Annotated in this window: 53 protein-coding genes and 1 pseudogene; 34 read left to right on the top strand and 20 right to left on the bottom strand. The window is 64.8% G+C overall.

Going from position 1 to position 57,671, the window contains the following annotated elements:
* Positions 1–181, bottom strand: a pseudogene (locus AC1DRD_RS18230) (IS110 family RNA-guided transposase); the annotation flags it as partial.
* A gap of 95 nt (positions 182–276) precedes the next feature.
* Here AC1DRD_RS18230 and AC1DRD_RS18235 point away from each other — a divergent pair.
* Complete coding sequence (locus AC1DRD_RS18235; RefSeq protein WP_478042661.1) at positions 277–858, top strand: family 1 glycosylhydrolase; 582 nt, start codon at positions 277–279, stop codon at positions 856–858.
* Between the two features lie 235 nt (positions 859–1,093).
* On the opposite strand, the gene AC1DRD_RS18240 is transcribed toward AC1DRD_RS18235, so the two are convergent.
* The 12 genes from AC1DRD_RS18240 to AC1DRD_RS18295 form a co-directional block, all read right to left on the bottom strand.
* Positions 1,094–1,504: a hypothetical protein gene (locus AC1DRD_RS18240; RefSeq protein ID WP_478042483.1), complete on the bottom strand. Its 411-nt coding sequence runs from the start codon at positions 1,502–1,504 to the stop codon at positions 1,094–1,096.
* A gap of 6 nt (positions 1,505–1,510) precedes the next feature.
* Complete coding sequence (locus AC1DRD_RS18245; RefSeq protein WP_478042484.1) at positions 1,511–4,093, bottom strand: RHS repeat domain-containing protein; 2,583 nt, start codon at positions 4,091–4,093, stop codon at positions 1,511–1,513.
* A complete protein-coding gene (locus tag AC1DRD_RS18250) occupies positions 4,090–6,033 on the bottom strand; it encodes a hypothetical protein (protein WP_478042486.1) in 1,944 nt (647 codons plus the stop codon). Before AC1DRD_RS18250 ends, AC1DRD_RS18245 begins: the two co-directional genes overlap by 4 nt.
* Positions 6,034–6,126: 93 nt before the next feature.
* Positions 6,127–6,390, bottom strand: coding sequence for a hypothetical protein (locus AC1DRD_RS18255; protein WP_478042488.1), 264 nt, complete (start codon positions 6,388–6,390; stop codon positions 6,127–6,129).
* 263 nt (positions 6,391–6,653) lie between these two features.
* Positions 6,654–7,406, bottom strand: coding sequence for a sigma-70 family RNA polymerase sigma factor (locus tag AC1DRD_RS18260; RefSeq protein WP_478042489.1), 753 nt, complete (start codon positions 7,404–7,406; stop codon positions 6,654–6,656).
* Positions 7,403–9,478, bottom strand: coding sequence for a flagellar biosynthesis protein FlhA (flhA, locus tag AC1DRD_RS18265; RefSeq protein WP_478042490.1), 2,076 nt, complete (start codon positions 9,476–9,478; stop codon positions 7,403–7,405). The genes AC1DRD_RS18260 and flhA overlap by 4 nt, the downstream gene beginning before the upstream one ends.
* 3 nt (positions 9,479–9,481) lie before the next feature.
* Entirely contained in the window at positions 9,482–10,459 is a 978-nt protein-coding gene (locus AC1DRD_RS18270) for a lytic transglycosylase domain-containing protein (RefSeq protein ID WP_478042491.1), read from the bottom strand.
* Positions 10,460–10,660: 201 nt separating this feature from the next.
* On the bottom strand, positions 10,661–10,978 hold the full coding sequence (locus AC1DRD_RS18275; protein ID WP_478042492.1) for a flagellar protein FlgN: 318 nt from the start codon (positions 10,976–10,978) through the stop codon (positions 10,661–10,663).
* The gene (flgM, locus tag AC1DRD_RS18280; RefSeq protein ID WP_478042493.1) at positions 10,965–11,261 is read right to left on the bottom strand and encodes a flagellar biosynthesis anti-sigma factor FlgM; all 297 of its coding nucleotides are present in this window, start codon (positions 11,259–11,261) and stop codon (positions 10,965–10,967) included. Before flgM ends, AC1DRD_RS18275 begins: the two co-directional genes overlap by 14 nt.
* Before the next feature lie 62 nt (positions 11,262–11,323).
* Positions 11,324–11,854, bottom strand: a complete 531-nt coding sequence (locus AC1DRD_RS18285; protein WP_478042495.1) for a flagella basal body P-ring formation protein FlgA — start codon at positions 11,852–11,854, stop codon at positions 11,324–11,326.
* Complete coding sequence (locus tag AC1DRD_RS18290) at positions 11,851–12,381, bottom strand: OmpA family protein (RefSeq protein WP_478042497.1); 531 nt, start codon at positions 12,379–12,381, stop codon at positions 11,851–11,853. Before AC1DRD_RS18290 ends, AC1DRD_RS18285 begins: the two co-directional genes overlap by 4 nt.
* Positions 12,378–13,049, bottom strand: coding sequence for a motility protein A (locus AC1DRD_RS18295; RefSeq protein ID WP_478042499.1), 672 nt, complete (start codon positions 13,047–13,049; stop codon positions 12,378–12,380). The genes AC1DRD_RS18290 and AC1DRD_RS18295 overlap by 4 nt, the downstream gene beginning before the upstream one ends.
* 341 nt (positions 13,050–13,390) lie before the next feature.
* Here AC1DRD_RS18295 and flgB point away from each other — a divergent pair, with 341 nt between their 5' ends.
* The 23 genes from flgB to AC1DRD_RS18410 all read left to right on the top strand — a co-directional run bounded on the left by flgB (position 13,391) and on the right by AC1DRD_RS18410 (position 35,193).
* Positions 13,391–13,744: a flagellar basal body rod protein FlgB gene (gene flgB, locus AC1DRD_RS18300; protein ID WP_478042500.1), complete on the top strand. Its 354-nt coding sequence runs from the start codon at positions 13,391–13,393 to the stop codon at positions 13,742–13,744.
* Between the two features lie 2 nt (positions 13,745–13,746).
* Positions 13,747–14,157, top strand: coding sequence for a flagellar basal body rod protein FlgC (gene flgC / locus AC1DRD_RS18305; protein ID WP_478042501.1), 411 nt, complete (start codon positions 13,747–13,749; stop codon positions 14,155–14,157).
* 3 nt (positions 14,158–14,160) lie between these two features.
* Positions 14,161–14,847 carry a flagellar hook assembly protein FlgD gene (locus AC1DRD_RS18310; protein ID WP_478042503.1) on the top strand — a complete coding sequence of 229 codons (687 nt, stop codon included), beginning with the start codon at positions 14,161–14,163 and terminating at the stop codon, positions 14,845–14,847.
* Positions 14,848–14,876: 29 nt separating this feature from the next.
* Positions 14,877–16,133 (top strand): flagellar hook protein FlgE, encoded by a 1,257-nt coding sequence (locus tag AC1DRD_RS18315; protein WP_478042504.1) that lies wholly within the window; start codon positions 14,877–14,879, stop codon positions 16,131–16,133.
* Between the two features lie 25 nt (positions 16,134–16,158).
* On the top strand, positions 16,159–16,902 hold the full coding sequence (gene flgF, locus AC1DRD_RS18320; RefSeq protein WP_478030758.1) for a flagellar basal-body rod protein FlgF: 744 nt from the start codon (positions 16,159–16,161) through the stop codon (positions 16,900–16,902).
* A gap of 13 nt (positions 16,903–16,915) precedes the next feature.
* On the top strand, positions 16,916–17,704 hold the full coding sequence (gene flgG, locus AC1DRD_RS18325) for a flagellar basal-body rod protein FlgG (protein WP_478030759.1): 789 nt from the start codon (positions 16,916–16,918) through the stop codon (positions 17,702–17,704).
* Positions 17,704–18,390: a flagellar basal body L-ring protein FlgH gene (locus AC1DRD_RS18330; RefSeq protein WP_478030761.1), complete on the top strand. Its 687-nt coding sequence runs from the start codon at positions 17,704–17,706 to the stop codon at positions 18,388–18,390. The genes flgG and AC1DRD_RS18330 overlap by 1 nt, the downstream gene beginning before the upstream one ends.
* A 67-nt stretch (positions 18,391–18,457) precedes the next feature.
* Positions 18,458–19,558, top strand: a complete 1,101-nt coding sequence (locus AC1DRD_RS18335) for a flagellar basal body P-ring protein FlgI (RefSeq protein ID WP_478030762.1) — start codon at positions 18,458–18,460, stop codon at positions 19,556–19,558.
* Entirely contained in the window at positions 19,555–19,941 is a 387-nt protein-coding gene (locus AC1DRD_RS18340; protein ID WP_478042506.1) for a rod-binding protein, read from the top strand. Before AC1DRD_RS18335 ends, AC1DRD_RS18340 begins: the two co-directional genes overlap by 4 nt.
* A complete protein-coding gene (flgK, locus tag AC1DRD_RS18345) occupies positions 19,938–21,275 on the top strand; it encodes a flagellar hook-associated protein FlgK (protein WP_478042507.1) in 1,338 nt (445 codons plus the stop codon). Before AC1DRD_RS18340 ends, flgK begins: the two co-directional genes overlap by 4 nt.
* 5 nt (positions 21,276–21,280) lie before the next feature.
* Positions 21,281–22,174, top strand: coding sequence for a flagellin N-terminal helical domain-containing protein (locus AC1DRD_RS18350; protein ID WP_478042508.1), 894 nt, complete (start codon positions 21,281–21,283; stop codon positions 22,172–22,174).
* Positions 22,175–22,363: 189 nt separating this feature from the next.
* On the top strand, positions 22,364–23,227 hold the full coding sequence (gene motA / locus AC1DRD_RS18355) for a flagellar motor stator protein MotA (RefSeq protein ID WP_478030768.1): 864 nt from the start codon (positions 22,364–22,366) through the stop codon (positions 23,225–23,227).
* A gap of 155 nt (positions 23,228–23,382) precedes the next feature.
* Positions 23,383–24,324: a flagellar motor protein MotB gene (locus tag AC1DRD_RS18360; protein WP_478042510.1), complete on the top strand. Its 942-nt coding sequence runs from the start codon at positions 23,383–23,385 to the stop codon at positions 24,322–24,324.
* Positions 24,325–24,423: 99 nt separating this feature from the next.
* Positions 24,424–24,999, top strand: a complete 576-nt coding sequence (locus AC1DRD_RS18365; protein WP_478042511.1) for a hypothetical protein — start codon at positions 24,424–24,426, stop codon at positions 24,997–24,999.
* Between the two features lie 92 nt (positions 25,000–25,091).
* Positions 25,092–26,234 (top strand): serine hydrolase domain-containing protein, encoded by a 1,143-nt coding sequence (locus AC1DRD_RS18370; protein WP_478042512.1) that lies wholly within the window; start codon positions 25,092–25,094, stop codon positions 26,232–26,234.
* A 32-nt stretch (positions 26,235–26,266) separates the two neighbouring features.
* Positions 26,267–27,835, top strand: a complete 1,569-nt coding sequence (locus AC1DRD_RS18375) for an N-acyl-D-amino-acid deacylase family protein (RefSeq protein ID WP_478042513.1) — start codon at positions 26,267–26,269, stop codon at positions 27,833–27,835.
* 100 nt (positions 27,836–27,935) lie between these two features.
* Complete coding sequence (locus AC1DRD_RS18380; protein WP_478042515.1) at positions 27,936–29,186, top strand: dicarboxylate/amino acid:cation symporter; 1,251 nt, start codon at positions 27,936–27,938, stop codon at positions 29,184–29,186.
* Positions 29,152–29,607, top strand: coding sequence for a hypothetical protein (locus AC1DRD_RS18385; RefSeq protein ID WP_478042517.1), 456 nt, complete (start codon positions 29,152–29,154; stop codon positions 29,605–29,607). The genes AC1DRD_RS18380 and AC1DRD_RS18385 overlap by 35 nt, the downstream gene beginning before the upstream one ends.
* Positions 29,608–29,708: 101 nt before the next feature.
* Positions 29,709–31,064, top strand: a complete 1,356-nt coding sequence (locus AC1DRD_RS18390) for a S41 family peptidase (RefSeq protein WP_478042518.1) — start codon at positions 29,709–29,711, stop codon at positions 31,062–31,064.
* Positions 31,065–31,072: 8 nt separating this feature from the next.
* Positions 31,073–32,530 (top strand): D-alanyl-D-alanine carboxypeptidase/D-alanyl-D-alanine endopeptidase, encoded by a 1,458-nt coding sequence (gene dacB, locus AC1DRD_RS18395; RefSeq protein ID WP_478042520.1) that lies wholly within the window; start codon positions 31,073–31,075, stop codon positions 32,528–32,530.
* A 159-nt stretch (positions 32,531–32,689) separates the two neighbouring features.
* A complete protein-coding gene (locus AC1DRD_RS18400; protein WP_478042521.1) occupies positions 32,690–33,118 on the top strand; it encodes a YciI family protein in 429 nt (142 codons plus the stop codon).
* Between the two features lie 101 nt (positions 33,119–33,219).
* Complete coding sequence (locus tag AC1DRD_RS18405) at positions 33,220–33,867, top strand: glutathione S-transferase family protein (protein ID WP_478042522.1); 648 nt, start codon at positions 33,220–33,222, stop codon at positions 33,865–33,867.
* Positions 33,868–33,915: 48 nt separating this feature from the next.
* The gene (locus AC1DRD_RS18410; protein WP_478042523.1) at positions 33,916–35,193 is read left to right on the top strand and encodes an RNA polymerase sigma factor; all 1,278 of its coding nucleotides are present in this window, start codon (positions 33,916–33,918) and stop codon (positions 35,191–35,193) included.
* An 18-nt stretch (positions 35,194–35,211) separates the two neighbouring features.
* Here the strand turns inward: AC1DRD_RS18410 and AC1DRD_RS18415 are convergent, their stop codons facing one another.
* Together AC1DRD_RS18415 and AC1DRD_RS18420 are read right to left on the bottom strand one after the other, a co-directional pair.
* Positions 35,212–36,231 carry a serine hydrolase domain-containing protein gene (locus AC1DRD_RS18415; RefSeq protein ID WP_478042525.1) on the bottom strand — a complete coding sequence of 340 codons (1,020 nt, stop codon included), beginning with the start codon at positions 36,229–36,231 and terminating at the stop codon, positions 35,212–35,214.
* The gene (locus AC1DRD_RS18420; RefSeq protein WP_478042527.1) at positions 36,228–37,799 is read right to left on the bottom strand and encodes an MFS transporter; all 1,572 of its coding nucleotides are present in this window, start codon (positions 37,797–37,799) and stop codon (positions 36,228–36,230) included. Before AC1DRD_RS18420 ends, AC1DRD_RS18415 begins: the two co-directional genes overlap by 4 nt.
* A 260-nt stretch (positions 37,800–38,059) precedes the next feature.
* Between AC1DRD_RS18420 and AC1DRD_RS18425 the strand changes: the two genes are divergently transcribed.
* From AC1DRD_RS18425 to AC1DRD_RS18445, 5 genes are all read left to right on the top strand, one after another.
* Positions 38,060–41,116, top strand: a complete 3,057-nt coding sequence (locus AC1DRD_RS18425) for a TonB-dependent receptor domain-containing protein (protein ID WP_478042528.1) — start codon at positions 38,060–38,062, stop codon at positions 41,114–41,116.
* A 271-nt stretch (positions 41,117–41,387) separates the two neighbouring features.
* Positions 41,388–42,068 carry a hypothetical protein gene (locus tag AC1DRD_RS18430; protein ID WP_478042530.1) on the top strand — a complete coding sequence of 227 codons (681 nt, stop codon included), beginning with the start codon at positions 41,388–41,390 and terminating at the stop codon, positions 42,066–42,068.
* A 76-nt stretch (positions 42,069–42,144) separates the two neighbouring features.
* Positions 42,145–42,591, top strand: a complete 447-nt coding sequence (locus tag AC1DRD_RS18435; protein WP_478030795.1) for a TadE/TadG family type IV pilus assembly protein — start codon at positions 42,145–42,147, stop codon at positions 42,589–42,591.
* Positions 42,592–42,602: 11 nt separating this feature from the next.
* Complete coding sequence (locus tag AC1DRD_RS18440) at positions 42,603–44,231, top strand: TadG family pilus assembly protein (protein ID WP_478042531.1); 1,629 nt, start codon at positions 42,603–42,605, stop codon at positions 44,229–44,231.
* A 19-nt stretch (positions 44,232–44,250) separates the two neighbouring features.
* Positions 44,251–44,661, top strand: a complete 411-nt coding sequence (locus AC1DRD_RS18445) for a hypothetical protein (RefSeq protein ID WP_478030799.1) — start codon at positions 44,251–44,253, stop codon at positions 44,659–44,661.
* Between the two features lie 41 nt (positions 44,662–44,702).
* Here the strand turns inward: AC1DRD_RS18445 and AC1DRD_RS18450 are convergent, their stop codons facing one another.
* From AC1DRD_RS18450 to AC1DRD_RS18460, 3 genes are all read right to left on the bottom strand, one after another.
* Positions 44,703–45,566 (bottom strand): PAS domain-containing protein, encoded by an 864-nt coding sequence (locus AC1DRD_RS18450; RefSeq protein WP_478042533.1) that lies wholly within the window; start codon positions 45,564–45,566, stop codon positions 44,703–44,705.
* Positions 45,567–45,811: 245 nt separating this feature from the next.
* Positions 45,812–47,863, bottom strand: coding sequence for a M13 family metallopeptidase (locus AC1DRD_RS18455; RefSeq protein ID WP_478042534.1), 2,052 nt, complete (start codon positions 47,861–47,863; stop codon positions 45,812–45,814).
* Positions 47,864–47,911: 48 nt separating this feature from the next.
* Positions 47,912–48,763, bottom strand: coding sequence for a type 1 glutamine amidotransferase domain-containing protein (locus tag AC1DRD_RS18460; RefSeq protein ID WP_478042536.1), 852 nt, complete (start codon positions 48,761–48,763; stop codon positions 47,912–47,914).
* A gap of 734 nt (positions 48,764–49,497) precedes the next feature.
* On the opposite strand from AC1DRD_RS18460, the gene AC1DRD_RS18465 reads away from it, so the two are divergent.
* The 4 genes from AC1DRD_RS18465 to AC1DRD_RS18480 are packed head-to-tail and all read left to right on the top strand — an operon-like array spanning position 49,498 to position 53,174.
* Complete coding sequence (locus AC1DRD_RS18465) at positions 49,498–50,184, top strand: SGNH/GDSL hydrolase family protein (RefSeq protein WP_478042538.1); 687 nt, start codon at positions 49,498–49,500, stop codon at positions 50,182–50,184.
* On the top strand, positions 50,181–51,413 hold the full coding sequence (locus AC1DRD_RS18470) for a GDSL-type esterase/lipase family protein (protein WP_478030806.1): 1,233 nt from the start codon (positions 50,181–50,183) through the stop codon (positions 51,411–51,413). Before AC1DRD_RS18465 ends, AC1DRD_RS18470 begins: the two co-directional genes overlap by 4 nt.
* A gap of 4 nt (positions 51,414–51,417) precedes the next feature.
* On the top strand, positions 51,418–52,824 hold the full coding sequence (locus AC1DRD_RS18475) for an MBOAT family O-acyltransferase (RefSeq protein ID WP_478030807.1): 1,407 nt from the start codon (positions 51,418–51,420) through the stop codon (positions 52,822–52,824).
* An 11-nt stretch (positions 52,825–52,835) separates the two neighbouring features.
* A complete protein-coding gene (locus AC1DRD_RS18480) occupies positions 52,836–53,174 on the top strand; it encodes a hypothetical protein (protein ID WP_478042539.1) in 339 nt (112 codons plus the stop codon).
* Here AC1DRD_RS18480 and AC1DRD_RS18485 read toward each other — a convergent pair.
* The gene (locus AC1DRD_RS18485; protein WP_478042541.1) at positions 53,164–54,138 is read right to left on the bottom strand and encodes an FAD binding domain-containing protein; all 975 of its coding nucleotides are present in this window, start codon (positions 54,136–54,138) and stop codon (positions 53,164–53,166) included. The two genes, AC1DRD_RS18480 and AC1DRD_RS18485, sit on opposite strands and share 11 nt — an antisense overlap.
* Positions 54,135–54,650 (bottom strand): 2Fe-2S iron-sulfur cluster-binding protein, encoded by a 516-nt coding sequence (locus AC1DRD_RS18490; protein ID WP_478030812.1) that lies wholly within the window; start codon positions 54,648–54,650, stop codon positions 54,135–54,137. The genes AC1DRD_RS18485 and AC1DRD_RS18490 overlap by 4 nt, the downstream gene beginning before the upstream one ends.
* 110 nt (positions 54,651–54,760) lie before the next feature.
* On the opposite strand from AC1DRD_RS18490, the gene AC1DRD_RS18495 reads away from it, so the two are divergent.
* Positions 54,761–57,535 (top strand): TonB-dependent receptor, encoded by a 2,775-nt coding sequence (locus AC1DRD_RS18495; protein WP_478042542.1) that lies wholly within the window; start codon positions 54,761–54,763, stop codon positions 57,533–57,535.
* Positions 57,536–57,671: the final 136 nt, after the last annotated feature.

Raw genomic sequence — 57,671 nt, forward strand, 5'->3', positions numbered from 1 at the left:
CGGTCTCGAGCACCGTCTCGAGCACCACACGGACCAGCCCGGGAGCATGACGCGCCAGCGTCTTGGCGATCACCTCGGGATCAGTCGCGCAGACTCCACGCCACACCACATCGCCTTCGTCATCGAGCACGCAAATATGCGTGGCCTTGTCCCCAACATCCAATGCTGCGAAAATCTTCACCGGTCATCCTCCTGCTCTGGAGCGCCGAAAGGCGACTCCGCACCTAAGCAGGAGGATGGCTACCTCAATTACGCCACGTCGCCGTAATTGGCGGAATTGCCGGATGCCCTCACCGCGACGGCCGTGCGGGACGGCGACCTGGCGACGATCGCGCAGCCGCTCGATTCCTCGGCGTCAGTTATTACAACACCAACTTCATGCGCGTCAGCCCGCCGGGCAGCGCCCAGCCGATCGAGGAAGCGCCGCCGCCGGCAAAATTCGCGCGAACCGCGATGGGCTGGCCAGTCGATCCGCAGGGAATGACCGACCTGCTGCTGGGGTTACGCGATCGCTACGGCTCCGCCTTGCCCCCGATCGTGATCACGGAAAACGGGGCGGCCTTCACCGATAATGTCGTGCGGGGCGCGGTGCATGACGCTGACCGGATCGCGTTCCTCGACGCCCATATCCGCGCGGTCAGGAAGGCGATGGATGCCGGCATCGATGTGCGCGGTTATCTGGTCTGGTCGATCCTCGACAATTTCGAATGGGCCGACGGCTATGGACCACGCTTCGGCCTCGTCCGCGTCGATTACGCCACGCAACGGCGGACGCCGAAGGATTCGTATCGTTGGTATCGGAAGTTGATCGCGACGCGGGCGGACGCCGGAAAAAATATAGCGGAGATCGAGCGATAATAAGGCAATAAGCCCAGATCTTCGCACCAGCCTTGCCCTCGGCCTCGGCCAGCAAACCGTGGAGCGCGTAATAGCCGTCCTCAAAGAAAATCTGCTGCCGACGATTGCCGCGCTGTGTCACGTGATAGGGATAGTCGGCGGCACCAAGCGAGGAAGACGAGCCATATTGCTATCTTAGCGAGCTACTCAGCTCACGGCGGCCAACGGCCTCCAGTTTGAGGAATTTAACAATCCTTCACTGTAAAGCCATGTATTTCATATAATCTTTTATATAATTATTAGTCTCCTTGAATGAATATCCTAATAGATAGCAAGATATTGCTTCCTTTTCTAAGGACCAGCCATTCATTAATGTTTTAACAAGATTTTTGTAAGAATTGAATCTCCACTCCTCCCCTTCTAAAAAGAAGGCTGTATAAATCATACTTCTATTGTATTCGTTGTAATACAAGAAAAACTTTCTTTTGTGTATTCTTCCAGATTTGACGTATTTATCGAAATCCTGACCGTCAAATTCATCAAATATCTCTCCAGAAAATCGATGAAAAATAGAAAGAGGCTTGCTCCCATTGATCATGAGCTCAAGCTCTCGGCCGTTATGGCTCGATTCTAGCGTTGATCTCGAAATTGATACCGATTTAGACATCGACTGCTATTTCTCATCTTTTGGAGGCTTCTTCGCCGGAGGTGGAACTGGCGGCAGGGGCCTCGGTTTACCAGGTATGCGATCTCCGTTTCTACGTTTCGTATCGCACTGCGGGCACTCTGTAGTTTCGGTTACGCCACCGTGTCTGGCGTCGCATAACGGATTTGAACATCGGTATGGGCCACCACCGCTACGACGTCCTGCCATGACGAGATCAGCAGCAGATTTCTTATCGACCGGTGACGCCCTAGTTGGCGGACGAGAAATGGACAGGTTTGGCCTATCCTTGACCTCTCTCTGATTTACACTCGCCACATAGGTGACCCCTGCGATGATAAGAGCGGATCCCCCTGCAACCAGAATCGCACCTCCTCCAACGGCCGGTGCGACGATACTTTCCCCAGCAGCTTCCGAGGCCCCAATGAAAACGTCAACGGCACAATCCGCTACGCCGGTGCATCGTTCGCCGGTCGGGTCTGTTTTATTGACCGGATCGTTTGCGACATAGGCATAAAGGTTGACCTGATCCTCATACCCAATCGGATCAGTCTGCATGAAGCGCCCGATGGTGGGGCAGTAGAACCGGGCCTTGTAATACCAGCAGCCGACTTGCGGGATCCATATTTGTCCGGTGAAGCCGTACTTGCCGAATTGCGACCACGGGATGCCATATTCGTCGTAAGTGTTGATCGAGAGTAAAGTCCCTGCGGCGTTCACTACCGACACGATCGACCCCCGCTCATCCGCTTGCAGCGATCGCCGGTCGCTCAGGGTCGAGCCCTCATACCAGAACAGCGGATTGTCCGCGCCTGCGCCAAGCACATAGCGTTTCGACAGGACCGTGCCGTCATATTCGGCGATCCGCTGGTCGCCATCGTACAGGACCGTCTTCATCGCCGATCCCTGGACCGAACCATAATAGCGCCCGAGGGGGTCATAGAGCAGCGTCGCACCGGTACCGAACGTCGTCGCCACCATTCGGTTCTCAACATCGTACGTGTAGCTTGTGGCCCCGTCCGACGTGAGGTTGCCGTTATCGTCATAAGCGAACGTCGCGCTGCCCGCCGTCGCATATTGGTTGAGACCATTTGCCGCGTACGGCCGGCTAACGGTCACATAACCGGGCCAGGCATAGCTGGTGTTCGTCCGGGTGCGGCTGATCAACTGGCTGGCGGGACTATAGGATAGGGTCGTCGTGATGTCGTTAGTCGTGCCTCCGGGAAGATCGTCCGACAATGACGACAGCCGCCCGATGCCGTCATAGCCGAACGTTGTCGCCACGCCGCCGCGCGTCTCGCTACTTTCGAGGCCCACTGTATTGTACACCATCGTTGCGATCGCTGTTGTTCCGTTCTCCTTGACCGCCACCATACGGTCCAACCCGTCATAATCGTACGTCCAGTAATTGCCGTCAGGATGAGTGATCCGCATCTTGTTGCCGTCAGCGTCGTAGAGATAGCTCACCGAGCGACTTGCCCCGCCAATCGCCGTCGTCTGCGAGGAAAGCTGCCCAAACCCGTCAAACACATTGTCGACCGTATCGGCGCCCGTCGCCGAGCCGAAGCGCGCGAACTTCTGAAGGCCGCGCAGGTCATAACCGTAATAGACGTCGGCCGCGGTCCCGCCCGGGATGTCCTTGATCGTGTTGCGATCGAGCGCGTCGAACGCGTAGCGGATGACGTTGCCGTCGCGCTTCATCAGCTTGGCGCGGTTGCCGTTACGGTCGTAGGCGTATTTCTCGCAGTCGTCGCCGGCGGCCCTCGTTTCCGATGGACCGGCCACCGTATTGCCAAACGCGTCGGTCGCCTCCGCGATCGTCCCGATCGTGCACGCCGCCGAACTGCCGGTCGTCGCCTTCGACGGGAACGCCCAAGCGGCCAGCCGGTCGAACCCATCATAGGTATAGGTCGCAAGATTGCCGTTGGCGTCCTTCAGCGTCTTCTGCTTGCCGTTATCGGTATAGGTGTAAGTGACGTAATCCTGCTGCAGGCCGGCCACGCCATAGGCCTTGATGACCTTCAGCAATTGCCCGGCATCGTCGTAGACGTTCTTGGTGATGCGATCGGGACCGTAGGTGGCGCTGGTCGTCGCCATTGCGCACGCCGATGTCGGTAGAGCACCCCACGTCGCCGGATTCATCCGAACAGCGGTGCACTCAAGCTCGCCCGACGTGTCGTAGCTATATTGAGTGGCGCCGCTCTGGACCCAAGCCGAAGCGGTAGCATCCCAGCCCCAGCTCGTTTCCAGCACCTTGCGGTCGAGCGCGTCGTAGCTCGTCTCCGTCTTCGCGACCAAGGTGAACCCGGGCCACGACGCCGGCGCGACGGCTTCCGATTGCCAGCTCGCGAGTTCGCCCTTTTCGATTCGGATCAGTCGGCCGGCATCGTCATAGGTATTGCGGGTCGCCGCGTAATGGAGCGATCCGGCCCCGTCGGGATCGGGCGCGATCGAGCCCGTCACCCGCCGCGCCGCGTCGTATCGCGTTGCCGAGGTAAAAGCGGAGGGCGAGGCCTGCGCGCTCGCCGCCATCGGCAGGAGGATTGCCAGCGCGGCGGCGACTGCGGCCGCCCAGAGACGCCGCGCGCTCACGGGCACACCGTCAAGCCAGCGCGCGGCTTGGTCTCGCTGATCTTGTTGCCGAGCGCGTCATAGCCGAAGCAGGAGCGCAGCGTCGTGATCGTCCCGCCGACATCGGCGGTGACCGTCGTTCCCCTGAGTATCAGGGTGTTGGGTCCGCTATCCGGTCCATAATCATAGGCAGTCACCACCTCGTCCGCCGCGCCGCCGGCGCAATTGTCGGTCGAGAGGTTGGTTGCGGTCGACCTGCACGTCTTCTCGCTGGTCAGCAGATAGACACCATCGGTGTTCTGGGTGTAGCCTCCCGCGCCGTTGCTGGCCCACGCCTTGCGCAAGGTGTAGCCGTAGCGCTTGACCGCCGCGATCGACGTGCCCGCGCCGTTCACTGATACCGCGGGCTCGGTCTCTGTCAGAATGCCGCCATGGGTCGGATCGTAGGTATAGGTGGTTACATTCCCCTTGGCGTCGGTCGTTGAGGTTGGTTTGGCGCACGATGCCCGATGAGTGCAGTCATAGGTTGCGGAGGTGGTGACATCCGCCAGTCCGCTGCCCGACTTGGCTACCTTACGGATCTGCAGGATGTTCTGGTCGACATTGTCCCAAGTGTAATAGGTCTTGATGCCTTCTGGATCGAGCATCCACTGCAATTGGGTCACGTAGCAGCGATTATGATAGGTCGGGGGCAGGTTCGCCTCCGCATTCAAATCGCAATAATGAAACTTGGTCGTGCGGTTGAGCGGATCGGTAACGGTGACAGGTCCGCTGGTTTGTTGAAATTCGACCATCCCGACATTGGTCGGCGTGCACGGATAAAGGTGACAAACTCCCCCTGCGCCGGTGCCGGGCGTAACGGGGAAATCGAACACCACGCTGCTCGTGCGTCCATTGTTGTCGGTATAGCTGCCGCCGGCAACGCTGATCGGAACGCCGTCGACTTCTGGCGGGAAATTATAGGTGTAAGTATAGCTCCTCCCGTCGGCGAAGCTCTGATAGCCGACATTCTCTTGCGCCACGCCTTCGCTATTGGGTCGCACGTCGATATAGTTGGTCAGCCACGGTGCGCCGGCACCAGGTTTCTTGAACCCCATCGCCATGGCGGTTCCCGAAGTGGCATAAGTATATGACCAGGTCTTCCCGACCGCATCGATCACGCTAGCCAGCCGATCGCCATTATAGGACGTATAGCCGTAACTGACTGTTGCCGCCGCCCCAATCGGGCAGGACCCCGATGTCGGCATCGGCGCGAGCGCGAGATTGAGGACGCAGGCTTTCGACGCCAGATTCCAGTTGGCGCCCGTATATTCGAACAAGAGGGCGTAACCTCGCGAACTCTGCACCGTCTTGAGACGCGCGCGGTTCGTCCCGGTCGACTGCGTTTCGTAGGCCAGGGCGTATTTCGTGCCGTCCGCAAGAAGTATAGACGACGCGAAGGCGCAGGCGATCATCGCCGAACAATCGCTGTTTCCCGGCGATCTGAACACGATCTGCGTCCCATCACTCGCGGCATAAGTGTAGATGGCCGTGCCCGCATTGCGATCGCCGCTATACGTAAGGCCGCCCCAACCCGCCTTGGACTCGACGGAAAAGGGACTGGTTGACCCGGCCCGAAACGTCTGCGCGCGACCGCCGTAATAGATGCTGACCTGATAATCCTGTCCGGAGCCGTCGTAATAATTGCCTTGCTGAATATTGATACGCTTCTGGGTCAGCATGATGTCCCAGCTGTGGGAGAAGTTGGCGAAGGGATTGATATGCCCGTTAACCTGATATTCCAGGCTACGCGTCAGCGCCAACGTCCCGCCGCCATCCGCCGGCCCCGCGGAAAGATCAGTGCTCTTGTAGACATATTGGCCGGTTCGCATGTCGACGCCCCCCGGAGTGACCGCGTATTTCTCGGCGGGAACCGTTTTTAACGTTCCCGTGCCGTCTTGGGCCGACGCATTGGTCGTCATCAGGGCCGCAGTAAGAACCACGATGCATGCGACTAGGAATTTCATCTTTCCCCCGAAATTCAGCAAATCGTACCGACCCTTCCCCGACTGGGCTCAAGGCGTGGAGGTCGGGGTCGGCGTCGGCGTCGGACACACCGCGGGAGTGCTGGTCGCCACGTCATAACGCGTGCGATTGCCCGCCGCGTCAAAACATGTTCCCGTCTTGCGGCCATTGTTGGTTCCGCCCGCGATCGTCGAGCCCTGGAGCCGGCCCAAACCGTCATAGGAGTAGGTGGTCGTCTCCTGCGCCAAAGCGCTGCACGACATAATAGTCACGGCAGCGACCGATCCCCTCAGCCAAGATGCAATGCGGCTCATGGATGCTCCCTGTTCGAAGCTCGCAGAGAGCATAGTGGGCAAGTCCGGTGCAACCGGAGATGCATCCATTTTAGAGCAGGTTACTGGTTGACGCTCGCGAAATTGACCTCCGCAAAGTAGCCGAATCGCTCCCCAGGACGAGGAATGACGGGCCCGCGAGGGGGCGTGACGTTTGCACGAGCCGGTCCGCGCTGCGGCATTGCCTGGCCAACGCCAGGTTCAATCGTTCGATCTGGGGCCCGCCTGAAAAGTCACCCGCCCCCTCAAACCGCCTTCGCCAGCGCCTTCTTCAACCGCGCATGCGCCGACGCCTTGATCTGGCACACGCGTGCCGCTCCAACACCGAGCACATGCCCGATTTCCTCGAGGTTGAGTTCTTCGACATAATAAAGCTGCACCACCTGCGCCTCGCGCTCGGGCAACGCGGCGATCGCGCCAACCAGCGTCTCGCGCAGATCGGCTTCGGCGAGTTGCTCGAATGCGTCGGGCTCGTCGGACATGAACCAGGGGCCGTCGTCGGTATAGACTTCATCCAAGGAGTCGAACCGTACCGCTTCCGCGCTCGAATAATCGGCGCGCAGTTTCTCGACGCTGACGCCCAGTTTCTCGGCGACATCGGCCTCGGCGGGCGGCTTGCGGTCGACGGTCAAGGACGCGACCGTTTCCTGATATTGCTTGCGTCGGCGCATCGCGCCGCGAGTCAGGGTGGCCTGGCGGCGGAGCTGATCGATCATCGCGCCGCGCAGCCGCGTGGCGAGATATTGTTCGAACGTCACCTGGCCGCGATCCTCGAAGCCGTGGATCGCCTCGACCAACGCGACCAGGCCGATCTGGACCAGATCCTCGACCTCGCACACGCCTGAAATGCTGCCATGGACATGCCAGGCGATGCGGCGGACGAGCGGCGAATGCTTGCGCACCAAGGCGTCGATATCGGCGCCGGTGCGGCCATAGGTCAGCGGGCCGGGGATCGGTTGGGCGTTGGCGAACGCGCCCATCATCGGTTCCGCGCTCATGCCGCGAGCGCCTGGGGAGCGCCGATCACGGCGACGACTTCGACTGATTTCTCTTCAGGCACTTCGAAGAAACTCATCACTGGAGTGTCGGGGAGGCAGGTCTTGACCAGCTTGCGGATCGCGAGACGGATCGAGGGCTGGACGACGAGCGCGAAGGGTTTGGCTTCGGCGACAAGCGGTGCCGCCGCCTGGGTCAGCGCGTCGACGATGCGGCGGCCAAGATCGGGTTCGATCGTGTGGCGACGCGACGGGTCCGAGCGGACCGCCTGGCCGAGCAGCCCTTCGAGCTGCCCCTCCAGCGTCATCACGCGCAACGGCTCGTGGACGCCGCACAGTTTCTGGATGATCAGCCCGCCGAGATCGGGGCGGATCGCCTCGATAATCTCTTCGGCGTCGACCGTGCGCTGCGCGGCGACGGCGATGGCCGAGGCGATGCGGCGGAATTCCTTGAGGCTGATGCCTTCCGCCAGCAGGCCCTTGAGCACCTGGGTCAAGGTGGTCAGCGGCAGCGGCGCCGGGGTCAAAGCGGCGACCAGCTGCGGATTGCGCTCCTTCAGCCCCTCGAGCAGCTGCTGGACCTCGTCGGCGCCGAGCATGTCGGACGCGTTCTGGCCGAGCTGATGGTTGAGGTGCGTCGCGACCACGGTGCCGGCATCGACCACCAGATAGCCCTGGCCGGTCGCGGCATCGGCGTCGCCCGGCTGGATCCAGGTCGCGTCGAGCCCGAAGGTCGGGTCCTTGGCCTTCTTGCCGCGCAATTCGCCGACGCCCTGGCCGGTATCGAGCGCGAGCATCTCGTCGGCCGATGCCTGGTCCTCGGCGATGACGACGCCGCCGACGATGATGCGATAGGTGTAGGGCGCGAGGTTGATGTCGTCGCGGACGCGCACCTGCGGCACGACGAAGCCAAGGTCCTTGCTGAGCTGACGGCGGACACCGGTGATGCGACCCATCAGCGGCGCACCGCGACGCTCGTCGACCAGCGGCACCAGGCCATAGCCGATGTCGAGATGGATCTGCATGCCGTCGCTGACTTCGTCCCAGCCGATCTTCGACAGATCGGGAGCAGGCGCGGCGGGCGCGGGCGGCGGCGGGCGATGCGCGATCTGGCGCAGTTTCCACGCGGCGAATCCGGCGATCACGGCAGCCGAGAGCAGCACCAGATGCGGCATGCCGGGCAGCACGCCGAGCAGGCCGAGGATGCCCGCGACCGGGGTCCAGGTGCGCGCCGAGCCGAACTGGGTGCCGATCTGGCCGGCCAAATCCTGGCTCGAGGTGACGCGGGTGACGATCGCGGCGGCGGCGATCGAAAGCATGAGCGAGGGCAGCTGCGCGACCAGCGCGTCGCCGATCGCCAGCAGAATGTAGTTATGCGCCGCGTCGCTGATCGACATGCCGTGGCTGACCGGCCCCAGGATCAGGCCGCCGATGATGTTGGCGAACAAGATCAGCAGGCCGGCGACCGCGTCGCCCTTCACGAACTTGGACGAACCATCCATCGATCCGTAGAAATCGGCCTCGGTCGACACTTCGATGCGGCGCGCCTTGGCTTCGTCGGGCGTGATCAGGCCGGCATTGAGATCGGCGTCGATCGCCATCTGCTTGCCGGGCAAGGCGTCCAGGGTGAAGCGCGCCGACACTTCGGACACGCGCCCCGCGCCCTTGGTCACCACGATCAGGTTGATGATCACCAGGATCGAGAAGACGAAGATGCCGACGACATAGTCGCCACCGATCAGGAACGATCCGAACGCCTCGATGACATGGCCGGCCGCGCTCTCGCCCTCATGGCCATGGACCAAGACGACGCGGGTCGAGGCGACGTTGAGGCCGAGGCGGAACAGGGTCGCGAACAACAAAACGGTCGGGAAGGCGGAGAAATCGAGCGGCTTTTGCGCGTTCAACGCGACCATCAGCACCGCGAGGCTGATCGCGATGTTGGTGACGAAGAAGATGTCGAGCATGGCGGCCGGGATCGGCACCACCATCAAGACGACGAGCAGCAGGATGGCGCCCGGCAGGGCGGCGTTGCGGACGTTGCCGGCGAGGAGATTCTTCAGGACAGGCGGCACGCGTTACGCTCCCAGGCTCGCAAGCATCAGATAGGCCAGCCGCGCATTGTCAGGCGTCGGCCGGAGAAGGTTGACCGCGCTGGCGGAATTGGCGGGATCGGTCGGCGCGCCGGTCGAGGCCTGCGCGCCGTTGACGCGCATCAGCGCCGCCTTGGCCCAGGCCGCGGCGCTGCCGCTGGTATCCGCCGATCCGGTGATGACCTGCGCGTCGCCCAGCCCGGTGCCCAGCCCAGTGACCGAGGCGAGCGAGGCGAAATTCGCCTTGGCGGTCTCGAACGCGCTGATGCCATAGGCCTTGGCGAACGCGGTCGCGCCCGATCCGTCGAGCGCATCGGAGGCCAGGCTGGTCGCGCCGACCTTGGCCGCGCCCTTGTCGAGCTTGGCGGCGAAGCGCTGATAGATGTCGCTCAGGCTACGGGCGTTGCCGCCGGCGTCGTAGAAGATCGAGCGGTTGGCGCGGGCGGCGGCCGGGAACATCGCCGCGCCCGATGCGCCGGGATTGCTCTGCATCGTCTGGAGGAACGACTTGGCGCCGGCCAGGCCGAGGAAATGCGCCATATAGAGGTCGGTGCCGGTGGCGCCGCGGCCAAGCGAGCTTTCGAGCGACGCCTGATTGTCCGCGGCGAATTCGGCGGCCATCGTGGCGGAGACTTCGGGATTGTTGCGCAGGTTGAGGATCGCGCTCTTCATCTGCGGATCGCTCACCACCCAGCGGTTGCCCGAGCGGGTGATCGCGTTCGACGCCCAGCCCAGGCCGTTTTCGGCGCCGTGCTGCTTGACGATGCCGAGCCAGGATTGGTCGATGAATTGGTAAAGCCCGGTGGCCGACGAGGTGCCGGCGCGCGCGCCCGGGTTCAGCCCGCTCTCAAGCTGGGCCTGACCGAGCAGATAGTCGAAATCCATGCCGGTCGAGCGACTCGCATTCGCGATCGCCGTCCTGACGCGGTCGACATTTCCGGTAAGTGCTACGACGCCGCCCATGGGGTTTGGCTGAATGCTCCCTGTTACGGGGAACACTCAGCAAGCAGCGTGCCAGTTTAGGTTAAACTCCCCTCCCGCTCGCGGGAGGGGTTGGGGGAGGGCGTGTCGAAACAGCGCCGCCCCCCGAGAAACATGCCCTCCCCTAGCCCCTCCCGCAGGCGGGAGGGGAATTAGAAGACCATCAGATTTCGTTGAATAAAATTACGCGTACGCCGCGAGATGCCCGTTGGCGCGGTAGCCACCGGCAGCGTCACCGGCAAGAATTTGCAGGCGGCGACGGACATTTGCCGCCAACAGGTTGCAATAGATCCGCGCGGTCTCGTTCAGCCGCTGTGCTTCCTCGGCGAGTTCGCGCACACCGGGTTCCAGCATACCGCCGTCGATCGCCGCCAAGTCGTTGAGCGCGGCCAGCTTGGCATTGGTCGCCTTGTCCAACGCGTCGACGTCGTTCGACTTCATCGCCGCAATCTCGGCGTGAAGCAGGTCGATTACCTTGATCAGGCCATCACGCCGCGTCATCGATCCATTCCCCCCTTAACGACAACATCCGGTCCGCGACCTTCTGCGGGTCGGGCTGGAAGCTGCCATCGGCGATCGCCCGGCGGAACCGGTCGACGCGGTCCGCATCCACCGGTGGCTTGGCGGCGAGTTCCTGCGCCAGCTGACCGACCGGGTGCGACGCCTGCATCTGCTGCTCGGGCGTGGCGATGGCCGACGCGATTTTCGCGGCGGCCGCCGCTCCGAGCACCGGAGCGATACGGGCATTGGGCGTTGAGCCCTTCGGTCCGATCGAGTCCACCATTGTCCACCCTGAAGCGTATCTGGATCATCGAACGTCCGCCTGCCCAAATTCTTTAGAAAAAATTATTCCGCGCCGGGAATCATCGCTTTGCCCGGCTCGACCGCAATCGCCTGGATCGGCGGCTTGCCGTCCTGGACGCGGATCAGCACGCGCGCGCCGGCCGCCGCGTCGGTCGTGGCGATACCGTCGCGCGTCACCGAAAAGCCGCCATCGCCCGCGACCACCGTCACCGGATCGCCGCGCTTGATGACGATCGCCGCCTTGGCCGCGACGACGGGCGCCGCCGCTGTCGGCGTCGCGGCAGGCACGGGCCGTGCCGGCATCATCACGGGCACGAAGATGCGCCATTGCGGATCGGTGCAAGTCACCACGACCGAATCATGGCTGTCGGTGCGCCAATTGAGCGAGACCATCGGACAGGTCGCAAGTTTCAGCCGCGTGTCGACCGCGGTGCGTGCACCGCCGGACTCCCCGATCGCATGGCCGGTGAAGCCCGCGACCGCTTTGTCGATCAGCGTGGTGCTCTGGAAAGTCTGCGCGGCGGCGGGGCTCGCTGCGAGCATCAGTGCGATGAAGAATGGAGTGCGAGTCATGGGTTGTTCCTGACGGGATCGCCGGTGAAGCTCATCGTCACCAGCGCGATGCGGCGGCCGGTTCCCGGCGTCGCGATCATGATACGGTCGGCGGCAACGCCGTGCGCGATCAGCCAGCTGGCGGTGGCGCGGGCACGGTCGCTGGCCAGGATCTGGGCGCTGCCGGTCGTCGGGTCGCTATCGGCCTTCGTCCCCTCCGCACTGCCGGCGATCCGCAAGGTGACGCGCGGATCGCGCAGGCTTTCCATCGCGAAGTCGAGCAGGCCATCGGTGATGACGATCCTGGCTGAACCGGGCGCGAACCCCGCGGCGGCGGAAGCGAGCGGGATCGGGTCGGTGGGGGTGGACATCGCAGCGGTCGTCGCCGGCTTGCCGCCGAACCCCTCGCGCAATCCCCTGGCCAGTGCCTGGCGATCGGTCGCCTGGACGAGCACGAAGAAGCCGACCAGCAACAAGGCGAGATCGGCCAAGGTCCATAGCCAGAGCGGCCGCGCGGGCGGCGGATCGAGCAGATCGGTCTCGCTCATAGCACCGCCGGCGAGAAGCTGGTGGGCGCCTTGACGCGCCCCTTTTCGGCCAGCGCGGCGAGCGGTGCGACGAGCCGTGTACGCTCTTCGGCTTCGGCGCGCGCACGGCGGCGCAGGCGCACCGCGACCGGCATCGCGATCAGATTGGCGACCAGCGCTCCATAGAGCGTCGCGAGCAAGGCGACCGCCATTCCCGCGCCGATCGCGGCCGGGTCGGTCATCGCCCAGAACATCTTCACCAGGCCGACCAGTGTGCCGACCATGCCCATGGCCGGCGCGACCTCGGCAGCGCCTGCCCACATGTCGGCGGCGGCGGCATGGCGCAGGATGCGCGCGCGGCGGCGTTCGTCGAGCTGGCGCATGATCTCGTCGGGCGTCGCGCCGTCAACGATCCCGGCAACCGCCGCGGCAACGTCGTGGTCGGCAATCACCGAGCGATCGAGCGCGTGCATGCCGTGACGGCGCGCGATCCGGCCGAGCGCGGCGATCTGGTCGACCAAAGGCGTCGCGTCGAATGGTTTCCGCGCCAGCACACCGAGTGCGGCAACACCGCGCCCGACATCGCCGAGCGAGGTCCGCAACAAGGTCGCGACCACAGTGCCGCCGGCGACAATGCCGATTGCGGCAGGGTCGAGGAAAGCGCCGAGCGTGATGGGATCCGTCGTCATATGCGCGATGTACTGCAAGCATGGTGCCAGTTTGACCCGTCAGACTCCCCTCCCTGCAAGGGAGGGGTCGGGGGTGGGTGCGAGCGCAGCGAGCTTCTGCCCGTGCGGTAGGAGGAAATTCCCTCCGCTCAAGCCGTCTCGCGCCCGACCCACCCCTAACCCCTCCCTGGCCAGGGAGGGGAATGGGAAGCGGCAAACCGGCAATCCACCTTGCCGTTCCCGGCAAGCTTTTGCCGTTTTGGCCGCTCTCCCTCGGCAAAACCGGCCCAACCGCCTCCCGGACGGCAATTGGCACGCCCCTTGCTGACCTATCGCGCAGGATTTCACGCGAGGTGACGGCAATGGCCGACAACACTCTGTTCGGGATACATGGGGCGGCGCTCGAAGTGCGCGGTCAGCGCATGGGCGTGCTTGCCTCCAATATCGCGAACGCCTCGACCCCCGGGTTCAAGGCGCGCGACATCGACTTTCAGCAGGCACTGTCCTCGGCGACCGGCTCGGGCAGGCTGACCGACACCGGGCTCGCGGGCGCGACGAAATATCGCGTGCCGCTGCAGCCCAGCCTCGACGGCAATACGGTCGACCTGTCGACCGAGCAGACCGCCTTTGCCGAGAACGCCGTCCAGTATCAGACGACCTTGTCTTTCCTGAACGGGCGGATCGGCCAGATCACCCGCGCGCTGAGGGGCGAATAATCATGGGCAACGGACCGCTCACGATCTTCCAGGTCTCGGGCCGCGCGATGAGCGCGCAGCTCGTGCGTATGAATACAACAGCCTCCAACCTGGCCAATGCCGGGTCGGTCGCGAGTTCGGCCGACACTGCTTATCGCACGATCAAGCCGGTGTTCCGCACCAGCTTCGACAAGGCATCGGGCATGTCGACGGTCGACGTCGAAAGCGTCGTCACTGCCGGCGAGACCCCGACGAAACGCTACGACCCCGCCAATCCGATGGCCGACAAGGACGGCAATGTCTGGGAATCGGCGGTCGATGAGACCCGCGAACTGGTCGACATGATGGAGACCAGCCGCAGCTACCAGAACAATGTCGAAGTCATGCAGACCGCCAAGTCGCTGATCCTCGATACCCTCAAGCTTGGGAAATAAGAGATGACCTCGACCTTCGATACCACGCTCGCCAATATCGGCATCGGACGGACCGGCGCATCGACGCCGACGGTCGCGCCGGCCGGATCCGGGCAAACGCTCGGTCAGGCCGATTTCCTGAAGCTGATGACCGCGCAGATGCAGAACCAGGACCCGTTCAACCCGGTCGATAATACCCAGATGGTTGCGCAGATGGCGCAATTCTCGTCGCTGTCAGGCATCTCGCAGATGAACACGACGCTGCAGTCGATCGCCGACAAGCTGACCGGCACCTCGGCCAACGACGCGCTTGCCTATGTCGGCAAGACCGTGCTGACCCAAGGCGATACCGCGTTCGGCCGCACTACCGGCGGCATTGCCGGTGCGGTCGATGTCGACAGCGCCGCGAGCGACCTCAAGGTCACGATCCAGGACCAGGATGGCAACACGCTCAAGACCCTCGACCTCGGCGCGCAGACCAAAGGCACGGTCAATTTCGACTGGGACGGCAAGACCGAGGCCGGCACCGACGCCGGCGCGGGCCCGTTCAAGGTCGTCAGCAACGCCAATGCCAATGGCGCCACGGTCGCCACCCACACTTTGGTCTGGGCACCGGTCACCTCGGTCTCGATGCCCAGCTCGGGCAGCCCCGTCCTCAACGTCGCCGGGATCGGCAACGTCGACCTCTCCGCCGTTCGCCAGATCGGCTGATCCAAATAAACTCCCAAGGAGCCTGAACCATGTCCTTTTACACGTCGCTTTCCGGCCTCACCGCCGCCCAGACCCAGATGTCGACGATCTCGCACAACCTCGCCAACGTCGACACCAACGGCTTCAAGAAGAGCGTCACCGAATTCGCCGACGTCATCGCCTCGAGCGTCAACCTGTCGCCGACGATGATGGTCGGCGCCGGCACGATGGTGAAGGGCAACGTCCAGCAATTCAGCCAGGGCAATTTCATCCAGTCGGCATCCGCGCTCGATCTCGCCATTTCGGGTGACGGCTTCTTCGCGATCAAGCCGCAGCTCAACGGGTCGAACGTCAATTACACTCGCAACGGCGGCTTCAAGGTCGACCCCGACCATTATGTCACCGACGCCCAGGGCGATTATCTCCAGGTCTATCCGGTCGACGGATCGGGCGCGGTCGTCGCGAGCGGGCTCGACCAGGCCATCAGCCTGCAGCTGCCGGCCACCAGCGGCACGCCCAGCCCGACCCAGAATGTCGGCATGACGGTCAATATGCCGTCGAGCGCCGCGGTGCCGACCACCGCGACTTTCGATCGCTTCGATCCGTCGAGCTACAATCAATCGGCGCAGACCACCGTCTATGACTCGGCGGGCAATCCGCAGACCATGACCACCTATTTCAAGCGCGAGACGACCGGTGCGCCATCGACCTGGTCGGCCTATAGCTTCATCGGCGACAAGCCGCTGACCGCGGGCGGGTCGGACCATATCACCATGTCGTTCGATGCGACCGGTGCGATGACCGCGCCGACCGGCGCTACGACGTTCGATCCGGTCACCCCGACGGGCGCCACTGCGGCGCAGTCGATCAACTTCACCCTGGGCGCTGCGAGCGCACAGTCGCCGACGGCGTTCAACATCACCTCGCGCAGCGCCGACGGCGCCGCGATCGGCCAGCTCCAGGGCGTCACGGTCGACGGCGACGGCATGGTCAAGGCCAGCTTCTCGAACGGCGACGTCAAGTCGCTGGGCAAGGTCGTCTTGGCGAACTTCACCAACCCGGCCGGCCTTCGTCAGCTGGGCGACTCGACCTGGGCGGCGACCGGTGTGTCGGGCGCGCCGGTGGTCGGTTCGCCGGGCAGCGACGGCTTCGGCAATCTGATGTCGTCGACGATCGAACGGTCGAACGTCGACATCACCGAGGAACTGGTCAGCCTGATCGCGGCGCAGCGCAACTTCCAGGCGAATGCCAAGGCGCTCGATACGGCCAGCCAGATTTCCGAGACGATCTTCAACATCCGCAGCTGATGATCGAGGCATTGGGGGCTAAAGCATGGACAAGCTGATCTATACCGCGGCGTCGGGGCTGAAGAGCCACATGGCGGCGCAGGCGGCGATCGCCAACAATATGGCGAATGCGTCGACGATCGGCTTCCGGGCCGAGAAGGTCAATTTCAACAGCCTGCTGCTCAAGGGCGCGGGCTTCGACAGCCGCCAGCCGGCGTCGGAGAACATAACCGATTTCGACCGCAGCGCCGGCGCCGTCACCACCACCGGGCGCAACCTCGATATTGCCATTCCGGGTGACCAGTGGATGGCGGTTCAGGCGAATGATGGTAGTGAGGGCTATACGCGCCGCGGCGATCTAAGCATCTCTGCGACGGGCGTTTTGGAAACCGGCGACGGTTTCCCGGTGATGGGGTCGGGGGGCCCCATCACCGTGCCGCCCGCGACTTCGGTCTCGATCGCGCAGGATGGGACGATCTCGATCATCCCGGTCGGCGGCGACGCCAAGAACCCGCAGGTTATCGACCGCATCAAATTCGCCAGCGCGCAAGGATCGCAGACCAGCAAGGGTCTCGACAATCTGATCCACGTGCAGGGCGGCGGTATCCTGCCGACCGACGAGAATGCCAAGTGCATCTCGGGCGCACTCGAACAATCGAACGTCAACATGACGCAGTCGCTGGTCGACATGATCGAGAACCAGCGCAGCTACGAAGTACAGGCCAATTTGATGAAATCGGCCAAGGACATGGACGAAAGCGCCGCATCCGTGATGCGGATGCCGAGCTAAGGAGTAGAATGAGATGAGCAGCGCAGCGATGCACATCGCCCGCACCGGCCTGGACGCCCAGGACATGCGGATGCGGGTGATCTCGAACAACCTGGCCAACGTCAATACGACGGGGTTCAAGAAGGACCGCGCGTCGTTCGCGACGCTGTCCTATCAGACGGTGACCGCCGCCGGCGCGCAATCGTCGAGCGACAGCAAATACGCCACCGGGCTCAACCTCGGCACCGGCGTGCGCATCCAGGGCACGTCGCGGATGGAAACCCAGGGAACGATGCAGCAGACCGGCAACGCGCTCGATCTGGCGCTCGACGGCGACGGCTATTTCCAGGTGCAGCTGCCCGGCGGCCAGCTCGGCTATACCCGCTCGGGCAATTTCTCGCGATCGCCCGAAGGCCTCTTGGTCACCAACGAAGGCTATCAGGTGATGCCCGGCATCACCGTGCCCGAGGGTGCGACCCAGATCACCGTCGGCACCGACGGCACCGTGTCGGCGACGATCGCCGGCCAGACCGAACCTGCCCAGCTCGGCCAGCTTCAGGTCGCGAACTTCCCCAATGCCGCCGGGCTGCAGTCAAAGGGCGACAATTACATGCTCGAGACCGCGTCGTCGGGCGCCGCCAATCTCGGCGTGCCGGGCGAAGATGGTCGCGGCACCGTCCGCCAGGGCATGCTCGAGGCGTCGAACGTCAATGTCGTCGAGGAACTGGTCGACATGATCGAATGCCAGCGCGCCTACGAGGTCAATTCCAAGATGATCTCGGCCACCGACGACATGCTCAAATACGTCAATCAGAACCTCTGATGCGCATCGTCACCACCATCGCCCTCGGCACCGCCGCGATCGGGCTCGCTCTGTCGGCCGGCGCGCCCGCCGAGGCGCGCCTGTTCGGCAAGAAGAAGCCGGCCGAGGATTATTCCGCCGCCCCGCCAGTGGCACCGCCGTCGGCGCCCGCCAACGGATCGATCTTCCAGCCGCAGAACGGCTATGCCGCGCTGTATGAAGGCTCGGTGGCGAGGAAGGTCGGCGATCCGCTGACCATCGTCCTGGTCGAGAACACCCAGGCGTCGAAATCCTCGTCCTCCAAGCTCGATTCGGGCGGCGGGTTCAGCCTGACCCCGCCGAGCACTGGCGCGCTGTCGTTGTTCAAGCCCAGCGACGCATCGGTCAGCGGCGCGCGCAACTTCAACGGCAAGGGCACCGCCGACCAGTCGAACTCGCTGTCGGGCGAAGTCTCGGTCACGGTCGTCGCGGTCTATCCCAACAACACCATGCTGGTGCAGGGGCAGAAGCGCGTCACGCTCAACCGCGGCGACGAGTTTGTCCAGATCAAGGGCCTCGTCCGCTTCGCGGATATCAGCGCCGACAATCGTGTGCTGTCGACCCGCGTCGCCGATGCCCGCATCGCCTATACCGGCAAGGGCGACGTCGCTCGCGCCGGCCGCCAGGGCTGGCTCGGCCGCTTCTTCTCGGTGATCAGCCCGTTTTGATGGTTAGCGTCCTCTTAACCATCTCCATGCGACATGCCGACCTAATCGAATGATTGGATAAACTCCCATGCTGCGTGCCCTGCTCGTCTTCCTGACTCTGATGACCGGTTTCGCCGCGACCCCGGCCGCCGCCGATCGCGTCAAGGACCTGGGCGGATTCCAGGGCATCCGCAGCAACCAGCTGACCGGTTACGGCATCGTCGTCGGTCTGGCCGGCACGGGCGACGACAATCTCGAATATACCATGCAATCGATGAAGGCGGTCGCGTCGCGCTTCGGCCTGCAGCTGCCCGCCGGCGTCAATCCCGGCCTCAAGAACGCCGCGGTAGTGATGATCACCGCCGAATTGCCGGCCTTCGCCAAGCCCGGTCAACGGATCGACATCACCGTCGCGTCAATGGGCAAGGCCAAGTCGCTGCGCGGCGGCGCCTTGATCATGACCCCGCTGATGGGTGCCGACGGCCAGATCTATGCGATGGCGCAGGGCAACCTCGCGGTCGGTGGCCTGGGCATTGAGGGCAAGGACGGATCGTCGGTCGTCGTCAACGTCCCCTCGACCGGCCGTATCCCCGAAGGCGCCACGGTCGAACGCACGGTCGATACCGGGTTCGAAACCGCGCCGACGCTCGTCTTCAACCTCGCCCGCGCCGATTTCACGACCGCGCAGAATGTCGCCACCGCGATCAACGCGCGGTTCGGCGGCGGCGTCGCCGACGCGGTCGACGGCGTGTCGATCAAGGTCAACGCCCCTGCCGGCGCCGATGTCCGCGCGACGATGATGAGCGAGATCGAGAACCTGACTGTCACCTCGGCCGACCCACCCGCGCGCGTGATCGTCAATGCCCGGACCGGTACGGTCGTGATCAATTCAACCGTCCGCGTCGGCGCCGCCGCGATCACGCATGGCAAGCTGACCGTCCGCATCGACGAGAAGCAGACCGTGGTCCAGCCCGCCCCGTTCAGCCAGGGCCAGACCGCCAACGAACAGAAATCCGGCGTCAGTGTCGAGGAAGAGAAGCGTCCGATGTTCCTGATGAACCCGGGACCCAAGCTGGCCGATATCGTCAAGGCGGTGAACGCGATCGGCGCCACGCCGTCGGACCTCGTAGCGATCCTCGAGGCGCTCAAGGAAGCGGGTGCGCTCAAAGCGGACCTGATCATCCTGTGACCGATATTCCTTCACCGACCCAGCCCTTGGCCCAGCCGACGGCGGGCATCTCGACCGACACCAGCCGGCTGACGTCGCGTGCCAATCTTAAAAAGGCCGGCCAGCAGTTCGAATCGGTGTTCATCGGGATGATGCTGAAGTCGATGCGCCAGGCCAATCTGGGCGACGGATTGTTCGACTCCAAGAATTCGGAGACCTTTCGCGACATGCAGGACAAGCAAGTCGCGGAGAGCATGGCCGCGCATCAGCCGATCGGCATCGGCAAGGCGATGACCGAGTTCCTCGCGAAATCGCAAAAGGCGCTGCAGGATGCAGCGGCCGCCTCAGCCACATCGGCGGCGTCCCCCGCACCGGCCACGCCTGACGCAGGAACCACGTCATGAGCGACATGCTGTCGATCGGCGCGAGCGGGCTCAAGGCCTATCAGGTCGCGCTCAACACCGTGTCGGAGAATATCTCCAACGCCGGCACGGTTGGCTATTCGCGCCGCACCGCGTCGACCTCCGAGGTGGCCGCGGTCGGCAAGAACACGTCGCTCAACGGCATGGGCTCGCTGGTTACCGGGATCGTCCGCGCCGGCGATTTCTACGCCGCGGCCCAGGTTCGCACCGCGGGTTCCGACCTGGCGCGGACCGAGACCAGCGTCACCTGGCTCGACCGCATCGAATCGAGCCTCGACGGCAATCAGCTGAGCACCCGACTGTCGGACTTCTTCACCGCCTCGACCACGCTCGCCGCCGATCCGACATCGCTGGGCGCGCGCGCCTCGATGCTCGAAGCCGCGTCCGGCGTCGCCAGCGCGTTTTCGAGTACCGGCAAGGCGCTCGATCAGGTTGCCCAGGATCTCGACGGCACCGCGCGCTCGTCGGTCGAATCGCTCAATTCCGCAACTGCCACGCTCGCCCGGATCAATGACGGCCTCAGTCGCGCCGCCGCCGGCACTGCGGGCGCCGCGGCGTTGCTCGACCAGCGCGACCAGGTGCTCGAACAGATGAGCGCGCTGACCGACATCTCGGTCGACTTCGATGCGATCGGCCGCGCCACCGTGCATGGCGGCGGCAGCGCCGGCCCCGTCCTGGTCTCCGGCGCGCAGGCCGCGACGGTCATCTACACCTCCAATTCGGCCGGCGCGGTGTCGTTCAATGTGCTCAACGGCGCCGCGCAACAGAGTCTCGCCCCGAGCGGCGGCGCGCTGGCGGGCGTGGTCGATTCGATGCAGCGGGTGGTCGACGCCAAGAGCCAACTTCAGGCCGTGGCCCAGGATTTTGCCACTGGGGTCAACACGGTCCAGGCCGGCGGGCGCGACCTCGACGGCAATCCCGGCCAGCCGCTGTTCGCGCTCGGCACTGGCGGTACCGCCGACATGATGGTCACCCTCGACGACCCGCGCGGCATCGCCGCGGCAGCGGTCGGCGGCGGGACTCGCGACAACACCAACCTCACGGCACTCGCCGCGCTGCGCACGTCTGCCGGTTACGAGAATCGCATCGTCGACATGACGACCGCCAATGCCGCGACCCTGTCGCAGCGCAAGGCGGTGGCCGCGGCGCAGAACACGATCCACAGCAACGCCGTCGCGGCGCGCGATAGCGCTTCCGGCGTCAATCTCGACAGCGAGGCGGTCGACCTGATGCGCTTCCAGCAGGCCTATGCGGCGACCAGCCGCGTCATCCAGGTCGCGCGCGAAACGATGCAGACGATCCTCGATATCAGGTAGCCCCGATGCAGATCTCGACCAACCAATTCTACGCGTTCAACCAACAGAATATGCAGTCGCTGACCACGACCGCGGATCAATTGCAGACGCAGATTGCGACGACCAAGCGGATCAACGCGCCATCCGACGACGCGGTGTCCTGGCGGCGGCTGCAGAGCCTCGCGCGCGATGGCGCCGACGACCTCGCTTATGGCGGCAATTTGACGCTCGCCGGCACGACCTTGAGCCAGGCCGACAGCACGCTGAGCTCGATCACCGACGCGCTCCAGCAAGCCAAGGAGCTCGCGGTCAAGGCGAACAGTGGTACGCTGTCGCCAAGCGATCGCGTGGCGATCGCCGACCAGCTCGACGCCATCGTCACCAATCTGGTCAGCTATGCCAACGTCAAGGATTCGCGCGGCGCCGCGGTGTTCGCCAATGGCGACGCCGATGCCGTGACCAGGAATGCCGATGGCACGTTCAGCTTCGCGGCCACCGGCCCGACATCGATCCCGGTCGGCGCCAACGAGTCGATCCAGCCCGGCGATTCGGCCGCGCGCGTGTTCGTCGATTCGAGCGGCGGCAACATTCTCTCCACCATTTCCTCGCTCTCGGCCGCACTCAGGGGCTCCGGTAACGTCTCGACCATCGCCGGCGCGACCGGCGACGCGCTGCAGGCAGCCAACGACCAGGCGGCGAGCGTCCAGGCCGGGCTCGGCGCTCGCGCAGCGCGAGTCGATCTGGAAACCTCGCGACTCAAGGATATCGCCACCAATCGCGAAGCGGCCCGATCGGCGCTCGAGGACACCGACGTCACCGCGACGATCACCAATTTGCAGAAGACGATGACGGTCTTGCAGGCGACCCAGGCGAGCTTCACCAAGCTCGCCAGCATGTCGCTGTTCGACTTCCTGAAATAAGTCCGGCGGCGCCACCCTCCGCAGCCGCTCCAGCGATGCTGCGGAGGGTGGCGCCGCACCCGGTTCAGCTCCGCTGAATCGACAAACCGCAACGTCCTTAACCGGTTGGCTACGAAAAGCCGGTTAACCATCGATCGAACCGGTCGTTATCCGGTTAGGCCGTGATTGCAGGGGGTAAGTAGAGCTAAGATGTTTCCGGCAATCGGCCTCGTTGTCCTACTGGCGATGGTCTTCGGCGGGTTCGTCTTCACCGGCGGCGCGCTGGGGCCCGTGCTCGAGGCCATTCCCCACGAAATGCTCATCATCGGCGGCGCCGGGGCCGGCGCGCTGATCATCGGCAACTCGCCCAAGGAGCTGAAAGGCCTGGGCAGCGGCATCATGAAAGTGATGAAGGGGCCGAAATACAAGAAACAGGATTATCTCGACGTCATCTTCCTCGTCTCAAAGCTGATGAAGATGCTGCGGATGGACGGGCCGATCGCGCTCGAACCGCATGTCGAGGACCCCAAATCGTCGGCGATCTTCGCCGAATATCCCCGCCTGCTCGCCGACCACACCTTGGTCAATCTGATCGCGGACACGTTGCGCCTCGTCGTCGTTTCGTCGGGCACGCTTGACGTCCACGCGGTCGAGGAAGTGATGGATAACGCGATCAAGACCCACCACCACGAAGTCGAGGGGCCGCAGGGGACGCTGCAGAACCTGGCCGACGCGCTGCCCGCTTTGGGTATCGTCGCGGCGGTGCTCGGCGTCGTGAAGACGATGGGCTCGATCGACAAGCCGCCCGCGATCCTGGGCGCGATGATCGGCTCGGCGCTGGTCGGTACCTTCCTGGGCGTGTTGCTTGCCTATGGCATGGTCGGCCCGTTGGCGACGCGCCTCAAGCAGATCATCGAAGCCGACGCCGCGATCTATCACGTCGTCAAGCAGATCATCATCGCCTCGCTGCACGGTCACCCGCAGCCGCTGGTGATCGAGGCCGCGCGCTCGGGCATCGCGCATTCCAACCAGCCGGCCTTCGCCGAGGTCTTCGATGGCCTCCGCGGGCGTTGAGTTATGACTGACGGTGCCGGCCCGCTCCCCCACCCGACCGCCGACGATCGTACCCTGATTGGGCGGTCGTCGGGGTCCCCGCAAAGTAATACTTTGCGGGGCGCCCCGTGTGGGGAAGCGGGCTGGCGCCGCCACCGCGCCGGAGGCGCAGAATAATGGCCGCGCGCGCTCCTCACGGTAGCAACCAGCCACCCAAGATCATCGTCAAGAAGATCTATATCGAGGCCCATGGCGCGCATCATGGCGGCGCCTGGAAGGTCGCCTATGCCGACTTCGTGACCGCGATGATGGCGTTCTTCCTATTGCTGTGGATCCTCGGCGCGACGACCGAGAAGCAGCGCAGGGGCATCGCCGACTATTTCTCCCCGACCCTGGTCAACATGAAGGAGAATAGCGCGGGGTCGAACGGCATGTTCGGCGGATCGTCGATCACCGACAAGGACAATTACCCGCACAAGGCCTCGCAGACCGGCACCAAGTCGCTGACCATTCCCGTCGGCGCGACCGGCGGATCCAATATCGGCTCGGGCGAAAAGGGCTCGCTCAAGGCACGGCTGACCGCCGAGGATCAAAAGAATTTCCAGGACATGAAACGCAAGCTCGAACAGGCGATGAAGTCGCCTGCTTTCGCCAAGCTGGCGAGCCATGTGAAATTCGTCCAGACCCGCGACGGCTTGCGCATCGACCTGGTCGACGACGCCGATTATTCGATGTTCTCGCTCGGCACGACCCAGCTCGTGCCGGAAGCAAGCAACCTGATCGGGATGATCGCGGGATCCGTCAAGGCGATGGAAAATCCGATCATGATCCGCGGCCACACCGACAATCTGGCCTATGGCAACCCGCTGGCGATGAACAACTGGATGCTGTCGACCGGCCGCGCCGAAGCGACGCGCCGCCGGCTCGCGACGGGTGGCCTGGACGAGGATCGCTTCAATCGCATCGAGGGCGTCGCCGACCGCGAGCCGATGATCGAGAACAACCCCGCCGACCCGCGCAACCGCCGCGTGTCGATCACCTTGCTCTATCGCGCCGGGTCGTTCGACGACGGCGGCCGCACTAGCATTCCGACAGGGCCGGGAGCGCTCAGCAAATAGCCGCTCCGGGGCAGGACACGGCAAGAGTGCGAAGTGCGACGGCCCCGATTGCCAGGGGCGGCGGTTGCGATATGCATCGTTGTTCCCCGGAGAATGACGATGCTGCTTAGCGCTGTGGCCCTGCTTCTCGCCGAAACCTCCAGACCCTATTCGCCACAACGCGCCCATGGACGATATACGAGCCAGAATTATGCGCTCGCTTTCCCATCGCTGCGCGAAACCTGGACATGCCCAATTCCGGCCGACTGGACAGGAACGGACCATGGGACGATCCTTTTCCTCACTCCGCCTCGCCGGTGTTACGGCATCGGTTTCCCGTCGATCGCACGTGGTTTCGAACCTGGCGCGACGCCGCGTATCGAGGTCTATTACGACAGGACATTCATCGACGACGGTATTCGCCCGCTAACCGCAAGATCGTGCCGCCAGGTCGCGACCATGCGCCTGTTCGGCAGCGAGCGCCCGGTCTGCGCCATGAAGGCAAAGGCTGGGCTGAAGATCGTCAGAATCGCCTCGCTCTACCGTCAAAAAGAATATGAGGTAGAGCTGACGCTCGTGACCACCCCGGCCCGGTACCGACGTGATTTCGCTAGGTTGCGGCGTCTCGCGTCCGTCATTGGGACCTGCGACCAGAATCGCGACAAGGGTCCCGGTGCGTGTACCGGCATCTACTGAGGCACGGCCGCATGGCAGTGCGCAATCCGGTCGTGCACATGACGAATGCGACGGCCATTGCCGAGCGCACCGGCGCACCTTAGCCTTGTCCCATGCTGTCCTTCCTCCTGTTCGCCGCGGCGAGCGCTGCGCAACCCGTCGCTTCGGTTCGTGTCACGTTCGACCGCAAGGGCGAGACCTCCGCGCGCGCCGAGGGGTTCGCCGATCCCGCGGTCAATCGCGGCGTAACGCCGGACGACCCGGTGCGGATCGCCTCGATCTCCAAGCTGGTGACGGCAATCGGGGTGATGCGATTGGTCGAGCAGGGCAAGCTCGATCTCGACTCGGACGTATCCAAGTGGCTCGGTTACACCTTTCGCAATCCGGCTTTCCCGGACACACCGATCACACTCCGCTTGCTGCTGTCGCATCGCTCGAGCCTGACCGACACGATCGACTATGTCCTGCCGCTCGACGGCGACATGCGCGCGACCTTGGCCAATCCCAAGGCCTGGGATGCCGAGCACGCCCCGGGCACCTTCTTCCGCTACACCAATTTCAACTTCCCCGTGGTCGGCGCGGTGATGGAGCGTGCGACCGGCGAGCGGTTCGACCGCCTGATGGACCGGCTGGTGATCAAGCCGCTGCGGCTCAGGGCCTGCTATCAATGGGATACGTGCGACGATGCGACGATAGCGCATGGCGTGGTGCTGTTCCGCGGCGGCCAGGTGACGCGCGACGACAATCACGGCAAGCGCCCCGTCTGCCCAGTCACACCGGCGACCGACGGCAGCTGCGACCTCTCGCGCTGGAAGGCGGGCGCCAATGGCGCGATGTTCGCGCCGCAATCGGGGCTGCACATCTCGGCGCGTGGGCTCGAACGGATCGGGCGGATGCTGCTCGGTAACGGCAAGGTCGACGGTGTGCGGCTGCTCTCGGCCGCCTCGGTCAAGCTGATGGAGACGCCGGCCTGGACCTATGACGGCAAGAACGGCGACATCGGCGACGGCTGGGTGTGCAGTTATGGCCTCGGCATGTTCGTAATTCCGACGCCGCAAGCGGGGTGCCGCGACGATCCGTTCGGCGACGGCAAGCGGCGGTTCGGGCATCTTGGCGACGCTTATGGTCTCAAATCCGGATTGTGGGTCGATCCCGCCAGCGGCACCGGCGTGGCCTATTTCGCGACTGACGTGCCGGCCGACAAGGGTATGCACTCGAGCTATACCATCACCGAGGAATCGCTAGCCCATCCTTGACGCCGACTGCCGCGACCGAAAGGATCGCGGCCATGAAATTGCGCACCGCTCTCGCCGCCTCGCTGCTCGCCGGTTGTTCGATCGGCGCCGCCTCTTCCCCCACCGCGGATGCCGACCTGATCCTGCGTGGCGGGACCGTCTATACCGGTGACGACGCGCCGTTCACGGGCGATGTCGCGATCAAGGACGACAAGATCGTCGCGGTCGGGCCCGACCTGAAGATCGCCGCCGCGCGGACGATCGACGCGACCGGCATGATCGTCGCCCCGGGCTTCATCGATCCGCACACCCATGCCGGCCCCTGGCTCGCCTCGGCCGACGCGAAGACGCGGCTGATCCCCGCCTTCCTGCTCCAGGGCGTGACCACCGCGTTCATCGGCAATGACGGCGGCGGCGGCACGAATGTCGCGGCGACGCTGGCGACGCCCAAGACCAAGCCGGTCGGGCCCAACTTCGTCACCTATGTCGGCTTCGGCGCGATCCGCAGCCAAGTGATCGGCGGTGCCAATCGCGCGCCGACGCCAGCCGAGCTCGACAAGGAAAAGGCGCTGGTCGCCAAGGGCATGTGCGAAGGCGCGATCGGCTTTTCGACCGGGCTGTTCTACGCGCCGCAGAGTTTCTCCAAGACCGACGAAGTGATCGCGCTGTCGCAGGAAGCGGCCAAGCGCGGCGGCTATTACGACAGCCATATCCGCGACGAATCGAGCTACACCGTCGGCCTCGCCGCCGCGATCGACGAAGCGATCGAGATCGGCAAGGCGACGGGGATGCCTATCCATATCAGCCACATCAAGGCGCTGGGCGTCGATGTCCAGGGCATGGCGCCGGCGATCATCGCCAAGATCGACGCCGCGCGCGCGGCCGGGGTCAACATCACCGCCAGCCAATATCCCTGGTCCGCCTCAGGCACGAGCCTGGTCGCCTCGTTGATCCCGCTCTGGGCGCAGGACGGTGGCGATACCGCGCTGATCAAGCGGTTCGATGATCCCGCGCTCAAGCAGAAGCTGCGGGAAGGCATCGCCGAAAATATGCGCAAGCGTGGCGGGCCGCATTCGCTGCTGATCACGGAGGGGCAATGGCGCGGCAAACGCCTCGACGAGATTGCCGCGGTAATGAAGACCGATCCGATCTCGGCCGCGATCGCGGCGATCCGGGTGCACGATGCCGGGGTCGTCTCGTTCAACCAGAGCGAAGCCGACATCGCCGCGTTCATGAAGCAGCCCTGGGTGATGACCGACAGCGACGCGTCGAGCGGCCACCCCCGCGTCTGGGGGACGTTCGCGCGCAAATATGCCAAATATGTCGTCGCGGATAAGGTGATCAGCCTGCGCGATTTCATCGAGCGCAGTTCGTCGGTCACCGCCAAATGGTTCGGACTGACCGGACGCGGCGAGCTCAAGCCTGGGGCGTTCGCCGACGTCGTGGTGTTCGACCCGAAGACCTATGCCGCGCAGGCGACCTATGAACAGCCGACTTTGCCGGCGACCGGCGTGAAGACCGTCGTCGTCAATGGCAAGGTCGCGGTCGACAACGGCAAGCTGACCGGCTCCGCCGCCGGCAGGGCGCTACCGCATGCGCCGGCGCCGGGAACGTGCGGTTGAACAGACCCTCACCCTTCCGGCGCTGCGCGCCTCCCTCCCTCTCCCGCATGCGGGAGAGGGAGGGGCCCCATCGCGCCAGCGATGGGAAGGGTGAGGGCCGGTGAGCCCCTTGCGCTTCTGGTTCGCCATCCCCTTGTGGCAGCGCGTCGTCGGCGCGCTGATCCTCGGCGTGATCTTCGCGCTCGTCTGGCCGGCGGGCGCCCCGTACGTCCAGTTCATCGGCGACCTGTTTGTCCGCGCGATCCGCATGCTGGTCGCGCCGATCGTGCTGGTGACGATCGCCGCCGGCATCACCAGCCTCGCCGATCCCAGGAAGCTCGGCAGCCTTGGCGCGCGCACGATCGGGCTGTTCGCCGCGACCACCGCGATTGCCGTGTCGGTCGGCATGCTGGTCGCGACGGTGATCCGCCCCGGCGCCGACGCCCCGCTCGGCACCGCCGCGCCACATGCGCTGGGCGCTCCGGTCACGCCCTATGACCAATTGATCGGCATCATCCCGCTCAACATCGTCGACGCTTTGGCCAAGGGCGACATGCTCGCCCTCATCTTCGTCGCGATCCTGTTCGGCGTCGGCACCGTGCTGACCGGGGAAGCGGGCAAGCCGTTCGCCACTTTCCTCCAGGCGACCTCGGCGGTGCTGCTCAAGGTCGTGACGATCGTGATGGAAGCGACTCCGTTCGGCGTGTTCGCACTGATCGCCAATGCGGTCGCGGCCAATGGCGCCGCGGTTTTCGTCCATGTCGGCTGGCTCGCGCTGGCGGTGGTCGTCGGGTCGCTGATCCAGATGCTGGTGGTGCACAGCCTGTTGCTGCGCCTGGTCGCCAAGCTACCGGTGCTGCCCTTCTTCCGCGGCATCGTCGACGCGCTGGTCGTCGCCTTCTCGACCGCGTCGAGCGGCGCGACGCTGCCGGTGGCGATGCGCGTTTCCGAAGACAATCTTGGCATCAGCCGCCCGGTCTATTCGACCGTGCTGCCCTTGGGCGCGAGCATCGGCAAGGACGGCACCGCGATGTATGTCGGGCTGCTCAGCCTGTTCGCGCTCCAGGCGTTCGGCACACCGTTGACGCCCTCGGTGTACCTGCTCGTCCTGCTCACCGGATCGCTCGCCGCGTTCGGCACCGCGCCGGTCCCCTCCGCGTCGCTGTTCATGCTCGCCGCGGTGCTGTCTGCGGTCGGCGTGCCGCCCGAACAGACCGCGCTCGTGGTGGGCTTCGTCCTGCCCTTCGACCGCCTGCTCGACATGACCCGCACCGTGCCGAGCGCCTGCGCTAACCTTGCCGTCGCGACCACCGTCGCGCGTTGGGAAGGCGAGCTCGATGAAGACATCTATCGCTCGACTCACGATGAGTGACGCTACGCTGATCGAAGCGAGCCTGATCGCGCTCGACGGCCGCGAGGCCGCGATGCGCGGGCTGTTGTTCGACCGCTTCTTCGCGCACTTCCCCGAGCGCCGCGCGATCTTCATCCATGTCGACGCCACCTCGGTGCGGATGACCGACGAGACGCTGCAATGGATGTACGGGCTGGCACAGGATCGTAAATGGGTCTGGAGCCAGGTTGCCGAACTCGTCTTCAACCACCGCAATTACGGCGAGCTCCGCCAGGACGAATATGATGTGTTCGTCGACTTCGCGATCGATGCGCTGCGCGACACGATCGACCATTGGGACGCGGCGACCGAGGGCGCGTGGCGGCGGCAGGCAGCGACGCTCAAGACATTGATCGCGCGGGCACGCGCCGAATGGGCGGCGTCGCCGCTCGCTTTTTCGTGAGCGCAAATCGCGATACCGTTGTTCCGACAGGAATCATTGTTGACTACAGATGTAGTCGATCTACCCTTTCAGCGAATCATCCTTTCGCTGGAGACCCGGAAATGAACGCCCCTCGCTTCGCGATCGTCGCCTTGCTCGCATCGGCAACGTCTATGCCCGTCCAGGCGCAACGCGCGGCGCCTACCGCGGTGGCACGCACCGGTACCGCCATCGCGCTGACGCCGGCGGCACGTAACGCCGCGATCGACCAGATCATCGGCACGATCGAAAAGGGCTATGTCTTTCCCGACCGCGTTCCCGCGATCGTCGCCAGGCTGAAGGAGGGGCTCACCCAGCGCTACGACACCGCCGATCCCAGCGTCTTCGCCGAACGGGTAACGACCGATCTCCGCGCCGCCAGCAACGACCGGCACATGTATCTCAACTACGCGCCTGACGAATTCGCCGCAGCGGGGAACGCCGGGACCGCCGCAAACGACCAGAAGGAGAGCCCGGCGCTGGCAGCGATCCACCGCCGCACCGCGATCCGCGCCAATCATGGCCTGGCCCGGATGGACATCCTGCCGGGCAATGTCCGCTATCTGAAGATCACCGGGTTCGAGTGGGTCGATGACCAGACCGGCGCAGCGTACGATTCCGCCATGCGCTTCCTGCGCGACGGCGATGCCGTCATCATCGACTTGCGCGGCAATGGTGGCGGCTCGCATGCCGCGGTCCGCTATCTGCTCAGCCACTTCATGGACGGCGACACGCTCGACATGACCTTCCTTCAGGCCGGCGAGCCGCCGTCGCAGTCGCGGACGCTGGAATATCTTCCGGCCGGACGGCTCAAGGGCAAGCCGCTCTATGTGCTGACTGACCAATATGTCGGGTCGGCCGCGGAGGCCTTTGCCTATGACGTCCAGCAATTTCGGCTGGGAACATTGATCGGCGCGACGACCGCGGGTGCGGCGAACAACAACCGCTTTTCGCCGATCGCACCCGGATTCATGCTGAGCGTCTCGTTCGGCCGACCGGTCCATCCGATATCACAGTCGAACTGGGAGAAGAACGGTGTGTCGCCCGACGTGGCGATCGATCCCGGCCTGGCATTGGATACCGCCCAGTCGCTGGCGCTGGCATCGCTCGCCGCTCGGCCCAACGCGGACGCCGGCGATCGTGCCGATTGGCAATGGGCGCGCATCGCCATCGATGCCCGCCTGCGTCCGCCGGTAATCGCCGGGGCCAAGCTCCGGTCGTGGACCGGCGTCTATGGCACCAACCGCATCGGGTTTCAGAATGGCGGCCTGACCTACCAGCGGACCAACGGTCAGGTGGTGAAGCTGGTACCGCTGACCGCCGACGGGCTGTTCTCGATCGAGGGCTATGACGATCATCTCCGAGTTCGCCTGACCGGCGATGCCATGGAGCGGCAATGGATCGACGAGCCCAGCGCGACCCGCATTCCCAAACAATAGAGGATCCGATGGCGACATTGCCGACGAAGAAAACCACGCTCGCCCTGCTCGCTGCGCTGACCGTCTCGGTTCCCGCGACGGCGCAGGACAAGGACCTCACGGCGCGGGTCGAGGCGACGCTGGCACAGCTGGCCGGGCCGGGGACGCGGTTCGGCATCGTCGTGGTCGACGACCAGGGCCGCGACGTGGTCGCGATCAACCCCGATGCGCGCTTCATCCCGGCGTCGAACACCAAGATGTTCACCACCGCGACGGCGCTGGCGACGATGGGCGACCTGACCCAGCCCGACACGACCGGGGGTGCCGCTGTGCGGCTCGACGGGCGCGACGTCGTGCTGATCGGCAATGGCGACGCGCGGCTGTCGGGCGCCGACGATTGCACGGTCGATTGCCTGACGACGCTCGCCGATGCGGTCGCGAAAAAGACGCGCGTGGTCGGCGATGTCATCGGCGACGACACCCTTTTGCCCGACGAGCGCTGGGGCCCGGGGATGAGCTGGAACAACATCCCGACGCGATCGGGTACCGGCACCTCGGCGCTGACGATGGACGACAATGAATTACCGGTGACCATCACGCCCGGCCCGGTCGGTTCGGTGCCCAAGGTCGAGCTGCCGGCTTATTACACGGTCGATAACCGTCTGATCACCGTTCCCGGCGCGAAAAGCTCGGTCGAGTTCGATCGCGCGCCCAGTGGCTTTGAGCTTCGCCTGACCGGCACGGTCGGCGCCGACGCCAAGCCCGAAAAGCTGCGCGTCGGGATCGACGATCCGGCGCGCTACGCCGCCTGGCGCTTCGTCCAGTTGTTGAAGGCACGCGGTGTCCGCGTCACCGGCAAGGTCAACGTCCGCCACCGTCCATTGATGCCCGGCGACGATCCGGCGATCCGCGGCAACGCGCCGCCCGCCCGGCCGCCATTGCCCCCGGTACTCGCCAAGCTGACTCCGCCGCCGCTGATCGATGACATGCATCTGACGATGAAGGTCAGCCAGAATCTCCACGCCGAACTGTTCCTGCGCCGCTCGTCGCTGGTCGCCGGCAGCGGATCGATCGCCGATGGCCAGGTCGCGGTGCGCGCGATGCTCTCCAAGGCCGGCGTGCCGCGCGCGGCATTCGACTTCTCGGATGGGTCGGGCATGTCGAGCTACAACCGCGTCGCACCGCGCGGCGCGGTGATCATGCTGCGCTGGATCGCGACGCAGCCCTGGGGCGCGGCGTGGCGCGAGACTTTGCCTGTCGGCGGGGTCGACGGCACGCTGGCAAAGCGCTTCGGCGGGACTTTGCTCGACCACAAATTGTTCGCCAAGACCGGCACGCTCAACGCCTCGGCTGCCTTGTCGGGCTATATGATTGCCAAGAGCGGCCGTACGTTGACCTTCTCGACTTATGCCAACGACATCCCACCGGGCGTCGAAGCGACCAAGGCGGTGGACGCCGCGCTGGAACTGATCGCCGCGGAGAATTGAAGGACACCAAAGCGGAGCGACACGGCTGGTCAGTCAGCCTAACCAACCACGCACATTGCCCGTCGGAAAAAATTTGCGAACCCTTGTCGATTTCCGACACACTCGTTCGTCGTCCCGATGAGACGCCAATTGGGGCAGGCTCGACCAAGGAGACAGACGATGCGTGTAATGGTGCTGGTGAAAGGCAACGAGGACACCGAAGCGGGCCTCGCGCCCACCCCCGAAATGCTGGAAGCGTTCGCGGCGATGGACCGGTTCACCGAGGAACTGGTCGAGGCCGGCATCTTCATCGCCGGCGCCGGGCTCAAGCCCGGCACCGAATCGAAGCGTATCGCGTACGAGGGCGGCAGCAGCACGGTCACCGACGGGCCGTTCGCCGAAGCGCGCGAGCTGATCGCGGGCTTCTCGATCTGGGAAGTCAGGGACATGGACGAGGCCGTGGCCTGGGCCACGCGCTACCCCATGATGGCCGGCAGCGAGGTCGAAATCCGGCCATTCTACGAAGCGGCGGACCTGGCCGATTTCGTCACGCCCGAGGAACTCGCCAGCCCGCGCGGCGGCGACCGCGGCAAGCTTGGCGTCGCCTGAACCCGTCGGCTGGGGCGGCAAGGCCTCTCCAGCCGGCTTCACTCTGATTGGCGGCCGATGATCGTTTCGTCGACACGCCTTGCCATCATCGGAGATTGACGATGACCATCACCATCACTGCGTTCGAACGGTCGCCCGACGGCGGCAAAGGCCTGGCACGTGATACGCGGGTTCGCTGGGCGCTCGAAGAAGCAGGGCTGCCGTACGACGTTCGTTTCGTTTCCTTCGCCGAGATGAAGGAACCGGCACATCTGGCGGTGCATCCGTTCGGCCAGATACCCACATTCGAGGAAGGCGATCTCGCCTTGTTCGAGACCGGCGCGATCGTCTTCCACATCGCGGAGCGACACACGGCCCTGCTGCCCGAGGACCCTGATGCCCGGGCGCGCGCAATTACCTGGATGTTCGCCGCGCTCAGCAGCGTCGAGCCGCCGATCCTCGACCTCCAGACGGCCAAATTCGCGGAAGGCGACAAGCCCTGGGCGCAGGAGCGGATGCCGCTGGTCTTCGACCGCATCCGTGCCCGGTTGCGCCAGCTTGCCGATCGCCTTGGCGATGCCGAGTGGCTCGACGGCAGGTTCAGCGCAGGTGACCTGCTGATGGTGTCGGTGCTGCTGCGGCTGCGGATGTCGGGGATTCTGGATGAGTTTCCGACCCTGGCCGCCTATGTCGCACGCGGCGAAGCGCGCCCGGCCTATCAGCGGGCGTTCGCCGCGCAATTGGCGGTGAACGCGCCGCCGGCCAGCTGAATAACGGCCTGCTTGCGTCGTCGCCGCCCCTGACGGACAAGGGGCGGCGTGACGGCAGGCGCGACGTATACCGGCGAAACCCATCAGGCGATCGAGGCGACCTTTCGCATCGAACGGGCCAGGCTCATCGCCGGCCTCGCCCGCATGGTGCGTGACATCGACCGGGCCGAGGAACTGGCGCAGGAAACGCTGATCGTCGCGTTGTCCGATTGGCCGAAGACCGGCGTTCCGGCCAATCCGGGCGCCTGGCTGATGGCCGTCGCCAAGCGGCGCGCGATCGACGCTATCCGGCACGACCAGATGCGGATGCGCAAGCACGAGGAAATCGCGCGGACGCTCGATGAGGAAGCCGAGGATGCGACCGCGGCGATCGACACCGCGCTGGACGACGACCTCGGCGACGAATTGCTCGGGCTGATCTTCACCGCCTGTCATCCGATGCTGTCGGCCGATGCCCGCGCGGCGCTCACGCTGCGGGTGGTCGGCGGGCTGACGACCGACGAGATCGCCCGCGCTTTTTTGTCGAGCGAAGCGACGATCGCACAGCGCATCGTTCGCGCCAAGAAGGCGATCGCCAAGGCCGGCCTGGCGTTCGAGGTGCCGCGGGGCGCCGAGCGGGCGGCGCGGCTGCCCGCGGTGCTCGAGGTCCTCTATCTCATCTTCAACGAAGGCTATGCGGCGACGGCGGGCGACGACCTGGTCCGGCCGGGGCTGGCGCAGGAGGCGCAGCGGTTGGGGCGCATCCTGGCGGGGTTGATGCCCGAGGAAGCTGAAGTACTAGGCCTGCTGGCGCTGATGGAGATCCAGGCGTCGCGGCTGAACGCGCGCACCGGGCCGGACGGCGCGTTCGTGCCCATCACCGAGCAGGATCGCGCGCGCTGGGATCAGTTGCTGATCCTGCGCGGGCTCGACGCGCTGGCCCGCGCCGACGCGCTCGGCGGTCAGGGACCTTATGTACTGCAGGCCGCACTCGCCGCCTGCCATGCGCGCGCGCGCCGGGCCGCCGATACCGACTGGGCAAGGATCGCGGCACTCTACGATCGGCTGCGCGTCGTGACCCCATCGCCCGTGATCGATCTCAATCGCGCGATCGCGCACAGTATGGCGTTCGGACCAGACGCAGGGCTCAGGCTGATCGACGAGATTCCCGATGCCGACGCCTTGCGCCACTATGCGCCATTCCCGGCGGCGAGAGGCGATTTCCTGTTCCGGGCGGGCCGGCTGGCCGAGGCGCGGACGGCATTCGAGGCTGCCGCCGCGCTCACCCGCAACGCGCGCGAGCAGGCGTTTCTGCTCGGGCGAGCGGATGCTTGCGGCGGCAACTAGCCCAGTCGGTCGCCGCCGCTAAGCCTGACGCTGCGCGTCCCAGGCCGCGATCACCGCGTCGCCAGTCGCGGGCCTAACCTCGAAGATGCTCTTTCCCGCCTCGCTATGCCGCGACGGATGGACGCGGTTGGTCAGCAAGGTCCACGCGATGCCGCGGTCGAAATCGACCCACAGGCCGGTACCGGTGAAGCCGGTATGGCCGATCGTCTCGCCCGAACAGGCCGCCCCGCCCGACCAGCCGTCGAAGCACCGTTCCCAGCCGCAGGTGCGGTGGCCGTAATAGGGCGTGCGCATCGCCTCGAGCATCGCCGACGACGCGCCGCTGCCGTCGAGCAGCCCCAAAGCGAAATCGAGCACCCCCGCTACCGTCCCGAACAGCCCGGCATGACCGGTCTCGCCACCCATCGCGAAGCAATTCTCGTCATGCACTTCGCCCTTGAGGACGCGTCCGCGCCACTGGCAAAGCTCGGTCGCGACCGCGGGACCCGGCGGCGGGCCGTAGCTCAACCCCGTCCCGAGCGGCCAGGCCGAGAGCGGCCGCCCGGTGATCCGCTCGATCGCGATCCCCAGCAGGATGAAGTTGATGTCCGAATAGACCGGCGGTCCATGCCGCCACTCGCGCTGCAACACGAACGCGCGCAGCCGCGCCGGGTCATCGCCATAAGTGTAGATCGGCTCGACCGCGGGAAGGAAGCTGCGATGCGCCAGGCAGTCGCGAAAGCTGAGCTTGCGCTCGGCGGCGTTGGCGACGTCGTACTGACGCAGATCGGGGATGGCGTCGGTCAGCGGGCGGTCGAGGTCGAGCCTGCCCTGATCGGCAAGGCGCAAGATCATCGTCGTCGTCGCGATCACTTTCGACACCGAGGCGAGGTCGAACCAATGGTCGAGCGTCAACGCCTCGGGCTCGGGCAGCAGCGCGGCCATCCCGGCATGCGTCGCCCAGCGCCGCCCGTCGGCTGCCACCACGCCCAGCGTCGCGCCGGGAATCCTGCCCGTCACGACCGCGGCGGCGGCAGGAGCGAAGGCCTGTTCGATCATGCCGCCACGGCTCCGGTCGCGTTGGGATCATCGTCGGGTCGCGGCTTCGCGCGGACAATGAACGGCAGCAGGACCAGCACCGCTACGCTCATCGTGCCCGCCATGATGAAGAAGCCGTCATAGCCGATTGCCTTCTGGAACACCCCCGACAACCCTGCGAGCAATCTGGGAATGAGGAAGGCAAGCCCGGAGAACAGCGCATATTGCGCGGCGGGATAGCGCGGATTCACGAGCAGCGAGAGATACACGACGAACACCGCGCCTTCGAATCCGTGCCCGAACTGATCGACCGCCATGGCGAGATAGAGATCGAGATCGCCGACGGTCACGCCGAGGCCGAACAGCGAGAACAATACCGGCCCGCCGGGCGCCTGATGCGCGAGCCACGCAAATATCCAGTTGCTGAGCGCGGACATCACCCCGCCGATCACCAGCGCCCAGCCCATCGACACCCGAGCCGCCAGCAGCCCACCCAGGGTCACGCCGAGCAACCCCGACACCAAAGCAACGACGCCATCAGCCGCGCTGATCTGCTTGAGCCCATAGCCCAGGAAATTGAACATCGGATGCGACAGCGTGTTCGCCATCACATCGCCGGTCCGGTAAATCGAGATGAACAGCAGGATCGGAATGACGACCAGGCCGTATCGCCACGCCACGTCGACATAGGGACCGACCGCCAGCGACCGTCGCAGCGGTGCGTGCCAGGGCAGCTTGCGTAGCCATGGCACTGCCGCGCCGAGCACCAGGAACGGCAGCAGCCCGAGCCCGGCCACCCAATATTTCATGATGTCGGGATTATCGATCCCGACCGAGCCGATCGCGGACAGCAGCACCCAACCGATCACCGCGGTCGCCACGGTTATGGCAGCGATTGCCGCCGCGCTGGTCAGCAAACCGCTCAGCAGCGCGGGGATCCGACCGTCGACGCGGCCGCTCTCGGACCGCATCGCCGCCAGGAGCGGAAAAGGCAGGAACGCCAGCACGCCGATAGCCAGATAGGCGAAGGTCCAGTCGGATATCGCGGCGACGTAGATCGCGCCGCCGCCGGCCACCACCATCGAGATGCGATAGCCCCATTGATTGACCGCGACGAGCGGCCCCTGCTCTTCGGCGGTCGGCGCCAGTTCGACCCGCCACCCATCTGCCGCGATCTCGAGCGTGCTGGTCCAGAAGGCGAGCAGCAATGCGAACAAGGCGGTCAGCGGCAGGCTCTTGTCCGATGCGGTGAACGCCATGCCGATCGTCGACAGGAAGATGCCGAGCTGGGAAACCATGATCCAGCCGCGCCGCCGGCCCCAGAAGCGACCAAACCCCGGCATGTCATATTTGTCGAGCAACGGCGCCCAGGCGAATTTGAACGTCGGCAGCAGCGATACCCAGGCGAAATAGCCAATCGTGACGATGTCGACATTGTGCCGCGCCAGACGCAGGAACAGCACGGTGTTGAACATGTAGAACGGCAAGCCGGCGGAAAAGCCGAGCAGCGTGTACAGCGCCAGCCGCCCGAAACCCGGACGCAGCACAGTGCGCTCGGCCGCACCGGAATCCATCGCTCCTGCCGTCATGCGCGCGGTCCGATCTTGCGGCTGATCAAATGCTGCACCGGCGATCCTCTCTCACGCATTGGAGCCACGGTCCGATGCCCGCCCGGCCGCGTCAATGGCTGCTGTGTTGCAACCACGCAACGCTTTGCCCCTTCTGCACACAAAAAGGGAACCGGTTTCATCTCTTGGCGCAAAAGGAAGGTGACAAGACTTGTCCATTTTGATGCTTAATGTCGCCAATGAAAGCGCCTCGGGAAGGGCGCGTCCAGGGGGACCATATCATGACAGGATCGAACTCGCTTCGTCTCGTGCTGGCGTCGGGGACGGCGCTTGCCGCCTTGTGCTTGCTGCCGAACGCTGCCTTCGCGCAATCGACCAATAGCGATCAGACCACGGCGCCCGCCGCGACTCCGACGGGTGCGGCGGCGCCGGTGGTCAACGACCAGGAGGACCGAGGCAGCGGCAAAGAGATCATCATCACGGGTTCGCGTATCAAGCAGGACCCGAACAATAGCGCGCTGCCGTTGACGATCATCACCAACCAGGACCTGCAACGCAACTCGATCAGCAGTCCCGAACAGCTGATCATGTTCCTGCCGACCAACGGCAGCGGCGCGGACAACCTTGCATCGAATTCGGACGTGGTCAGCGGTGCGCAGCGCGGCACCAATGGCCTGTCGGCGGCGAACCTGCGCGGCCAGGGGTCGGCTGCGACTCTGGTGCTGCTGAACGGCCGCCGCGTCGCCGCGCACGGTCTGTCGGGATCGGCGGTCGACGTGAACCAGATTCCCTTCGCCGCGATCGACCGGATCGAGGTGCTGAAGGACGGTGCCTCAGCGATCTACGGCACCGACGCGGTCGGCGGCGTGATCAACTTCATCACCAAGAAAAACTTCACCGGCCTGGATGTCCAGGGCTTTACCGACACGACCGAGCAGGGCGACGGCAACATCTACCGTTTGTCGGGCGTGGTCGGCTATGGCGACCTGAACAAGAACGGCTTCAACATCATGGCCGCGGCCAGCTATAGCTGGAACCAGATCCTGCGCGGATCGGATCGCGATTTCGTCAACGGCAATCAGCCCAATCGCGGCCTGTCGATCGACACCCGCGGCACGCCGATCGCCACCATCTTCAACACCGGCGCCAGCGTGCTGCAGCCCCGCAACTCGCTCAACCCGTTGCTGACGGGCACGCTGACCGGCGGCCTGACGCTGACAGCCCCCAATGGTGCGAATGCCGCTGCCGGCGGCATCAACACGCTCGATCTGCCCGGCGGCGCCGGTTGCGCCTCGATCGATGGCGGGATGGCGTATGACGAGGTGCTGTGGAACGCGCCGACGGCCTATTATGCCTGTTCTTGGGACACCGGCCGTGCTGCCGTCATCCAACAGCCGATCAAGACTCTGACCTATTATGGCCGCGGCGTGGTCAAGCTCGGGGCGAGCGAGTTATCGCTCGAAGTGACCGGATCGGATGCAAAGTCGGCCAAGAGTTTCTCCAATGCGCAGCTGTCGGGCAATACGACCAGTCTGCCGGTCGCCTACCCGCTCAATTCGATCACCAAATCGACCTATGACTCGATCTTCAATGCGCTCCTGACCAACTTCCCCGGTGCGACGGCGGGGCTTAACGCCAATTACGGCAAGCCGATCGGCTTCCGCTGGCGTTGCGCCGCCTGCGGTCCGCGCGAATATGTGACCGACACCAAGACGCTTCGGATCGCGGCAGGATTGGAAGGGCCCCTGCCGCTCAAAGGTTGGGATTATCGCGCCGGCGCTTCCTATGCGCGCAGCGAATCCTCGTCGGTGCTGGGAAGCGGTTATTATTATTCGGGCATCCTCGCCACGACTAGCGGCACGCCCCCCGTCACCACTTATTCAAACGATCCCAAGGCACCAATCGCACCCGGCGCGACCCAGCCTGGCCTGGTCGGCCTGATCAACAGCGGCATCCTCAATCCGTTCTCGCTGACCCAATCCCAGGCGGCAATCGATGGACTAGCGGCGGTCTCGGCCAAGGGCACGACGCTCTATGGCGGCAAATATGAGGTGAAGCAGTTCGACGCTTCCATCTCGGGCCCGCTCTTCCCGATCGGGGGCCGCGACATCCAGCTTGCATTGGGGGTAGACTATCGCCGTGAGACCTATTCGTTCAATGGGTCGCCGGCGGCAGCCGCAGGCCAGCCGACGATCTTCCTGGCGGCGTTCGATAACGTCAACGCACTGACGCCCAAGGAACGCACCGTTAAGGCGGCCTATGCCGAAATGCTGGTACCGATCCTACCGGGCCTCGACGTAACCGGAGCCGTGCGCGTCGACGACTATACCGGCTTTGGCACGACGACCAATCCGAAGGTGTCGTTCAAGTTCCGGCCGGTCCAGCAGATCATGTTTCGCGGATCGTACAATACAAGCTTCCGCGTGCCGACCTTCAACCAGATATTCAACGGCATCACCGAATCGCCTTACGCGGGCAGCGACTTGGCCGATCCCGTCAAATGCTCGGGCGGCGTGCCTAACCTGACGAATCCGGCCTGCGCGTTCATCCGACCGAATATCTGGACTGGCGGCACGCTGAGTCTGAAGCCCGAAACCGCCAAGCAGTTCAACCTCGGCGTGGTGCTGCAGCCAGTCAAGAACGTCAGCCTGTCGGTCGACTGGTGGTCGATCAGCGTCGACAACACCATCCAACTGCTGACCCTACGTCAGCTGATCGACAATGCATCGTTGTTCCAGGATCGGTTCATCCGCGATTCGACCGATACGATCGTGACGATCGACGATCGCTGGATCAACGCCGGGTCGCGACGCACCCAAGGCCTCGAATTCACCTATCGCGGCTCGTTCGACGCGCTGGGTGGCACAATCAGCACCGGGCTCGACGGCTCGTTGCTGCTCAAGAAGCGCGAGAAGCTCACTCCGACCTCGGCTTACGGGCCGAGCCTGATCGGCGTGTTCACCTTCGCTGGCGACCTGGGCATCCGGTGGAAGCACAACGCCTTCGTCGCCTGGTCGAACAACAATGTCAGCGTTTCGCTGACCCAGATTTTCCGCAAGGGCTATAAGAATTTCGCTTTGCCGGGGATCGCCGCGGGCACCGTCTCGCGGCCCGATTACAACCAGTTCGTCGACGACTACATCATCTACAACGCATCATTGGCCTATACTGGTCTCAAGGGCTTCAAGATCGCGTTGGGCGTCAAGAACCTGTTCAACACCGATCCGCCCTTCGCCATCACCTATGACGGCAACACTGGCGCCGGTAGCTCATGGGAACCCCGCGTTACCGATCCGCGTGGCCGGTCGTACACCATGTCAGTCGAGGTGAAGTTCTGACGCCAACGACCATCGCGCATAAAATTAAAGGGGCGTCCGGCAACAGGCGCCCCTTTTTCTGTCCGGCCGAGAGCGTGATGCGAGTGAGTGGAATCCGTCTAATCGCGTGTCTAGCAGGCTGAATCGCCGACCGAATCGTACCGATTGTCGCCCGAGCGCACAGACTCAAAGCCAAAAACTGCGTAAATTGCGCAGTTGGCCTTCTGCCCCCGTCAACGGTCGCGCAATGCGCGTGCGCGCAAACCCCTCGCCCATCATCGAAAAGGTTTGCATGCGACCGACGGCGACATTCTCACCCGGCCCTTCCAGTCCCTGGCCAGCGCTCGCGCCGGTCGGATTGTTCCTGGTCGTCGCCGCCGTGCTGATCGTCGGACGCACGTCGCCGCCGATGATGTGGCTGGCGCCGATGTGCTTCGGCGCCTTCGCCTCGCTGATCCTGGTGTGGCGATCCGGGGCGCCGGTATTCATCCAATCGGGCGTGTCGATGCTCGTTATCACCGAACTCATGATGGTCGGGGTGCGCAGCGACGCACTGGGGATGCGCCAGGTCGAAGGCAAAGTGTCGACCGCGATCGCATCCTCCGACGCCGAGGGCAGTGACCCGGCGGCTGCGACCACGCCCGCGCCGACATCGCGCGTGTCGATCGCGACGACCTCCACGGATGCCGCGGGCGAAGCCGACGACTTGTCACGCCGGATCCAGCAAAATCTTCCCGAGCACCTGCGTAACAGCGAAATACGAGGCGAATTGAAGGTCGACCGGCTCCGCTCGGACACCAGGTTGGCGCTGTCATGGTCGGTCGGACCGGCGGGCAGCGCGACCTGGTGCGGATCGACCAGCGTGTTCGCTGCCAACGCCCAGGCAGGAGTCGCACTGCTCGCCGCGGAAGTGGCGAAACGGCTGTCGCCGCCGCCCGGTGCGCGCCCCGGATGCGGCAGCCAGCACGCGTAAAACTGCGCAGTTTGAGCAATTGCATCGAACAGGCCGCTAGCGATTTCGGCAATGCCCCTCGCCTAACCATGTCGTCATGACGAGCCGTAACGCCTTCCTGTCTCGCCACCGCGGCGGTCGCCGGCGACTTCTTCAAGACGAACGCGGTGCGGCGCTGGTCGAGATGGCGATGGTCCTGCCCGTGCTGCTGCTGCTGATCATGGGGATCATCGTCTACGGACAATGGCTGGCCTGTGCGAACGCCCTGCAACAAAGTGCGAATGAAGGCGCGCGCGCCAGCTTGTCGGGCCTGTCGCAGGAAGAACGCGCGCTGACCGCGCGGCAGACGGTTACCGACTCGCTGTCGCATTATGACGGCATCGACCAGCGCAAGGTGGTTGTCGGCATCCAGGACGACGGCGCCACGCTCAACGTCACGGTCAATTACGACATGTCGGACCAGCCGGTGATGAAGCTGCCGTTCGCACCCATCCCAGACAAGGTCCTATCGCGCAGCGCCGCCGTGCGGTTGAGCAATTTTTGAAGGGGGCAAGAATGCGCGTCAGATCTTCCCTGTTCGCCTCGACCAGCGGCAACGTCACGATCCTGTTCGGCGGCGGCCTGCTCGCGTTCCTGGGGGTCGCTTCGCTCGCGGTCGACGCGACCAATCTTTATTTGGCCAAGCGCCATGCTCAGGGGATCGCCGATGCGGCGGCGCTGGCGGCGGCGGGTAATATTGACGATGCGAGCGGCGCCGCAGCCGCGGCGCGCAACGCCAATTCGATGCAGGGGCTCTCGATCGTCAGCGTCGAGCCTGGCAAATATACCGACGATCCGAAGATTGCGGCAAGCACACGCTTCGTCGTGGGTGCCGATGGCGCCAACGCCGCGCGCGTCCGTGTCCATGTCGACGTGCCGCTCTATTTCGCCCGGATTTTCGGCAAGCCGACCGTGCCGGTCGAAGCGCGCGGCACCGCCGCCCGGATCGATCTGGTCGCCTTCTCGATCGGCTCGCGGCTGGCGGGGGTCAGCGGCGGTCTGCCCAACGCCATGCTGTCGCAACTCGCGGGCACCGACCTGCAACTGAGCGCAATGGACTATCAGGCACTCGCCGGCGGCCAGCTCGACATCCTCAAATTCAGCGAGGCGCTGCGCTCGCAACTCAACGTCCAGACCGCGACCTTTGGCGAGCTGATGAACATGGAGGCCAGCTTGCCCCAGATTTCGCGCGCGATGGCGGCATCGGTCACCGACGCCCAGGCGTCGTCGGTGCTGAGTGCCGTCGCCAACCGGTTGCCGCAAAACTCGACCAAATTGTCTTCGCTGATCGACCTCGGTCCACTCGCGGAAGAGACCAAGTCCGACCCGTCGCGGCCGATTACCGTCGATGCTTTCTCGATGCTGCGCGGCACGCTCGAGCTTGGCGGGCAGCATCAGATCAGTACCGATCTCGGCGCGACGGTGCCGGGCCTCACCTCGACCAAGATCTGGATCGCGATTGGTGAACGGCCGGCAAATTCGCCTTGGCTCAGGGTCACCGCGGCGCATGATGTCGAGGTACGTACGGCGCAGACGCGGATCTATCTGGATACCCAGGTCGCGCCGCAACTCGGCCTCGCCTCGCTCAGAGTGCCGATCTATGTCGAACTGGCCGCCGCCAGTGCGAGATTGAAGGAGGTGTCCTGCTCCGCGGGAGCGAGCAAGGCGACGGTCAAGCTGACCGTGACGCCTTCGCTGGGCGAAGCCGCGATCGCCGATGTCGATCCGGCCACGCTGGGAAATTTCCAGGCGGCGCCCACGCTCAACCGCGTGACGATGCTGCGCACGCCGCTCGCCAGCGTGTCCGGCTTCGCCGACGTCAAGCTGGGCGGCGCCGATCCACAGGATGTGTTCTTTTCAGCGAGCGACATTGCCAACCACACCGTGAAGCAGGTCAGCACCAACGACCTGCTCCAAGGCGTGGCATCCTCGCTGATTTCGCGGATCGACCTCAACGTCAATGTGTTGGGACTGGGGCTGAACGTGGGGACGCTGACGGCATTGGTCGGCCAGGTGCTCAATCTGGCGGCCGCACCGCTAGACGGTGTGTTTGGCCAGGTCACGTCGCTGCTGGGGGTTCATGTCGGGCAAGCGGACGTGTGGGTAAATGGTGTGCGATGCGGCACGCCGGTGTTGGTCGGATAGCGACCGGGGTGGGGAGGAAATGGGTAGATCGAATTTAGTCTTCAGGCGCGACGATACCTGGCGGCCGCTCAGCTATCGGCTCGAATTGCCGGCCGAAATCCGCGAATTCCGGTCGTGCCGCCTCGACATCTTGCTGCTCGAACTGTCGGTCGCCGGCTGCGGATTATGGGCCGGATTCAAGATCCGGGTCGAACGACCGATCACCTTGTTCGTCGATGGCTTCGCACCGATCAAGGCGAGTACCGCCTGGAGCGACAGCGGTTTCGCCGAACTGATGTTCGACCAGCATCTGCACCTCAGCGTCGTTCAGCACATGGCTCGGGAGTCGGCGGCCTGTTGCCGTCGTGTCATGCCGTACGGCGTGCCGAGCGCCGCGCATGCCGAGTACGCCGCGCTATCGCAGGAACTGGGAAAACCGCTGGATATCTGAGCCGCATGCGGCGGGGCGGGTTCGGCGTCGCCCGACTAAATCTATTTGCGCGTCACCACCATCACCGCGCCTTCGCTGCCATAGACGCCGCGCAGGTCCTTGATCGCCCCGACTGCCGGGACGGTGGTGCCGTCGTTGCGCAGGAATTCGGTCTCGAACCGTTGCGTGCCGCCGTGGCTCAGCACGGTCTCGATCGCTTCGCGCAGCATCACGCGCTGCCCAACCGGCACGAGATCGACGACGGAGACGTTGGACAGTCGTTCGCGGGGAAGCTGGAGCAGGTCGCCCATCGCGGCGTCGACTTCCTCGATCCGTCCGCGCACGTTGAACCAGATATAGCCGATCCCACCATGCGCCAGGATCGCTTCGATCAGCGCCTTCTTCGTGTCGGCCAGCCGATAGGCTTTCACGTCATCGGTAATGTCGCGCGCGAGCATCACGACGCCCTGATGTGTCCGGAACGTCTCCATCCGATGCCAGGTGTCCGACCCGAACAGCCCCGGCAGTTCGAACGAACACGGCTCACCCGAGCGCTCGGTCCGATTGCAATAGCTCTCGAACATGGTTTCCCTGAGCGCCGGAAAGGCCTCGAACAAGCTGCGCCCGGGAAGCGCCCCTTCCGCCTTGCGCGCCATCGCATGCGCGGTGCGGTTGGCCATGATGATATTCCGCCCTTCATCGACGACGACGAGCAATAATGGCAGCCAGTCGGCGAGTTCCTGGTTGGAAAAGAGCGAGTCATGATCGTCGCTTTTCGCGGTGGCGATAAATTCGTGATAATTGGCGATCGGGAGCAGAGCATGGGTTTCGCGCCCATGATGTGTGACGAATACTGTCCTACCAGCCTGACTCAGGTGGCCGAATTGGCGCGCAAATTCCGACGCTCTTACAAAAATACCTTGCACTACGTCCCCCGTACGGCTGACGCTTTATACTCCCGGCATCGAATACCACGCTAGTCAACTTGAGATTATAACCTATGTATCAGACAATCACTATCTTCTGGTAAATCGAAGCCAAAATGAGCAAGATTTATACGTCCAGTATATCGAAAGATATTGGCCGATGTCGCTTCCGTACTATTACGGTAGCGTGCAGGAGCCGCTCGGCCTTAAAGAAGGCTGGGAGATTATCGGGTCTGTCCGAGTCCCTACCAGATCGCCGCCCGATTGCCGGGCGCCAGATATAGCGGGTCGGCCGCCCTGACTCCGAACGCGCGCACCCATGCCTCCATGTTGCGCGCGGTCCACACGCGTTGCGCGGCGGGAGCATGCGGGTTGGTCAACAAGCGCCGCCTGAGGTCGGCGTCTCGATATTTGAGCCGCCAGATCTGCGCCCAGCCGAGGAAGAACCGCTGGTCGCCGGTCAGGCCATCGATCACCGGCGCCTCTCGCCCGCCTAGCGAGGCGCGATAGGCATCATAAGCGATCGTCAGCCCGCCTAGGTCGGCGATGTTCTCGCCGAGCGTCAGTGCGCCGTTGACGTGGAGGGCGGGCAGCGGCTCGTATTTGTCGAACTGCGCGGCCAGCACCGCGGTGCGTTTGGCGAACGCGGCGCGATCGGCCGCCGACCACCAGGTCGCGAGGCGGCCCTGCTCGTCATATTTGGCGCCCTGATCGTCGAACTGGTGCGTCATCTCGTGCGCGATCGACGCACCGATGCCGCCATAATTGACTGCGGGATCGACCGCCGGATCGAAGAAAGGCGGCTGCAGGATCGCGGCGGGAAAGGTGATCGCGACCTTGGGGTAATTGGCGAAGGCGTCGACCGTCATCGGCGTCGCGCTCCATTCCCAGCGATAGATAGCTCGCCCGATTTTGGCCGCTTCCCAATCGTGGCGAAACTCGGCGGCGCGCATGGCGTCGCCGAACGCATCGCCATCGCGCATCGTGAGGCCGGCATAATCGTGCCAGCGATCGGGATAGCCGATCTGGGCGTGGAAGGCCGCCAGTTTGCGGTGCGCGCGCGCCTTCGTCTCCGGCGTCATCCAGTCGAGCGCGTCGATCCGGTGGCCAAAGGCCGCAACCAGGTTGCGCACCATCGCCTCGGCGGCGGTGCGCGTCGCCGGCGCGAAATGGCGCGCGACATAGATTTTGCTGACCTCGTCGGGCACCGCGTCGAGCACGAAGGCGATCGCGCGGCGCCAGCGCGGTTCCGGCGTGTCCACGCCATCGATCACGTGACCGTAGAATGCGAAATCGGCCGCCCGAACGTCCGCGGGCAAGACTTCAACATAATGATGGAGCGTGCGGACGATCAGTATGGCGCGCAACGTCGCGACCGGGGCCGCATCGATCAGGCGCAACGTGGCGGCGATGGCATCGGGCTGGCGCACGATGATCCGCGGCGTGCGATAGCCCAGCGCCCGCACCAGCGTGGCGACGCGATAGCGGGAGCGCCCGGCATCGAGCGCCGACACGGCAACCGGATTGTAGGTCCGGGCGGCATCGCGGCTGTCGGCCGCCGACCATTGGGTTGCCGCGATCGCCGTCTCCAGGCGAAATACGGCGTCCGCGGCGCTGTCCGGCGCCGCGACGCCCGCGACCGTCAGCATCCGGATCAGGTAATCGCGATACGCGGCGCGCGCCTGCCGCATCGCCGGGGTGTCGGAGGTATAATAATCGCGATCGGGCATGCCGAGCACGCCTTGCGATACAGTGAGCGCATAATGGCCGGGATCGCGATCGTCGGGCTCGACCGCGAAGGCAAGCGGCAGATCGACCCCGCGCCGGCCGGCCTGGGCGGCGGCGGCCCAATAATCGTCCGGCGACCGGACCGCCCGCAGCTTATTGAGCCAAGCGTTCGCCGACGCCATGCCCAGCCGGTCGATACGATCCTGGTCGAGGAACGCGCGATAGGCGGTGCCGGCGGGGCTCGCTCGGTCGCGTGCCAGTTCGTCGAGAATGGCATGGACCTGGGTCCGGCTGAGATCGTCGAGTTGGCCGATCGTGCCGATGCTCGACCGGTCGGCGGGAACCGCGGTGCGGCGCTCCCAACCACCATTGGCGTAGCGAAAGAAATCGGCCCCCGGCGCGACGCTGCGGTCCATGCCGCTGACGTCGAATCCGGAGCCTCCGATCGGACCGTCCGCGCCGCCACGCCCGGGGATCGCGATCGCTGCAGCAAGGGCTAAGGCTGGCGCGCACCTGCGGGCAATGCCGACCAGTCGCGCGATCGCAGGCCGTTGAATTGGTTGACGCATCCGTCGCGGCTCCTCGAGAACCGCCTAGCAGCGCGCGGCCCGCCCGGGCTAGTCCAACAATTCGGCGAAGCGCGCAGCGAAGGTATGTGCGTCGCCCGGCCAGCGCGCGGAGACATACTTGCCGTCGCGCACGATCCAGGCCGGGCGGGCATCGTCGATCGTATCGCGCGCCAGCCCGCTCGTCTTGCGCAGGAAATCGGACGCGTCGCGCGGCACGTCGACATAGTCGCCGGGGCTTGCCAGCGCGCGCGTCACCTCTGCCTCGACCGACATATAGCCCTTGGGCTGACCGGGTTCTTCGACATAGGTGCGGTAATAATCGCGATCCCACCAGCGCCCAACATGCGCGAGCGCGCTCGCGGCGCGCTCCTGCGCCCAGGTCAGCGACGCGGTGCGGCGGCCGAACAGCACCGATTTGCCGTCGTCGCACCGGCTGCGCGCGGCGAGCAGCACGCCGTGACAGATCGCGCCGACCGGCTTGTCGGCATCGAAGAAGGCCACCACCAGCCGGTGTAGCGCCGCGCTTTCGAGATAGTCGCGCATCCCGCGCGCGCGATGTCCGCCGGGCAGCACCAGCCCATCGAAATCGCCGGCCGATGCCTGATCCCAGCGCAGCGGCGTACGGAAATGCGGATCGCGCTCGAGCTCGGCATAAGCGCGCCGCGCGTCACGGTTGGCGCGCAGCACCAGCCCGATGAAGCGGACGCGGCGTAGTCCCGGCACGCGGCTCCAAGGATCGAGCCCGATGCCGTCGATCATGATCGGATCGGCCGTCGCGGGTCCGCCATCCGGGGTTGCGAACCACACCTCATGTCCGCGATCGGTCAGCACGCGCCAACTGACCGCTACTTCCGACGGATCGAAATCGCGATGTGGCAGCGGCATGATGACCCGGGCCATCGGCAATCCTCTCCGGTCGATCCGATGATCGTGCCGCAGCGACCGGGGCAAGGCAATCGACCACGCAAGCGACGACTGGATGGGAATGCGACTCGACCGGAAATCGCACTCATGCCCAAATATTTTTTCACTTCGTCGCACATCGGCCACGGTTCGCCGCTTAGATAGCCCGACTCGTCGATCAAATGATCGCGAGATAAAGTGTCACCTTCGAAACGATCGGCGTTTTAGTCGCGAGAATCGCTAGGGGGTCCGAAAAACAGCTGAAAACCGCAGCCGATAGTAACACGATCGAATACTGACATCCGATTCTTACCGAACTATCGCGGATAGATCGCGCTTAATACGCCGATAGGCCATTTAGCCTGTGCAATTTGTGGCAATCTATTAACGTGATCTAAATATAGCCTGCCGCATTGATAAGTAATTATCGCAGAATATGATATAAATACTGTTGATTGTTGATACGGCTAGGCGTATCTGAACGCTGTACTCGAACTAACGGGTTCACCATGCCATTGCCATTCATAGTATTGGACCGCTCTGCGGTCCTTCTCCTCGGCGTGTGCGCCGGGGCCGCCATAGGTCTCGGCTTTGTCGGGCACGCCGGTTCTGGCGCGTCCGCAGTAAAAGCCCCTGTCTGCGCGATTCCCGCCAAGACGAACGCCGCGCCGCCGGAAGTCGCCGCCGCGCGCTTATGCGGATCGGTTCCGCAAAAACAGTTGATCGCCACCTTGCACCAAGGCCGCCCGGTACGTGTAGCGGTGTTCGGCGATTCGTACGGCGATGGTGTCTGGTCGGGGCTACAGCGGCAATTGCCGCGCGCGAACTTCGAGGTCGTCAAATACAGTCAGCCGGCAACCGGCTTCACGCGCTACAAGCGGCTCAATATCGAGGCACATACCGCCGAGCAGCTCGGCGCCGAGCCGATCGATATCGCTGTGATCTCGTTCGGCGCCAACGACGTCCAGGGCATCATCACCGATGACGGCAAATATGGCCCGATGCTCGGCGACCGCTGGAAGGCGCAGATCGCGACCCGGATCGACCGTTTCGTCGGCCTGCTCCGCCGCCACCATGCGATGGTCTATTGGGTCGGCCTGCCGCGCATGCGCGAGGCGCAGACCGACAGCGACATGGGCGCGATCAACGACTTTTACGCGAGCGAAATGGCCAGGCTCGGCGTGCCGTTTGTCGACACCCGCCCGCTCGCCTCGGACAAGAACGGCCAATATGCCGCCTATCTGCCCGATCCCAAGACTGGCGAGCGCACTTTGGTCCGCGAAGGCGACGGCGTGCACATGTCGATGACCGGCTATCTGTGGATCACCAAGGGGCTGGCGGCGCGCATCCGCGACTATGTCGATGCCACGCGAGCGATCGATACCGCGCCCGCCGTCGCGCCAGAGGTCGCGCAGTGAAGGCGCTCGCCTTTGCCCTGGCGTTGCTGTTGCCCGGCACCGCCGCTGCCGACAATTGCCAGCGCGAGGCGTGCAATCTCGCCACCCTCAGGCCAGTCTTCGCGCGGCTCGACGCGGCGCGGGCGGGAATCCCGGGCATGCGCCCGGTCCATATCATCCAGATTGGCGACAGCCACACCGCCGGCGATGTGCTGACCGGCGCCTGGCGCGACCTGCTTCAGGCGCGCTATGGCAGTGGAGGGCGCGGCGTGCTCGCCGCCGGACGGCCATGGGACGGCTATATTACGCATGGCGTGACCGCGACGATGTCGCCTGGCTGGCGGGTCGCGGCAAGTTTCGGCAAGGGTTCCGAGAACATGGCGGTGCCGCTCGGCCTGTCGAGTTATTCGCTGACCTCGCTCCAGCCCGGCGCGACGATCGGCCTCACCACCGACAGCCCAACCATGGATTTCGACCGCTTCGTGCTGTGCGCGATGGCTGGACCCAATGATGCGACGCTGACCGTCCGGCTGAGCGGGATCGACCAGCGCATCACGCTCGACGCCCCCGTCCCGACCCCGCGCTGCACGACGATTCGTAGCTCTATGCCGCAATCGTCGGTCGCCGTGACCGCCGGCGATCGCCCCGCGACGATCACCTCCTGGGCGACGTTCCGCGACCAGGGCGGCGTGGTGCTGTCCAATCTCGGCGTAGTCGGCGCGCAGCTGCGGCATTTCGGCCGCACCGACGATGCGGTGATCGCCGAGGAATTGCGCGCTTATACGCCCGATCTGATCGTGCTGGCCTTCGGCACCAATGAGGGATTCTCGCCGCACCTGGACCCGCGCGAATACGAGACAAGCTTGCGCGGCCAAATCGACCGGATACGCACGCTCGCCCCCGGCATCCCGCTGCTGCTGCTCGGCGCGCCCGACGCGCTGACCCGTAACCAGGCGCTCAAGACTAATGCCGAGGGCGCGCTGCTCGGCTGCCCCGACGCGGTAACGCCCTCTTTGATCGCGCCGCCGGCACTCGGGCGGGTTCGCGGCATCCAGCGCGAGGTCGCACGCGATCTCGGCATCGCTTTCTGGGACTGGCAAGCAGCGATGGGCGGGCCGTGCGCGGCGCGCGCGTGGACGAACGCGATGCCGCCGCTGATGCGCCCCGACCATGTCCATTTCCGCTGGCTTGGCGGTCAGGCGCTCGCCGCCCGGCTTCAAGCCGATCTCGACGCTGCGATGAGCGAGTGACGCGATGCTGTTCCCGACGCTGACCTTCGGCCTGTTCTTCCTGATCGTCTTCCCCGCGGTGTGGGCCGCGCGGTCGAACGAATGGCGCAAATTGCTCCTGCTCGTCGCGAGTTGGGTGTTCTACGGCGCCTGGGACTGGCGCTTCGTGCCGCTATTGATCGGCTCGGCGCTGATCAACTGGGGCACCGCCGCGCTGATCGCGCGCAGCGACGATGCGCGTGCGCGCAAGGCGCTGCTGATCGGCGGCGTCGCGGCCAATCTCTTGGTGCTCGGCTTCTTCAAATATTTCGACTTCTTCGCGCAGCAGGCGGGCAGCCTGCTCACCTTGTTCGGCATCGGCCAGGACGCGCCGCTGATGCAGGTGATCCTGCCGGTCGGCATCTCGTTCTTCACTTTTCAGGGGATCAGCTACGTCGTCGACGTGCATCGCGGGCGCGTTCCCGCCGCGCGATTGCTCGACATTTTGCTGCTGATGTCGTTCTTCCCGCATCTCGTCGCCGGGCCGATCGTCCGCGCCGCCGATCTCGTGCCCCAGTTCCAGCAGACCCCGAAGCTCAATCGTGGAATGGTCTCGATGGGGTTGCTGCTGATCGTCTGGGGATTGTTCAAGAAAGCGGTGATCGCGTCCGAGCTCGCGACGCAATTCGTCGACCCGGTCTTCTCGGCCCCCTCGGCGCATGGCTCGCTCGACCTGATCCTCGCGGCGTACGGCTATGCGGTCCAGATTTATTGCGACTTCTCGGCCTATTCGGACATGGCGATCGGCATCGCCGCCTTACTCGGCTACCGCTTCCCGCGCAATTTCGACCGGCCCTACCGCTCGGCCTCGCTCCAGGAATTCTGGCGGCGCTGGCATATCAGCCTGTCGCGCTGGCTGCGCGATTATCTCTATATCGAGGCGCTGGGCGGCAGCCGCGGCGGCAAGATGCGGCTCTACCGCAACCTGATGATCACCATGCTGCTCGGCGGGCTGTGGCACGGCGCGGCCTGGACCTTCGTGATCTGGGGCGGATTGCACGGCGCGGCATTGGTGATAGAGCGGGTCTGGGCAACGAGCCCGCAGACCCGAAAGATCGTCCTGCCGCATTGGGCCAAGGTCGTGCTGACCTTCCACGTCGTGACCTTGGGCTGGATCTTCTTCCGCGCGGCAAGCTTCGGCGACGCGCTGGCCTATCTCGGCGGGATTGTCGCGCCGGCGACGGGCGCGGTTACCGTGACGCCATTGGTCGTCCTGCTGATCGCGTTCGGCCTCGCCATCCACGCCTTACGCTGGGACTCGATGACGCGACTGGCCGAGCGGCTGCGCGGCTTGCCCGCGCCCGCGCTCGCCGGCGCGTTGGTCGCGGCGATGCTGGTGGTCGACGCGATGCGCTTCGAAGGGATCGCCCCGTTCATCTACTTTCGCTTCTGAGAGAGCCGATCATGTCCGACCTCTACGAATTCCCGGTAGATCTTCCCGACGAAGACGATGACGGCCGCGCAACGCTCAAATGGACGGGCGTGATCGTCGCCTTGGCAACGTTGGGGCTGGCGTTGTTCAACCCGACCGCGATCAGCGGTTGGGTCGACGATCTACCACCGGGGCCGACCAATGTCCGCCTTGCCGCAATCGGCGAAGATTGGGCCGAAACCGCTGACCGGATTGGCCTGGGCATGGGTCACGCCAGGCTTCACGCCGCCTGGAAGAGTGCCGAACGCACCGATTGGAAAGGCCGCCAGCCGGTCGAGATGGCGGCGACCGACCAGCCCGCTACGCCGTGAGGTCACGCAGGCAGGCGATCAGCGTGCGCCGCGCAAGCACGATCTTGAAATCGTTATGGCCGTACCCGCGCGCGGCCCTCAGCAGCGCGTCGGCCGCTGCCTCGAACGCTTCGGTCCCGGCAGGCTTGCCGACCAATGCGGCTTCGGCTTCGGCACTGCGCCACGGCATCGGCGCAAGCCCGCCGAACGCCAGCCGCGCCGAGGTGATGACGCCATCCTCGACCGCGACGGCCGCCGCGACCGACACCAGGGCAAAGGCATAGGACGCGCGGTCGCGCACCTTGCGATAGAGTTGCCGCCCCGGAGGCGGCGCGGGCAGCTCGATCGCAACGATCAGTTCGCCTGGCTGGAGGTTGGTCTCGATCTCGGGCGTGTCGCCGGGCAGGCGGTAGAGGTCACCGAGCGCGATCCGCCGCTCCTCGCCATCCGGCAGCGCGGTCACCACCACCGCGTCGAGCGCGCGCAACGCCACCGCCATGTCCGACGGATGCGTCGCGATGCACGATTCCGATCCACCGAGCACCGCATGGATGCGGTTGAACCCGCCGATCGCATCGCACCCGCTGCCGGGCTCGCGCTTGTTGCAGGCCGCCGCGGTCTCGTAGAAATAATAACAGCGCGTCCGCTGCAGCAGATTGCCCGCAGTCGACGCCTTGTTACGCAATTGCGCCGACGCCCCTGCGAGCAACGCTCGGCTCAGCATCGGATAGTGCGCACGGATCAGCGGATGGGCGGCGAGATCGCTATTCGGTGCCAACGCGCCGATCCGCACGCCGCCGCCAGCGATCTGCTCGACGCCATCGAGTGCGAGCCGGCTGATGTCGACCAGCCTGACCGGCGTCTCGACCTGCAATTTCATCAGGTCGACCAGATTGGTCCCACCGGCAATATAACGCCCACCGTCCGCGCCGGCGGCCAAGGCGTCCTCGACGGTCGCGGCCCGCGCATAATCGAATGGCTTCATTCCGCGGCCTCCGCCACGCGCTTGGCATCCGCCACCTCGCGGATCGCCGCGACGATCGTCGGATAGGCCGAACAGCGGCAGATATTGCCGCTCATCCGCTCGCGTATCTCCATATCGTCGAACACGACATGATCGAGATCGTCGCTGACATGGCTCGGCCAGCCCTGGGCGACTTCATCGAGCATCGCAGTCGCCGAGCAGATCTGTCCCGGCGTGCAATAACCGCATTGGAAACCGTCATGATGGAGGAACGCCGCCTGCAACGGACTGAGCTGGTCGGGCGTGCCGAGTCCCTCGATCGTCACCACCTCGTCGCCTTCGTGCATCACCGCCAGGCTCAGACAGGCGTTGATCCGCCGCCCGTCGACCAGCACCGTACACGCGCCGCACTGGCCGTGATCGCATCCCTTCTTGGCGCCGGTCAGACCGAGATGTTCGCGCAACAGGTCGAGCAAGGTGGTGCGAACGTCCGCCTCCACCTCGCGCGCTTCGCCGTTGACGGTGATCCGCATCGCCTTCTCCCCGGGACAGACCCGCCGCTACAAAGGCACCGGAACGGCACAATTCTGCGACAATTCGAATGTAGTGGCCTGCATTGCTCCCGACCAGTAGCGGATAATGAATGCGTCGTTCGATCAGCCTCGTCTTATTGCTTGCCGGCAGCGCGCCCGTCGCGCTCCACGCCCAAACCGCGCCTGCCCCAGCGCCGAACCCGGCGCCTCCGCAGTCGAAGCCCGCATCTGCGCCGCAATCGGACGACGACAGCGCGGATGAGAACGACATCGTCGTCACCGGCTCGCGCAGCCTGCCCGGCGCGGTAGTCGGCGATATCCCGCCCGAACAGTCGCTCGGGCCTGCCGATGTCCGCTCGTACGGCGTCAACAGCGTCAGCGACCTGCTCAACGAGCTCGCTCCGCAGATTCGCAGCGATCGCGGGTCGGGCGGCGCGCCGGTCGTGCTGCTCAACGGCCGCCGCATCTCGAGCTTCGCCGAAATCCGCGATCTGCCGACCGAGGCGATCGCGCGCGTCGATATCCTGCCTGAGGAAGTCGCGCTCAAATACGGCTATCCCGCCGACCAGAAGGTCGTGAACATCGTCCTGCGCCAGCGCTTCAAGTCGATCACCACCGAACTGGGCGACCAGGTCGCGACCGAAGGCGGCCGCAACACGCCATCGGTGACCGGCGATATCGTCACGATCCGCCGCAACAACCGCTTCAGCCTGCACGCTGGCTATACCGACAGTTCGCCGCTCTACGAGAATGAACGCGACATCCTGCCGCCGGTGACCAAGCCGGCCACGCCGGGAACGATCGACCTCAATCCGGGCTTCGACCAGCGGCCCTATCGCACGCTCTTGTCGTCGAGCCGCAATTTCCAGACGAACCTGGTCTACGCCCGGCCGCTGGGCAAGGTGAATGCGACGATCAACGGCACGTTCCAATATACCGAATCGACCGGCGCGCAGGGTCTGCCGACGCTCGATTTGACCTTGCCCGCGGGCAATCCGTTTTCCACCTCCGCCGGCGATGTCGAGATCGACCGCGTCGCCACCGGCTACGATCCGCTCAAGCAGCGCAATTCGGCGCTGACCTATCATCTCGGCACCGGCTTCAACGGCCAGTTCGGGACGCAATGGCGCTGGTCGCTGACCGCCAATTACGATCGCGTCGACAGCGAGACGTTCAGCGAGACGGGGTTCGACGTCAGCGCCCTTCAAGCCCGGCTCGATGCCGGCGACCCGACGTTCAATCCGCTCGGACCGATCAATCCGCTCGATTATGCGGTGGCGCCGGCCAATCGCGGGCAATCGACCTCCAATAGCGGCGGCGTCGATGCGCTGGTCAACGGCAAGCTGCTCAAGCTGCCCGCCGGCGACATTTCGACCGCGATCCGGGTCGGCGGCTCCTTGTCGAGCCTCGACAGCCAGTCGTATCGCCTCGACTCGCAGAGCGGGCTGGTCAGCACCAGCGGATCGACCACGCGCAACGAAGCTTCGGGGCAAATCAATCTCGACGTGCCGATCGCGAGCAAATCGAAGCACGTCCTGGCGTTCATCGGCGACCTGTCGCTCAACGGCAATTACGCGGTGCACCAATTGTCGGACTTCGGCACGCTGACCACCCGCGGATACGGCGCCAATTGGCAGCCGATCCAGGGCGTGCGGTTCATCGCCTCGGTGACCGACCAGGACGATGCCCCGTCCGCCGCGCAGCTTGCCAATCCCACCGTCGTCACGCCCAACGTCCGCGTGTTCGACTATATCAAGGGCGAGACGGTCAGCGTCACCAGCACGACCGGCGGCAACCCCTTCCTCAACGCCGACAGCAAGCATACGCTGAAGATCGGCCTGACGTTGAAGCCGTGGGAAAAGACCGATTTCACGCTGACCGCCAATTACGTGAAGTCGAGCGTGCGCAACGCGATCGCCGGCTTGCCGTCGGCGACGGCGGCGGTCGAGGCCGCCTTTCCCGACCGCTTCACGCGCGACGCCGATGGCGACCTCACCGCGATCGATACGCGCACGGTGAACTTCGCGCGCACCGACCGGTCCGAATTGCGCTGGGGCTTCAATTTCTCGCATCCGCTCAAATCCAAGTTGCAGAAAGAAATCGAGGCGTTCCGCGCCGGCAAGGGCCCCAACCCGTTCCAGGGCCTGCGCTTGCCCAACAACCGCCGCTTTGGCGAGCGGCCGCAGGGCGCGGGCGGTCCACCCCCGGGTGACGGCGGCACGCCCAATGCCACCACGCCGCCGGCTGACGGCAGCAATCCCAACGCGACGGGTACCCCGCCCCAGGATGGTGCGGCCGGCGGCGGTCGTCCGGGTGGCGGACGCTTTGGCGGTGGCGGGTTCGGCGGCGGTGGTTTCGGCGGCGGCGGGCGCGGCGGCCGTGGTGCGTTCGGCGGCGGCGGTGGCCGGCTGCAATTCGCTTTCTACCACACCTGGCATTTCACCGACCGCGTCGAGCTTTCGCCGACGCTCCCGGTCGTCGACCTGCTCAATGGCGGCACGATCGGGCAAGGCGGCCAGTCGCGCCACGAACTGGAGGCACAGGCGGGCTATTCCAATAACGGCCTGGGCGTCCGCTTGTCGGCCGATTGGCAAAGCGGCACGCATGTGCTGGGCGGCAGTCCGGGCAATCCCAACCCGCTCGATTTTTCGAGCCTGGGGACGATCAACCTGCGGCTGTTCGCCGACCTCACCCAACAGCTTAAGTTCCTCAAGAAGAACCCCTGGGCAGCGGGGATGCGGGTGACCCTGGCGCTCAACAACGTCTTCGATTCGCGCCAGCGCGTCCGTGACGCCAATGGCGACACGCCGATCAGCTATCAGCCAGATTATCTCGACCCGATGGGCCGGACAGTCCGGCTGAGCGTGAGAAAGGTGTTCTTCTAAGACCGAGTGCAGGGAAATAGCCGCGCTATTTCCCGCCCCAGCGCTCGGCCCGGCCGGCGGCGCCAAGGGCGCCGTCCGACGCGGCTTTGCCGCGTCGAGAGGCCGGCTACTGCACAATCCCCAACTAACTCCCCTC

The organism is Sphingomonas sp. P4_G2 (assembly GCF_056401155.1).

Bases quoted from the DNA above. Each gene is read 5' to 3' on its own strand.
- AC1DRD_RS18460 (WP_478042536.1), bottom strand. From the start codon at position 48,763: ATGGCCCGGGTCATCATGCCGCTGCCACATCGCGATTTCGATCCGTCG.
- AC1DRD_RS18250 (WP_478042486.1), bottom strand. From the start codon at position 6,033: ATGACGACCAATGCGTCGGCCCAAGACGGCACGGGAACGTTAAAAACG.
- AC1DRD_RS18405 (WP_478042522.1), top strand. From the start codon at position 33,220: ATGACCATCACCATCACTGCGTTCGAACGGTCGCCCGACGGCGGCAAA.
- AC1DRD_RS18365 (WP_478042511.1), top strand. From the start codon at position 24,424: ATGCTGCTTAGCGCTGTGGCCCTGCTTCTCGCCGAAACCTCCAGACCC.
- AC1DRD_RS18445 (WP_478030799.1), top strand. From the start codon at position 44,251: ATGGGTAGATCGAATTTAGTCTTCAGGCGCGACGATACCTGGCGGCCG.
- flgC (WP_478042501.1), top strand. From the start codon at position 13,747: ATGGGCAACGGACCGCTCACGATCTTCCAGGTCTCGGGCCGCGCGATG.
- AC1DRD_RS18350 (WP_478042508.1), top strand. From the start codon at position 21,281: ATGCAGATCTCGACCAACCAATTCTACGCGTTCAACCAACAGAATATG.
- AC1DRD_RS18285 (WP_478042495.1), bottom strand. From the start codon at position 11,854: ATGACTCGCACTCCATTCTTCATCGCACTGATGCTCGCAGCGAGCCCC.
- AC1DRD_RS18270 (WP_478042491.1), bottom strand. From the start codon at position 10,459: ATGGGCGGCGTCGTAGCACTTACCGGAAATGTCGACCGCGTCAGGACG.
- AC1DRD_RS18455 (WP_478042534.1), bottom strand. From the start codon at position 47,863: ATGCGTCAACCAATTCAACGGCCTGCGATCGCGCGACTGGTCGGCATT.
- AC1DRD_RS18425 (WP_478042528.1), top strand. From the start codon at position 38,060: ATGACAGGATCGAACTCGCTTCGTCTCGTGCTGGCGTCGGGGACGGCG.
- AC1DRD_RS18330 (WP_478030761.1), top strand. From the start codon at position 17,704: ATGCGCATCGTCACCACCATCGCCCTCGGCACCGCCGCGATCGGGCTC.
- dacB (WP_478042520.1), top strand. From the start codon at position 31,073: ATGGCGACATTGCCGACGAAGAAAACCACGCTCGCCCTGCTCGCTGCG.
- flgB (WP_478042500.1), top strand. From the start codon at position 13,391: ATGGCCGACAACACTCTGTTCGGGATACATGGGGCGGCGCTCGAAGTG.
- AC1DRD_RS18475 (WP_478030807.1), top strand. From the start codon at position 51,418: ATGCTGTTCCCGACGCTGACCTTCGGCCTGTTCTTCCTGATCGTCTTC.
- AC1DRD_RS18275 (WP_478042492.1), bottom strand. From the start codon at position 10,978: ATGACGCGGCGTGATGGCCTGATCAAGGTAATCGACCTGCTTCACGCC.
- AC1DRD_RS18415 (WP_478042525.1), bottom strand. From the start codon at position 36,231: ATGATCGAACAGGCCTTCGCTCCTGCCGCCGCCGCGGTCGTGACGGGC.
- AC1DRD_RS18400 (WP_478042521.1), top strand. From the start codon at position 32,690: ATGCGTGTAATGGTGCTGGTGAAAGGCAACGAGGACACCGAAGCGGGC.
- AC1DRD_RS18495 (WP_478042542.1), top strand. From the start codon at position 54,761: ATGCGTCGTTCGATCAGCCTCGTCTTATTGCTTGCCGGCAGCGCGCCC.
- AC1DRD_RS18335 (WP_478030762.1), top strand. From the start codon at position 18,458: ATGCTGCGTGCCCTGCTCGTCTTCCTGACTCTGATGACCGGTTTCGCC.
- AC1DRD_RS18420 (WP_478042527.1), bottom strand. From the start codon at position 37,799: ATGACGGCAGGAGCGATGGATTCCGGTGCGGCCGAGCGCACTGTGCTG.
- AC1DRD_RS18260 (WP_478042489.1), bottom strand. From the start codon at position 7,406: ATGAGCGCGGAACCGATGATGGGCGCGTTCGCCAACGCCCAACCGATC.
- AC1DRD_RS18295 (WP_478042499.1), bottom strand. From the start codon at position 13,049: ATGACGACGGATCCCATCACGCTCGGCGCTTTCCTCGACCCTGCCGCA.
- AC1DRD_RS18435 (WP_478030795.1), top strand. From the start codon at position 42,145: ATGACGAGCCGTAACGCCTTCCTGTCTCGCCACCGCGGCGGTCGCCGG.
- AC1DRD_RS18240 (WP_478042483.1), bottom strand. From the start codon at position 1,504: ATGTCTAAATCGGTATCAATTTCGAGATCAACGCTAGAATCGAGCCAT.
- AC1DRD_RS18485 (WP_478042541.1), bottom strand. From the start codon at position 54,138: ATGAAGCCATTCGATTATGCGCGGGCCGCGACCGTCGAGGACGCCTTG.
- AC1DRD_RS18490 (WP_478030812.1), bottom strand. From the start codon at position 54,650: ATGCGGATCACCGTCAACGGCGAAGCGCGCGAGGTGGAGGCGGACGTT.
- AC1DRD_RS18310 (WP_478042503.1), top strand. From the start codon at position 14,161: ATGACCTCGACCTTCGATACCACGCTCGCCAATATCGGCATCGGACGG.
- flgF (WP_478030758.1), top strand. From the start codon at position 16,159: ATGGACAAGCTGATCTATACCGCGGCGTCGGGGCTGAAGAGCCACATG.
- AC1DRD_RS18375 (WP_478042513.1), top strand. From the start codon at position 26,267: ATGAAATTGCGCACCGCTCTCGCCGCCTCGCTGCTCGCCGGTTGTTCG.
- AC1DRD_RS18370 (WP_478042512.1), top strand. From the start codon at position 25,092: ATGCTGTCCTTCCTCCTGTTCGCCGCGGCGAGCGCTGCGCAACCCGTC.
- AC1DRD_RS18480 (WP_478042539.1), top strand. From the start codon at position 52,836: ATGTCCGACCTCTACGAATTCCCGGTAGATCTTCCCGACGAAGACGAT.
- AC1DRD_RS18290 (WP_478042497.1), bottom strand. From the start codon at position 12,381: ATGAGCGAGACCGATCTGCTCGATCCGCCGCCCGCGCGGCCGCTCTGG.
- flgM (WP_478042493.1), bottom strand. From the start codon at position 11,261: ATGGTGGACTCGATCGGACCGAAGGGCTCAACGCCCAATGCCCGTATC.
- AC1DRD_RS18360 (WP_478042510.1), top strand. From the start codon at position 23,383: ATGGCCGCGCGCGCTCCTCACGGTAGCAACCAGCCACCCAAGATCATC.
- AC1DRD_RS18430 (WP_478042530.1), top strand. From the start codon at position 41,388: ATGCGACCGACGGCGACATTCTCACCCGGCCCTTCCAGTCCCTGGCCA.
- AC1DRD_RS18255 (WP_478042488.1), bottom strand. From the start codon at position 6,390: ATGAGCCGCATTGCATCTTGGCTGAGGGGATCGGTCGCTGCCGTGACT.
- AC1DRD_RS18390 (WP_478042518.1), top strand. From the start codon at position 29,709: ATGAACGCCCCTCGCTTCGCGATCGTCGCCTTGCTCGCATCGGCAACG.
- flgK (WP_478042507.1), top strand. From the start codon at position 19,938: ATGAGCGACATGCTGTCGATCGGCGCGAGCGGGCTCAAGGCCTATCAG.
- motA (WP_478030768.1), top strand. From the start codon at position 22,364: ATGTTTCCGGCAATCGGCCTCGTTGTCCTACTGGCGATGGTCTTCGGC.
- AC1DRD_RS18315 (WP_478042504.1), top strand. From the start codon at position 14,877: ATGTCCTTTTACACGTCGCTTTCCGGCCTCACCGCCGCCCAGACCCAG.
- flgG (WP_478030759.1), top strand. From the start codon at position 16,916: ATGAGCAGCGCAGCGATGCACATCGCCCGCACCGGCCTGGACGCCCAG.
- AC1DRD_RS18440 (WP_478042531.1), top strand. From the start codon at position 42,603: ATGCGCGTCAGATCTTCCCTGTTCGCCTCGACCAGCGGCAACGTCACG.
- AC1DRD_RS18385 (WP_478042517.1), top strand. From the start codon at position 29,152: ATGAAGACATCTATCGCTCGACTCACGATGAGTGACGCTACGCTGATC.